The sequence below is a fragment of the Paenibacillus sp. 2TAB26 genome (assembly GCF_052115145.1).
Classification (GTDB): Bacteria; Bacillota; Bacilli; order Paenibacillales; family Paenibacillaceae; genus Pristimantibacillus.
On record NZ_JBFRGC010000003.1, the window covers coordinates 115,343 to 173,013 of the forward strand.

53 protein-coding genes (2 of these 53 running past the window's edge) are annotated in these 57,671 nt (G+C 46.1%); 47 read left to right on the forward strand and 6 right to left on the reverse strand.

Annotation, left to right across the window (positions count from 1 at the left end):
* The 16 genes from AB4Z50_RS03580 to yajC form a co-directional block, all read left to right on the forward strand.
* A protein-coding gene (locus tag AB4Z50_RS03580; RefSeq protein ID WP_441875781.1) for a Spo0B domain-containing protein crosses the window boundary here: on the forward strand, window positions 1-526 show its 3' portion. The gene continues 212 nt to the left of window position 1, outside the view; the window shows 526 of its 738 coding nt (coding positions 213-738); its start codon lies off the left edge, out of view; it ends in the stop codon at window positions 524-526.
* A 13-nt stretch (window positions 527-539) separates the two neighbouring features.
* On the forward strand, window positions 540-1,865 hold the full coding sequence (gene obgE, locus AB4Z50_RS03585) for a GTPase ObgE (RefSeq protein WP_441875784.1): 1,326 nt from the start codon (window positions 540-542) through the stop codon (window positions 1,863-1,865).
* Between the two features lie 131 nt (window positions 1,866-1,996).
* A complete protein-coding gene (locus tag AB4Z50_RS03590; RefSeq protein WP_076270848.1) occupies window positions 1,997-2,434 on the forward strand; it encodes an ACT domain-containing protein in 438 nt (145 codons plus the stop codon).
* Window positions 2,435-2,458: 24 nt separating this feature from the next.
* A complete protein-coding gene (locus AB4Z50_RS03595; RefSeq protein ID WP_076270847.1) occupies window positions 2,459-3,745 on the forward strand; it encodes a homoserine dehydrogenase in 1,287 nt (428 codons plus the stop codon).
* 5 nt (window positions 3,746-3,750) lie between these two features.
* Window positions 3,751-4,746, forward strand: a complete 996-nt coding sequence (thrB, locus tag AB4Z50_RS03600) for a homoserine kinase (RefSeq protein ID WP_441875789.1) — start codon at window positions 3,751-3,753, stop codon at window positions 4,744-4,746.
* Window positions 4,743-5,612: a prephenate dehydratase gene (gene pheA, locus AB4Z50_RS03605; protein ID WP_430057746.1), complete on the forward strand. Its 870-nt coding sequence runs from the start codon at window positions 4,743-4,745 to the stop codon at window positions 5,610-5,612. Before thrB ends, pheA begins: the two co-directional genes overlap by 4 nt.
* A 203-nt stretch (window positions 5,613-5,815) precedes the next feature.
* Entirely contained in the window at window positions 5,816-8,173 is a 2,358-nt protein-coding gene (locus AB4Z50_RS03610; RefSeq protein WP_441875792.1) for a LysM peptidoglycan-binding domain-containing protein, read from the forward strand.
* A gap of 196 nt (window positions 8,174-8,369) precedes the next feature.
* Window positions 8,370-9,017: a BofC C-terminal domain-containing protein gene (locus AB4Z50_RS03615; protein WP_339207873.1), complete on the forward strand. Its 648-nt coding sequence runs from the start codon at window positions 8,370-8,372 to the stop codon at window positions 9,015-9,017.
* A gap of 161 nt (window positions 9,018-9,178) precedes the next feature.
* The gene (gene ruvC / locus AB4Z50_RS03620) at window positions 9,179-9,682 is read left to right on the forward strand and encodes a crossover junction endodeoxyribonuclease RuvC (protein WP_076270842.1); all 504 of its coding nucleotides are present in this window, start codon (window positions 9,179-9,181) and stop codon (window positions 9,680-9,682) included.
* Entirely contained in the window at window positions 9,679-10,314 is a 636-nt protein-coding gene (ruvA, locus tag AB4Z50_RS03625) for a Holliday junction branch migration protein RuvA (protein WP_054027250.1), read from the forward strand. The genes ruvC and ruvA overlap by 4 nt, the downstream gene beginning before the upstream one ends.
* A 19-nt stretch (window positions 10,315-10,333) precedes the next feature.
* A complete protein-coding gene (gene ruvB, locus AB4Z50_RS03630; protein ID WP_076270841.1) occupies window positions 10,334-11,335 on the forward strand; it encodes a Holliday junction branch migration DNA helicase RuvB in 1,002 nt (333 codons plus the stop codon).
* Window positions 11,336-11,341: 6 nt separating this feature from the next.
* Window positions 11,342-11,809 carry a thiol-disulfide oxidoreductase DCC family protein gene (locus tag AB4Z50_RS03635; RefSeq protein ID WP_441875797.1) on the forward strand — a complete coding sequence of 156 codons (468 nt, stop codon included), beginning with the start codon at window positions 11,342-11,344 and terminating at the stop codon, window positions 11,807-11,809.
* Window positions 11,799-13,919 (forward strand): SpoIID/LytB domain-containing protein, encoded by a 2,121-nt coding sequence (locus AB4Z50_RS03640; protein WP_441875800.1) that lies wholly within the window; start codon window positions 11,799-11,801, stop codon window positions 13,917-13,919. Before AB4Z50_RS03635 ends, AB4Z50_RS03640 begins: the two co-directional genes overlap by 11 nt.
* Window positions 13,920-13,929: 10 nt before the next feature.
* Window positions 13,930-14,976 (forward strand): tRNA preQ1(34) S-adenosylmethionine ribosyltransferase-isomerase QueA, encoded by a 1,047-nt coding sequence (queA, locus tag AB4Z50_RS03645; RefSeq protein ID WP_441875803.1) that lies wholly within the window; start codon window positions 13,930-13,932, stop codon window positions 14,974-14,976.
* A 22-nt stretch (window positions 14,977-14,998) separates the two neighbouring features.
* On the forward strand, window positions 14,999-16,132 hold the full coding sequence (gene tgt, locus AB4Z50_RS03650) for a tRNA guanosine(34) transglycosylase Tgt (protein WP_179089915.1): 1,134 nt from the start codon (window positions 14,999-15,001) through the stop codon (window positions 16,130-16,132).
* A 14-nt stretch (window positions 16,133-16,146) separates the two neighbouring features.
* Window positions 16,147-16,464, forward strand: a complete 318-nt coding sequence (yajC, locus tag AB4Z50_RS03655; RefSeq protein WP_076270836.1) for a preprotein translocase subunit YajC — start codon at window positions 16,147-16,149, stop codon at window positions 16,462-16,464.
* Between the two features lie 61 nt (window positions 16,465-16,525).
* Here the strand turns inward: yajC and AB4Z50_RS03660 are convergent, their stop codons facing one another.
* Window positions 16,526-16,918, reverse strand: coding sequence for a TIGR04086 family membrane protein (locus tag AB4Z50_RS03660; protein WP_441875808.1), 393 nt, complete (start codon window positions 16,916-16,918; stop codon window positions 16,526-16,528).
* A gap of 262 nt (window positions 16,919-17,180) precedes the next feature.
* Between AB4Z50_RS03660 and AB4Z50_RS03665 the strand changes: the two genes are divergently transcribed.
* Window positions 17,181-17,900, forward strand: a complete 720-nt coding sequence (locus tag AB4Z50_RS03665; RefSeq protein ID WP_441876191.1) for a YetF domain-containing protein — start codon at window positions 17,181-17,183, stop codon at window positions 17,898-17,900.
* A gap of 58 nt (window positions 17,901-17,958) precedes the next feature.
* On the opposite strand, the gene spoVB is transcribed toward AB4Z50_RS03665, so the two are convergent.
* A complete protein-coding gene (gene spoVB / locus AB4Z50_RS03670) occupies window positions 17,959-19,536 on the reverse strand; it encodes a stage V sporulation protein B (protein ID WP_441875811.1) in 1,578 nt (525 codons plus the stop codon).
* A 221-nt stretch (window positions 19,537-19,757) separates the two neighbouring features.
* On the opposite strand from spoVB, the gene AB4Z50_RS03675 reads away from it, so the two are divergent.
* From AB4Z50_RS03675 to AB4Z50_RS03740, 14 genes are all read left to right on the forward strand, one after another.
* Window positions 19,758-19,997 carry a post-transcriptional regulator gene (locus AB4Z50_RS03675; RefSeq protein WP_076270832.1) on the forward strand — a complete coding sequence of 80 codons (240 nt, stop codon included), beginning with the start codon at window positions 19,758-19,760 and terminating at the stop codon, window positions 19,995-19,997.
* Window positions 19,998-20,079: 82 nt separating this feature from the next.
* The gene (gene secD / locus AB4Z50_RS03680; RefSeq protein ID WP_076270831.1) at window positions 20,080-21,312 is read left to right on the forward strand and encodes a protein translocase subunit SecD; all 1,233 of its coding nucleotides are present in this window, start codon (window positions 20,080-20,082) and stop codon (window positions 21,310-21,312) included.
* Window positions 21,302-22,216 (forward strand): protein translocase subunit SecF, encoded by a 915-nt coding sequence (gene secF / locus AB4Z50_RS03685; RefSeq protein WP_076270830.1) that lies wholly within the window; start codon window positions 21,302-21,304, stop codon window positions 22,214-22,216. The genes secD and secF overlap by 11 nt, the downstream gene beginning before the upstream one ends.
* A 61-nt stretch (window positions 22,217-22,277) precedes the next feature.
* Window positions 22,278-23,195, forward strand: coding sequence for a cation diffusion facilitator family transporter (locus AB4Z50_RS03690; protein ID WP_076270829.1), 918 nt, complete (start codon window positions 22,278-22,280; stop codon window positions 23,193-23,195).
* Window positions 23,196-23,227: 32 nt separating this feature from the next.
* Window positions 23,228-25,246 (forward strand): single-stranded-DNA-specific exonuclease RecJ, encoded by a 2,019-nt coding sequence (gene recJ / locus AB4Z50_RS03695; protein WP_441875817.1) that lies wholly within the window; start codon window positions 23,228-23,230, stop codon window positions 25,244-25,246.
* Between the two features lie 22 nt (window positions 25,247-25,268).
* Complete coding sequence (locus AB4Z50_RS03700; RefSeq protein ID WP_076270828.1) at window positions 25,269-25,799, forward strand: adenine phosphoribosyltransferase; 531 nt, start codon at window positions 25,269-25,271, stop codon at window positions 25,797-25,799.
* A gap of 198 nt (window positions 25,800-25,997) precedes the next feature.
* Window positions 25,998-28,178 carry a RelA/SpoT family protein gene (locus AB4Z50_RS03705; protein ID WP_441875820.1) on the forward strand — a complete coding sequence of 727 codons (2,181 nt, stop codon included), beginning with the start codon at window positions 25,998-26,000 and terminating at the stop codon, window positions 28,176-28,178.
* 54 nt (window positions 28,179-28,232) lie between these two features.
* The gene (gene dtd, locus AB4Z50_RS03710; RefSeq protein ID WP_076270826.1) at window positions 28,233-28,676 is read left to right on the forward strand and encodes a D-aminoacyl-tRNA deacylase; all 444 of its coding nucleotides are present in this window, start codon (window positions 28,233-28,235) and stop codon (window positions 28,674-28,676) included.
* Window positions 28,677-28,768: 92 nt separating this feature from the next.
* Window positions 28,769-28,939, forward strand: coding sequence for a hypothetical protein (locus AB4Z50_RS03715; protein WP_441875823.1), 171 nt, complete (start codon window positions 28,769-28,771; stop codon window positions 28,937-28,939).
* 320 nt (window positions 28,940-29,259) lie between these two features.
* Window positions 29,260-29,424, forward strand: a complete 165-nt coding sequence (locus AB4Z50_RS03720; RefSeq protein ID WP_441875826.1) for a hypothetical protein — start codon at window positions 29,260-29,262, stop codon at window positions 29,422-29,424.
* Window positions 29,425-29,611: 187 nt separating this feature from the next.
* Window positions 29,612-30,877 (forward strand): histidine--tRNA ligase, encoded by a 1,266-nt coding sequence (hisS, locus tag AB4Z50_RS03725; RefSeq protein WP_441875829.1) that lies wholly within the window; start codon window positions 29,612-29,614, stop codon window positions 30,875-30,877.
* Between the two features lie 28 nt (window positions 30,878-30,905).
* Window positions 30,906-32,720: an aspartate--tRNA ligase gene (gene aspS, locus AB4Z50_RS03730; protein ID WP_441875832.1), complete on the forward strand. Its 1,815-nt coding sequence runs from the start codon at window positions 30,906-30,908 to the stop codon at window positions 32,718-32,720.
* 29 nt (window positions 32,721-32,749) lie between these two features.
* Complete coding sequence (locus tag AB4Z50_RS03735) at window positions 32,750-33,505, forward strand: tRNA threonylcarbamoyladenosine dehydratase (RefSeq protein WP_441875835.1); 756 nt, start codon at window positions 32,750-32,752, stop codon at window positions 33,503-33,505.
* A gap of 324 nt (window positions 33,506-33,829) precedes the next feature.
* Window positions 33,830-35,137 carry a replication-associated recombination protein A gene (locus AB4Z50_RS03740; RefSeq protein ID WP_076270822.1) on the forward strand — a complete coding sequence of 436 codons (1,308 nt, stop codon included), beginning with the start codon at window positions 33,830-33,832 and terminating at the stop codon, window positions 35,135-35,137.
* 97 nt (window positions 35,138-35,234) lie between these two features.
* On the opposite strand, the gene AB4Z50_RS03745 is transcribed toward AB4Z50_RS03740, so the two are convergent.
* Entirely contained in the window at window positions 35,235-36,320 is a 1,086-nt protein-coding gene (locus AB4Z50_RS03745) for a copper resistance D family protein (protein WP_076270821.1), read from the reverse strand.
* Entirely contained in the window at window positions 36,320-36,889 is a 570-nt protein-coding gene (locus AB4Z50_RS03750) for a copper resistance protein CopC (protein WP_430057775.1), read from the reverse strand. Before AB4Z50_RS03750 ends, AB4Z50_RS03745 begins: the two co-directional genes overlap by 1 nt.
* Before the next feature lie 376 nt (window positions 36,890-37,265).
* Between AB4Z50_RS03750 and AB4Z50_RS03755 the strand changes: the two genes are divergently transcribed.
* Window positions 37,266-38,606 carry a hemolysin family protein gene (locus AB4Z50_RS03755; protein ID WP_441875838.1) on the forward strand — a complete coding sequence of 447 codons (1,341 nt, stop codon included), beginning with the start codon at window positions 37,266-37,268 and terminating at the stop codon, window positions 38,604-38,606.
* A 71-nt stretch (window positions 38,607-38,677) separates the two neighbouring features.
* On the opposite strand, the gene mnmA is transcribed toward AB4Z50_RS03755, so the two are convergent.
* The gene (mnmA, locus tag AB4Z50_RS03760; protein ID WP_441875841.1) at window positions 38,678-39,811 is read right to left on the reverse strand and encodes a tRNA 2-thiouridine(34) synthase MnmA; all 1,134 of its coding nucleotides are present in this window, start codon (window positions 39,809-39,811) and stop codon (window positions 38,678-38,680) included.
* Between the two features lie 201 nt (window positions 39,812-40,012).
* Here mnmA and cymR point away from each other — a divergent pair, with 201 nt between their 5' ends.
* From cymR to AB4Z50_RS03835, 15 genes are all read left to right on the forward strand, one after another.
* Entirely contained in the window at window positions 40,013-40,432 is a 420-nt protein-coding gene (gene cymR, locus AB4Z50_RS03765; protein WP_054027272.1) for a cysteine metabolism transcriptional regulator CymR, read from the forward strand.
* Between the two features lie 12 nt (window positions 40,433-40,444).
* On the forward strand, window positions 40,445-41,599 hold the full coding sequence (locus AB4Z50_RS03770) for a cysteine desulfurase family protein (protein WP_339207912.1): 1,155 nt from the start codon (window positions 40,445-40,447) through the stop codon (window positions 41,597-41,599).
* Window positions 41,600-41,616: 17 nt separating this feature from the next.
* Complete coding sequence (locus AB4Z50_RS03775) at window positions 41,617-42,153, forward strand: PRC-barrel domain-containing protein (RefSeq protein ID WP_083682557.1); 537 nt, start codon at window positions 41,617-41,619, stop codon at window positions 42,151-42,153.
* A 13-nt stretch (window positions 42,154-42,166) separates the two neighbouring features.
* On the forward strand, window positions 42,167-42,364 hold the full coding sequence (locus AB4Z50_RS03780) for a hypothetical protein (protein WP_054027275.1): 198 nt from the start codon (window positions 42,167-42,169) through the stop codon (window positions 42,362-42,364).
* A 156-nt stretch (window positions 42,365-42,520) separates the two neighbouring features.
* On the forward strand, window positions 42,521-43,591 hold the full coding sequence (locus AB4Z50_RS03785) for an AI-2E family transporter (protein ID WP_441875846.1): 1,071 nt from the start codon (window positions 42,521-42,523) through the stop codon (window positions 43,589-43,591).
* Window positions 43,592-43,946: 355 nt separating this feature from the next.
* Entirely contained in the window at window positions 43,947-46,580 is a 2,634-nt protein-coding gene (alaS, locus tag AB4Z50_RS03790; protein ID WP_441875849.1) for an alanine--tRNA ligase, read from the forward strand.
* Window positions 46,581-46,630: 50 nt separating this feature from the next.
* Window positions 46,631-46,897 (forward strand): IreB family regulatory phosphoprotein, encoded by a 267-nt coding sequence (locus AB4Z50_RS03795; protein WP_076270873.1) that lies wholly within the window; start codon window positions 46,631-46,633, stop codon window positions 46,895-46,897.
* Between the two features lie 121 nt (window positions 46,898-47,018).
* The gene (gene ruvX, locus AB4Z50_RS03800) at window positions 47,019-47,435 is read left to right on the forward strand and encodes a Holliday junction resolvase RuvX (RefSeq protein WP_076270814.1); all 417 of its coding nucleotides are present in this window, start codon (window positions 47,019-47,021) and stop codon (window positions 47,433-47,435) included.
* A gap of 8 nt (window positions 47,436-47,443) precedes the next feature.
* Window positions 47,444-47,740 carry a DUF1292 domain-containing protein gene (locus AB4Z50_RS03805; RefSeq protein WP_076270813.1) on the forward strand — a complete coding sequence of 99 codons (297 nt, stop codon included), beginning with the start codon at window positions 47,444-47,446 and terminating at the stop codon, window positions 47,738-47,740.
* Window positions 47,740-48,051, forward strand: coding sequence for a DUF1292 domain-containing protein (locus AB4Z50_RS03810; protein ID WP_441875858.1), 312 nt, complete (start codon window positions 47,740-47,742; stop codon window positions 48,049-48,051). Before AB4Z50_RS03805 ends, AB4Z50_RS03810 begins: the two co-directional genes overlap by 1 nt.
* A gap of 217 nt (window positions 48,052-48,268) precedes the next feature.
* A complete protein-coding gene (gene mltG / locus AB4Z50_RS03815; RefSeq protein WP_441875860.1) occupies window positions 48,269-49,375 on the forward strand; it encodes an endolytic transglycosylase MltG in 1,107 nt (368 codons plus the stop codon).
* Window positions 49,376-49,430: 55 nt separating this feature from the next.
* Complete coding sequence (locus AB4Z50_RS03820; protein WP_441875863.1) at window positions 49,431-50,363, forward strand: peptidase U32 family protein; 933 nt, start codon at window positions 49,431-49,433, stop codon at window positions 50,361-50,363.
* 95 nt (window positions 50,364-50,458) lie between these two features.
* Complete coding sequence (locus AB4Z50_RS03825; protein WP_339207918.1) at window positions 50,459-51,721, forward strand: peptidase U32 family protein; 1,263 nt, start codon at window positions 50,459-50,461, stop codon at window positions 51,719-51,721.
* A gap of 198 nt (window positions 51,722-51,919) precedes the next feature.
* The gene (locus AB4Z50_RS03830; RefSeq protein WP_441875866.1) at window positions 51,920-54,136 is read left to right on the forward strand and encodes a methyl-accepting chemotaxis protein; all 2,217 of its coding nucleotides are present in this window, start codon (window positions 51,920-51,922) and stop codon (window positions 54,134-54,136) included.
* Between the two features lie 209 nt (window positions 54,137-54,345).
* Entirely contained in the window at window positions 54,346-56,451 is a 2,106-nt protein-coding gene (locus AB4Z50_RS03835) for a peptidoglycan D,D-transpeptidase FtsI family protein (RefSeq protein WP_441875869.1), read from the forward strand.
* Window positions 56,452-56,519: 68 nt separating this feature from the next.
* Here the strand turns inward: AB4Z50_RS03835 and ytvI are convergent, their stop codons facing one another.
* Window positions 56,520-57,671, reverse strand: the 3' portion of a protein-coding gene (gene ytvI, locus AB4Z50_RS03840; RefSeq protein WP_441875872.1) for a sporulation integral membrane protein YtvI. It continues 12 nt past the right edge of the window; the window shows 1,152 of its 1,164 coding nt (coding positions 13-1,164); the start codon falls outside the window, past its right edge; its stop codon occupies window positions 56,520-56,522.

Below are 57,671 nucleotides of genomic sequence, written 5' to 3' on the forward strand. Positions count from 1 at the left end.
AACTCTCAATCATCATCGTCATGACTGGATGAACGACCTGCAAGTCGTGTTTGGCTATATTAGGCTCAAAAAGCTGGATAAAGCCGCCGAGTATGTGGAGAAAATAAGTGAACGGATGGCTGTGGAGAGCAGTATATCCAAGCTAGGGGTTCCATCACTGATTAGTTATATTCAATCGTTTCGTACGATATCGAATTCGCTGGAGTTACAAATTGTAATTAAAGGTGACATTCATTTAAACGAAATAACGGCAGATGCCGATCAAATAGCCGAAACGCTCATTCATACGATTAACGCATATCGGTTTGCGGCTAAGCCTGGCTATGGTAATGCTGCTGTTCTTACGCTGGAGCTATCGCTGGATGAGGATGCACTGTATGCAGCCTTCTATTATGATGGCGAACTAATGAATGAACAGCAATGGAAGCAAAAAATACAACAGCAGTTGGAAGGCGCGCCAATGCAGCCGATCAACTTCGAGCAGCCGTATGCAAAGGTGTTGCTGAGGGCGGAAATGCGCGCATGAACGGGGGCACATCATGTTTGTCGATAAAGCGAAGATATTTGTAAAAGGCGGCGACGGAGGCGATGGTATCGTTTCTTTTCGCCGTGAGAAGTATGTAGAACAAGGTGGTCCTGCAGGTGGCGACGGAGGCCGAGGCGGCGACTTGATATTTCAAGTTGACGAGGGTCTGCGTACACTGATGGACTTCCGCTATCAGAAGCATTTCAAGGCTGATCGCGGCGAGCGCGGAAAAGTAAAAAGCATGCACGGAGCGGGTGCTGATGATACAATCGTACGGATTCCGCCCGGTACAATAATCGTTGATGACGATACGCAAGAAATTATTGCGGATATGACTCGTCACGGTCAACAAATCGTTATTGCAAAAGGCGGACGCGGCGGACGCGGCAACATTCGCTTCGCTACGCAAAACAATCCAGCTCCTTATATTTCGGAGAATGGTGAAGAAGGACAAGAGCGCTGGGTTGTTCTTGAGCTTAAAGTAATGGCAGATGTAGGTCTTGTTGGTTTCCCAAGCGTAGGCAAATCAACCCTGCTATCTGTCGTATCTGGCGCTAAGCCGAAAATTGGCGCTTATCACTTTACGACCATTACACCGAATCTAGGTGTCGTTGACGTTGGGGATAGCCGCAGCTTTGTAATGGCTGACTTGCCTGGGCTTATCGAAGGAGCGCATGAAGGCGTTGGTCTGGGTCATGAGTTTCTTCGTCACGTAGAGCGGACGAGGGTTATCGTTCATGTCATCGACATGTCAGCGTCCGAAGGACGCGATCCTTTTGATGATTGGGTGAAAATCAACGAGGAGCTTGTTMTCTATAATGAGAAGCTAGCAGATCGTCCGCAAATTATTGCTGCAAACAAAATGGACATGCCGGATTCTGAGGAGCAGCTTGAGTTATTCAAGCAAAAGCTCGCAGAAGTTAGCGGTGAACGTCAATATGAAATTTTGCCAATCTCCTCGCTAACGAAAAAAGGCGTACAGGAGCTACTATATAAAGCAGCTGATATTCTTGATACGGTTTCAGAGGAAGTTGAAATCGCGGATGTGAAAGATGTTGCTGAGCGTAAAGTTTATACGTACGAGAAGCGCGAAGAAACGACTTTCACCATTCATAAGGAAGATGAAGTGTTCGTTATTGTTAGTGCTGGCATTAGCAACTACATGAAACGGATGAATTTGACTTCCTATGATGCAGTTATGCGTTTTGCACGCACGATGCGCAAAATGGGTGTCGATGCCGAGCTTCGCAAGATGGGGGCAAAAGACGGCGATATGGTTCAAATCGGCGACTTTGCTTTTGAGTTCTTCGAGGGCAGCGACTATAATCCGAATGGCTAGAGCATTCGCACATATTAACAAATGAAGACGGCGAAAGCCGTCTTTTCTTGTTTTGCCTATTGCCCCAAACTGTATATTTCGATATAATGTCCACTATAGGTGAACAATTGTCTTTTTGAGGAGGACGTATAGTGACGAAACGCTATTATGTCGTTCGAGAGGATATTTTACCGGAAGCGATTATGAAGACGATACAAGTGAAGGAGATGCTTGGCCGAGGAGATGCGGCAACCGTACATGAGGCGGTTGAACGTGTTGGACTTAGCCGAAGCGCTTTTTATAAGTATAAAGATGGTGTCTACGCGCTAAATGAGCTGGAACGAGAACGTATTGCGACCATTTCTATGGATTTGGAGCATCGTTCAGGCGTACTCTCCAACGTACTTAGCATGGTGGCGAGCCAAGATGGCAATGTGCTGACGATGAATCAGTCCATTCCGCTCCAAGGTTTCGCTAATGTCGTCATTTCGGTCGATATTTCGCAGCTTTCCGGAGAACTGTCATCGCTGGTTGAAATGCTTCGCAGTCAACCAGGCGTGCGTAAAGCTTCGGTCATCGGACAAGGATAACAGAATTGATAATGGAGGGTATATATGAAGCCGGTTAAAGTTGGTTTATTAGGTCTTGGTACAGTTGGTACAGGTGTAGTTCGAATTGTTGAGGGACATCAGGATGATTTGGCTAGCCAGGTCGGTTCGCCGATCGTAATTGAAAAGGTGCTCGTTCAAGATAAAAGCAAATCGCGTAATATTGCAGTGGATGCAAGCAAGCTAACTGAGGATCCTTGGGAAGTCATCCGCCATCCTGAAATTGATGTTATCGTTGAGGTTATGGGTGGAATTGGGCTTACGAAAGAATATATTCTAGAAGCGCTGTCCCTCGGCAAACATGTCGTAACGGCAAATAAAGATTTGATGGCAATGCACGGTCCTGAAATATTGGCCAAAGCCAAAGAAAACCGCTGCGATGTTTTGTATGAAGCGAGCGTAGCCGGCGGTATTCCGATTATTCGTACACTTGTCGAAGGTTTCGCCTCCGACCGCATTAATAAAATTATGGGCATTGTGAACGGCACAACGAATTTTATTTTGACAAAGATGAGTCAAGAAGGCGCTTCGTATCTAGATGTGCTTAAAGAAGCGCAGGAACTTGGTTATGCGGAGTCTGACCCGACATCTGATGTCGAAGGACTTGATGCAGCGCGCAAAATGACAATTCTCGCTACGATCGGATTCCGTGCCAATGTTGCGCTTGAGGATGTATCCGTTCAAGGCATTTCATCGGTATCCAAAGAAGATATTTTGTATGCGAAGCGTCTTGGCTATGAAGTGAAACTGCTTGGTATCGCAGAGCGTCAGGATGATTTGATCAGCATCAGCGTTCAACCAACGATGGTGAAGCAATCGCATCCTATCGCATCGGTAAACGGCGTGTTTAACGCGGTTTATGTATATGGCGAAGCTGTTGGTGAAACGATGTTCTACGGCGCAGGCGCGGGTGAGCTTCCGACTGCTACGTCGATCGTATCCGATTTGGTGGCCGTTGTGAAAAACCTGAAGCTTGGTGTGAACGGCATGCAAGGAAGCCTTGCTTATAAAGAGAAGAAGCTCAAGACTGACGAGCAGATCTCATCTAAATATTTCATTTTGCTTAAAGTGGCAGATCGTGCCGGCGTTCTTGCACGCATAACGCAAGTATTCGCTGACTTTGAGGTCAGCTTGGAGTCGGTATTGCAGCAGCCGACGCCGTCTAATCCGGAAGCTGAGATCATCATCATCACTCATGACGCGAACAAAGCAGCTATCCAGAAGGTGCTTGCTAAGTTTGACTCACTGGATGTCGTTCATAAAGTGAAAAGCGTCTATCGCGTAGAAGGATAAATCTTATGAACAATCGCAGAGTAATCGTAAAAATACCAGCAAGTACAGCAAATCTCGGACCAGGATTTGATACGCTGGGGATGGCTCTTTCGCTATACGCTTGGATTGAAATGAGCATCTCTGAACGAACAGAATTCCAGTTTTACGGCGATCAAATGAATGGATTGCCAAAGGACAAAACGAATTTAATCTATAAGGTTGCGCAGCTTGTGTTCAAAGAAGCTGGCGTATCCGTGCCAGGGCTCTCGATTTCGATGCACAGCGATATTCCGCTCACTCGTGGACTAGGCAGCAGCGCGTCTGCAATCGTAGGCGCTCTGGTTGCTGCGAACGCATTGATTGGCAGTCCGCTCACGGATGATAAGCTGTTCCAAATGGCAACAGCGCTGGAAGGCCATCCGGACAATGTCGGCGCGTCACTATACGGCGGCATTGTCGTCTCGGCTTGGGATGGGGAGCGAGCAGATTATATTAGAATTGAGCCGCATCACAAGCTGAAGACGCTTGTCGCGATTCCAGCCTTTCAGCTGTCGACGGAGAAGGCGCGTCATGCGCTTCCGTCTTCAATCAGTATGGCTGACGCCATATTTAACGTCAGCCGCAGCTCTTTGCTCGTCGCAGCGCTTGCTGGCGGCGAGCTAGGTATGATTCGCCATGCTATGAAGGATCGGATGCACCAGCCTTACCGTGCAGCCTTGATTCCCGGCATGGCAACTATACTGGAGCGCGCGGTAGAGCACGGCGCGCTTGGTGCTGCGCTAAGCGGAGCAGGGCCGACGCTGATTGCATTTATTGAGGATACGGAAGCCGGTGCTGCACACAGCTCGGGCGAATCCATGCTTGAAACATTTCTGCTTGATACACTGAAGCAGGAGGGCATTGAAGCAAATACGCTATGGCTGTCGCCAAGCGCTCAAGGTCCTCAAATTACGATAGAGGATATTTCTTCGCAGCCTGCGATTCCTCTTCCGGATCGAATTAAAGGAGATATGAAGCGATGAAGACGATAGCGGTTTTACCTGCTGGCTCCGTATCGGATGAGGCAGCAAGACATTTATTCCGCGGTGAAGAAATAAACTGGAAGCATCATCGGCTAATATCCGATGTGTTCCTGTCTACTGTCAATGGAATAAGTGATTACAGCATCATTCCGATCGAGAATACGATTGAGGGTTCTGTTAGCCTTCATATGGATTGGCTTGTACATGAGGTTGATATTCCGATTCAAGCGGAGTGGGTTTATCCCTCCATTCAAAATTTGATCGGCCGACAATCTGAACTGTTAAACGATAATGGGGAAATGGACTACTCACGTATTACTAAAGTGATCAGCCATCCTGTAGCGATCGCACAGTGCTTGCAATTTCTGCGTACACATCTTCCGCATGCGGTTACAGAACATGTCAGCAGTACAGCTGAGGGCGTTAGAATCGTTCAAAACAATCCGAATGCCGGTTTGGCAGCTATTGGCACGATGACTGCTGCTGCGAACGAGAAGCTTGATGTTCTCGCAAGTGAGATTACAGATCATGATAATAATTACACTCGGTTTTTGCTGGTCGGATCAGAGCCCTATACCGATCGTAAATCCGATAAAATAAAAACGAGCATCTTAATTACATTGCCAGAGGATTACCCGGGAGCGCTCCACCAGGTTCTTTCTGCTTTTGCATGGCGCAAAATCAACTTGACCCGAATTGAATCGCGCCCGACGAAGAAGAAGCTCGGCAATTATTATTTCTTCATCGACATTGATATGGCTCTTGATACCGTTTTGCTTCCTTCAGCCATTCAAGAAATTGAAGCAATCGGATGTCAGGTTCGCGTATTAGGAAGCTATCCAAGCTTTACTGAATTCAAGAAATAAGCATAGCTGGTTGTGCGTTACATCTTAGGTTTAATCGATATTGGAATAGAAAGCCGAGTTCACTCTGTTGGGTGAACTCGGCTTTTTACTATTTTTTTTGTGAAAGTGGAGACACCTGCCCATATTCTGCATAGGATGTAAGGATTGATAATAGGCATTAGCAGTGCCTGGTTATTCAGAACGTGACAGGAGGTTAACAACGAGTGAAAATCCATATTGTGAAGAAGGGCGAGTCGTTATACTTTATCGGCCAAAAGTATAATGTTTCGCTCGAAGAGCTTTTGAAGCTGAACCCGGGTATTACGAATCCGGACGCCATTGATGTTGGCATGAAGCTGAAAATTCCTTCAAGCATCGCGGGCGGCGCAGGAGGTGGAATGGACATCATGCATCAGCATATTGTGAAACAAGGTGATACCCTTTGGAAGCTCTCGAAAGCTTGGGGCGTGCCGCTCGCGGATATGATTAAAGCGAATCCGCAGCTCAAAAATCCGAATGTATTGCTTACTGGTGAAGTTGTGAATATCCCTAAAGTAGGCGAAACCATGACTGAAGGAACTGGTGGCCAAGGTACTGGACAACAAGCTGGGCAGAGCGTGGCACAAAACACGGGAGGTCATCACGCCCTTCACCCAAGCTCAATCATGCAAGGGGTACAGGGCTGGGTCGGAAAGCTTTCTACAGCGCCTATTATTGGAAAAACACCAACAGCTCCAATTGCAGGCAAGACGCCAACTGCGCCTATTGCACCAGCACCGGTAGCCCCTGCTCCTGAAACGCCTGTTGCACCTGTACAAGAGAAAAAACCAACAGCACCTATTGTGAAGCCAGTAGAACCAGCTCCTCTTCCTGCCCCTAAGGCGGCAGCAGTTGAGCCAGCCAAAAAGGCACTGCCAATCGAAAAGCCTGTTGAGAAAAAGCTAAAACCGATTCATTCCGAATACAAGCCAAATGTTGATTTATTCAAGCAATATGGCATCCCAGCAACCGAAGCATTATCCTTGTATGATTTGCCAAAAGCACCTGAAGCAATCTCGCCAGCTGCACAACAGCCTACTTACGGAGGATATGGGCATCATCAGCCAATGATGACTATGCCGGCTCAGATGGGATATGGTTATGGGCAACCGATGACCATGCCAATTCAGTCGGGGTATGGATTTGGTCAACCAATGACCATGCCTGCTCACATGGAACATGGCTACGGTTACGGAGATTGGCATCAACCTGTRCCATTCGGAAGTACGGTAAGCCCAATGCATGAAGGCAACGAGGCGCCATTTGAGTGTCCGCCGGGGATGGTATTTGTCGGCAGTTACCCATCTCCATCCAGCATGCCAATGGGCGTTGGCCCTGAATGGGGTTATGGTTATCCAATGATAAATCCACTCCAGCATGGCATGCAGGAAAGTGGTCAAATGGTAGCCGGAACTTCTGCTTTCCCGAACCAAAGCATGGTATCGCCGCTGGCAACACAGCCGAACCAAGGCATGGTATCGCCGCTGGCAACACAGCCGAACCAAGGCATGGTATCGCCGCTGGCAACACAGCCAAACCAAGGCATGGTATCGCCGCTGGCAACACAGCCGAACCAAGGCATGGTATCGCCGCTGGCAACACAGCCGAACCAAGGCATGGTATCGCCGCTGGCAACAAAGCCGAATAAAGGTAAGGTGTCCCCTCAAGCGACACAGCCAAACCAAGGCAGTGTATCACCGCTGGCGACACAGCCGAACCAAGGCAGTGTATCACCGCTGGCAACACAGCCGAACCAAGGCGCGGTATCGCCATTTGCGGCACAGCCGAACCAAGGTGCGGTATCGCCATTTGCGACACAGCCGAACCAAGGCGCGGTATCGCCATTTGCGACACAGCCGAACCAAGGCGCGGTATCGCCGTTTGCAACACAGCCAAACCAAGGTGCGGTATCGCCATTTGCGACACAGCCAAACCAAGGTGCAGTATCGCCGTTTGCAACACAGCCAAACCAAGGCATGGTATCGCCATTTGCAACACAGCCAAACCAAGGCATGGTATCGCCATTTGCAACACAGCCGAACCAAGGCATGGTATCGCCGTTTGCAACACAGCCGAACCAAGGCATGGTATCGCCAATTGCAACACAGCCGAACCAAGGCATGGTATCGCCGTTTGCAACACAGCCGAACCAAGGGATGGCTTTCCCATCGAGCATGCAGCCTGAGTATGGTTATGGCTCCGGCTATGGTCATGGCGGGCATGGGAATGTAATGCCGGTTCAAGTGCAAAATGATGGCGGTTATGGTTATCCTGTAGCTGGTTTCTCCCCATACGCACAGCCGTTTCCATCTAATCAAGGCTGGCCTCAAACAGCCGGTGTAGGCAATATGAATCAAGACGATTGCGGCTGCAAAGGAAATCGTTCTGATCAAAACACTGCAAAGGCGGCTGACGTACAAATTGAAAAACCAGCAAAGATAGTTGTACCAAAGAAATCGAACAAAAAAGCAGTTATTCGAACAGTTTCCACACGGCCTAATAAACCGAAAAAACGTGGAAATCACCCTTGGATCAATCGTTAAATGAATGTATGCTGCCCCAAAGGTCTACTATCCTTTGGGGCTTTCTTTGTTATGAATACATAATGCTAGTCATTTTTTTGAAAAAACAGGTATCGGACAAGCAGCTTAAACTATGGATTCTTACAAATAAATCGTTTTGAATATTTATGTAATTATGGCGCATACTATCAAAAAATATAAAGAAGGGGTCTTCCCTATGATGGAATTCAGCCTTTGGAAAAACTTAAAGAAACGTTTAAAGAGAAAGCGGCGTCCCGTTTGGATGTTAGGCGTTATTATGTTTTGCTTGCTAGCAGGTTGGCTCTTTATCGCTAATAAAAATGTTGTCACAGCTGCACCCAAGCCATCAGCGAATCAAACGAGCGTTATTCAAGAGCTTGAGAAGCTTGATGGAGCGCTATCTGCAAAGCTGCGCCTCGTATATGTGTGCGGCGAAGAATCGAAGCTTCTGGGTCAATTGATGAGTAAAGAGATTGTTCAGCTAGTGCTTGCACATCCGGAGTGGAAGGTCATGTTGAATCAAGAACAGGGCACCGTTCAGTTTGAAGAGCGTATTGAGGATTTGTCCGAGCATTGTAAAGCGAATGCGTATATGGGCGTCGACAAGAAAGGGAATCTTACCCTTTATGACGGTGCTCCAAAAAAAGAAAAGGTTGTTCGAACCTTTTTCCAGCTGGACGTTCGCTATATGGAGAGCAGTTTGCCGCAGGATAAGCTGGACCAGCTTACCAAAGGGATTCGGATAACCGACATGGAAGAATATAATAGTGTTCTATCCACCTATAGCGACTATGCTATTGAGCAAAATCAGAAAGTAATGAACCCAGCCTATCAGCAAGAGTAAGTGACAAAGGAGATCGCACATCATCGTGCGGTCTCCTTTCTTTATGTCTAAAGGCCGAAATATCAAACGCGCGTTCTCATTCACGCCATCTTTTGCTATAATGGATGAAGCAACTTTCAGTGAGTATGTGGAGAAAGCAGTTATTTTGAGGAGATGACCGTTTGCGCGTTCTTGGAATTGACCCTGGTTATGCGATCGTTGGATTTGGTTTCATAGATAAGATCGGACACAAGCTTACGCCCGTGCAATACGGTGCGATTCAGACGGAAGCTCATACGCCTTCAGAGCAGCGTTTGCTGCAAGTTTACGAGTCTGCGGGCGCTTTAATGGATAAATATAAGCCGGATACTGTGGGCATAGAGAAACTATTTTTTAATCGAAACGTGACGACGGCTTTTGATGTGGCGCAGGCTAGGGGCGCTATTATTTTGGCTGCTGCGCAGCGCGGATTGCCTATTGGCGAATATACGCCGCTTCAAGTAAAGCAGGCGGTTGTTGGTTATGGCAAAGCGGAGAAGAAACAAGTGCAAGAAATGGTTAAGGTTTTTTTGAAGCTTTCGGCAGTGCCGAAGCCCGATGATGTTGCCGATGCGCTCGCTGTTGCGATCTGTCATGCGCACTCGGTCGTACTCAATCAGAAAATAAATGAGGTGAAACGTTCATGATCGATTTTTTAAGAGGCAATGTCGTCCATCTAGAATCCGAATATATCGTTCTGGACGTAAGAGATACCGGCTATCGTGTATTTACTCCTAATCCGTATGCATTTGCAAAAAAAGAAGAGCCCGTCGTCGTCTATATTCATCATAACGTTCGCGAGGATGCTGTTCTGTTGTTTGGCTTTGAGACGAGAGAGGAGCAGACGCTGTTCCGCAAGCTGCTGGAGGTATCCGGCATTGGTCCGCGCGTCGCTTTGGGCATTTTGTCAGGTGGTCGACCGGATGCGGTTATAGCCGCAATTCAGCAAGAAAATATAGCGTTTCTCATTAAGCTTCCGGGCATAGGGAAAAAAACCGCACAGCGGATGATTCTAGATCTAAAGGACAAGCTGATCGGGGCGGGGCTGGATGGAGGTCTTTTGACTGCAGCAGGTGTTGCGCTTGATCTCACATCGAGCAGGCATTCAGGTCAAGGCGCAGGCACCGCTTGGCAGGAAGCAAGGGAAGGGCTTGCTGCGCTGGGCTACACAGCAGCGGAGCTTGATAAAGCATGGAATGGATTGCAGCATAGCGTTACGGCGGAGGAATCAGTCGATTCTTTGATGAAGCGGGCTTTGCAGCAGCTATTTAAAGGTTAAAGTAGGGAGATGAAGGCAGATGGATGATAGAATCATTTCCGCCAACCTGATGATGGAAGATCAGGCAGTTGAGCTCAGCTTGCGTCCCCGTTATTTAGCCGAATATATTGGGCAAACAAAAGCCAAGGAAAACTTGAAAATATATATTGAAGCAGCAAAATTGCGCAAAGAAGCGCTTGATCATGTACTGCTGTATGGGCCTCCAGGCCTTGGTAAAACGACTTTGTCGAACATTATTGCCAATGAGCTCGGAGTGAGCCTTCGCACGACATCCGGACCTGCAATTGAACGTCCTGGTGATCTTGCTGCACTGCTCACGAACCTGCAGGAAGGCGATGTACTCTTTATTGATGAAATTCATCGCCTTCATCGTACGGTAGAAGAAGTATTGTACCCGGCAATGGAAGACTTTGCACTCGATATTATGATTGGCAAAGGGCCCAGCGCTCGATCGGTTCGACTCGATTTGCCGCCTTTTACCTTGATTGGCGCGACTACAAGAGCAGGGCTTTTATCTGCACCGCTTCGTGATCGTTTTGGCGTAGTGAGCCGATTAGAATTTTATACGATGGATGAGCTTGCGTTCATCGTGGCTAGAACAGCGGAAATATTGAATGTCAGCATTGTAGGAGAAGCGGCATCTGAGATTGCAATGCGGTCTCGAGGAACACCGCGGATTGCGAATCGTCTTCTTAAACGAGTGCGTGATTTCGCGCAGGTGCGCGGCGACGGCGTGATCACACATGATATCGCGCGTTCGGCGCTTGAGCTGCTGCAGGTAGATAAAATGGGACTCGACCTCATCGATTTCAAAATGCTGCAAGCGATGATGACTACTTTTGCCGGCAGGCCAGTTGGCCTTGATACGATTGCAGCAACGATAGGCGAAGAAAGCCAAACGATTGAGGATGTCTATGAGCCGTATTTAATGCAAATCGGTTTTCTACAGCGAACGCCGCGAGGCCGGATTGCTACGGAAAACGCCTATCGTCACCTAGGTCTACCAATACCGGGGAGGTAGTACGCCATGAGTTCCAGAGCCAATGGTGCCGCTGAGAAACTTTATGTTATCTATGATGGCCATTGCAATCTGTGCCTGGGTTCCATTGCGAAGCTGAAGGAGCTTCATTCTAAAGCGGATTTGCATTATGTTCAAATTCAACAGTTGGAGGCAGCAGGCAGTACGGAACAGCTAATTCCCTCTGTTGGTTTGTTGAAATTTGATGAGTTGTATGAGAAAATGCATGTTGCTGATGAGCAGGGGCAGCTCTTTGCTGGTGCGGATGGAATTGTCCGTATTTTAAGAACGGTAAAGGGCTTTCGCTGGCTATCCGTACTTTATCGAATACCTGGTATGAGAAGCATAGCAAATCGTATGTACAAATTTGTAGCCAAAAGAAGATATGAATGGTTTGGATCTACAGAACAAAGCTGTTCCGTTAATGGCTGCGAATTGCCGCAGAAGAGGGAGGAGAACAACAGGAATGTCAATTAAACGGAATATGAAGCGTTACTTAATCATGACGATCGCAATTGTACTGCTCGCTACAGCTTGGACAGGCTCTCCATCACAGGCAGCAGTACCAAAGCTCGACAATATTCGAGTTGCTTTGTTCATGCAATTGCCTGGGAAATACGATGATACGACAGCAGCTGCCACATTTTCGTCAACGGGTGGAATGAGCATCGGTGTAAGGCAGCCTGATGGCATCAATAATTGGTTTAATGTAGATGGAACAGCTACAGCTCGATTCGCAGTTGACAGCTTTAAAGTCAAAGTGTACGAGAGCTCTACGTTTGCTTCAGCTCTAGCTGTGCAGAAACGTTTGCAAGCTTTGAAAGGTACTGCTTTTATAACCTCCCTTTCAAAAAATGGTGCAATCATCTATCAGGTTATTGAAGGTACATACAAAACAGCTGCAGAAGCTGTGACTGCACAAACGAAGTGGAAGGGTGATAGTGAGCTGTCTAAGCTAGTTGGAGGCTCGAACTCGGTGGTTCAAGGCCCACTTCATTTGGAGAGCGGTCCGTTGACCAGCAAAGCGGATGCGATAGCAGCAGCAAGCGGCTTCGGCGCAGTTGGCCTCGATGCCTATGTTGCTATTCGTTCACAGCAAAATGGATCAGCGTACTACTCGGTAATGGTAGGGGCGGCTGTATCAGCTGCTGAGCTGCAAATCGTTAAAGCAGCTGCCGCAAATGCTTCAGGCGGAGCTGCATTGAAGGAGGCCGATGCTAGTTCGGCTTACTTGCTCATAAGAAATGATCATACCGTAACTGCTAAAGCTGAAAGTAGTACTGAGCTCTATATGTTTGCTGGCAACGATACGAAGGTTACGGTATCTCCAATCGGGAATGATCCAATTAAGCTAAACGAGCGGAGCGCTCGCAGCTATAGAGGACTATTTGAGCTTAGTATATTAAATGGACGGATGGCAGTCGTAAATGAACTTCCATTTGAACAATATTTATATTCAGTTGTAGGTGTGGAAATGTACCCTACATGGCCTATCGAAGCACTTAAGGCACAAGCGGTTGCTGCACGCACTTATGCTTTAAATCGAGGATTTGGTTTCCAAATCGCACATGTCGTGGATACGACTTTAAGCCAAGCTTATTACGGTGTAGGCTCAGAGCGGCCATCAACCATTGCTGCCGTCGAAGAGACAGCAGGCGAAGTTGCATTGTACAATGGAAAAGCAATTGATGCGATCTATTCAGCCAACAGTGGTGGATTTACGGCTGATGCCAAAGAAGCATGGGGCAACGCAGTTCCTTATATGCAGGCTGTCAAAAGCCCGGACGCTTCATCGGAGGTAGGTTTGAACAATTGGTACCGCGTTGTTGTCCCTAGCGGAGCTATTGGTTATATTAGAGAGGATTTACTAGCCGAGACAGGAGAAACGACAGCAGCAGGAAGTCGTATCATGCTAGTAAATACAAACGGAACAAAAGTGCGCAAGCATCCACTTATACAGGATACGATCCCTGTCATTGCAACGGTTGACAATGGAACACGGGTCGTTGTGCTGGATAAAAGTGTAGAATCCAATTCAATGACTTGGATACGTGGTCCTTACAGCGCACAAGAAATGTTAACAACGATTAACGGCAAAGTGAAAACTCCCGTCTCAGGTCCGCTCAAATCACTCGAAGTGAGCCAGCGCGGCGCTTCAGGACGTGCGACAGAAATTACAGCAAATGGACAAAAGCTAGCTGTTACTTATCCAATTGATTATCGTGCTGCACTAGGAGTACAAGGGTCCTTGCCTAGTACGTTGTTCCAGATTGAGGAAACCGCGAAGGTTGCTATGCTTGGTGCTGGAGCTACAACACGTACGAAGCCGTCGGATTCGAATCCTGTTTACATGATTAGTGCCGGAGGTACAAAAACAGAGGCGGTTAACGCTAACTTGTTTATATTAGATGGCAGCGGTAATATTCGCGCAGCTACGAAGGAGCCTTCATTCCGTTTTGTAGGGTCTGGCAACGGACACGGGGTCGGATTATCGCAATACGGAGCATTAAGCCTAGCTCAGCAAGGGTATGACTATCAATATATTTTGAAATACTACTACAAAGATGTCACCATCGCTAAGGAATGATTGAATCGATATGAACGTAGAATGGTTTGATTTTGAATTACCGGAACATTTAATTGCTCAGACGCCATTGCTTGACAGAACGGCCTCGAAATTGCTTGCATTAAACAAGCAAACAGGCGAATTGACACACAATAGATTTACGGATTTAGAGCAGTATGTTAAGCCTGGAGACGTTCTAGTTCTAAATGACACTAGAGTTATTCCAGCCAGGTTGACGGGGATGAAGAGCGATACGGGTGCTAAGATTGAGCTGTTGTTATTGAAGCAGCTCGAGGATGGCAGCTGGGATGCGCTCGGAAAACCGGCTAAACGTTTAAAGGTCGGCACCGCACTATCCTTTGGAGATGACGGTGCAGGCAATCCGCTGCTGCGCGCTGTTGTTGAGCAAGAAGGCGAAATGGGCGGACGTACGATACGTTTTGAATATGAGGGGATATTCCAGGAGCTGCTTGACCGTCTTGGAGAAATGCCACTGCCTCCGTATATCAAGGAAAGGCTTGAAGAACGCGAGCGATATCAAACCGTGTATTCCAAACATGCGGGATCAGCTGCAGCACCAACGGCTGGCTTGCATTTTACGGAAGAATTTCTTAAGCGTCTGCAAGCGAAGGGCGTTAAGCTCGCCTACGTAACACTGCATGTTGGACTAGGCACATTCCGTCCAATGTCCGTTGATCTCGTTGAGGATCATGAAATGCATGCAGAGTATTATGAGCTGAGTGAACAAAATGCCGCAATAATTAATGAAGCCAAACGGAGCGGAGCACGTATTATCGCTGTAGGGACAACCTCATCTCGCACGCTGGAAACTGTTGCTGCTCGCTTTGAAGGAAAAGCAATCGAAGCTTGCAACGGCTGGACATCTATTTTTATTTTCCCAGGTTACGAGTTTAAGCTTGTCAATGCATTACTCACCAATTTTCATCTACCAAAGTCAACGCTCGTTATGCTTGTAAGTGCGCTGGCTGGACGAGATGCTGTCATGCACGCCTATGAAGAAGCGATTGCTCATGAATATCGATTTTTCAGCTTTGGCGATGCCATGTTTATTTACTAATTAGGAATAGGAAGCGTGAATTGTGGCTGTAAAATATGAATTAATCAAACAATGCAAACAATCAGGAGCAAGACTAGGACGTGTACACACTCCGCATGGTGTGATTGAGACGCCTACCTTTATGCCGGTAGGAACACAAGCTACTGTGAAAACGATGGCTCCAGAAGAGCTGAAAGCGATGGATGCTCAAATTATTTTGAGCAACACCTACCATTTGTTCCTAAGACCGGGACATGACATTGTAAGAAATGCTGGTGGATTGCATAAGTTCATGAACTGGGATCGTCCAATTCTAACAGACAGCGGCGGATTCCAAGTTTTTAGTCTTAGCGAAATGCGTAAGATTACCGAGGAAGGCGTACACTTTCGTTCCCATCTCAATGGCGACAAAAAATTTCTTTCACCAGAAGTAGCGATGGAAATTCAGAATGCTCTTGGCTCTGATATTATGATGGCATTTGATGAATGTCCGCCATTTCCTGCCGAGCATGACTATGTGAAGAAATCGTTGGAGCGTACGACTCGTTGGGCAGAGCGCTGCCTTAAGGCTCACGCAAGACCGCATGACCAAGGGCTGTTCGCTATCGTTCAGGGGGGGATGTACAAAGATTTGCGTATTCAAAGTGCAAATGATTTGACTTCCATGGATTTCCCGGGGTATGCTATTGGTGGACTGAGTGTTGGAGAGCCTAAACATCTGATGTATGATGTTCTCGACTATACGGTTCCCATTTTGCCAGCGAATAAACCACGCTACCTTATGGGAGTTGGATCGCCAGATGCATTAATTGAAGGGTCTATCCGCGGTATTGATATGTTCGATTGTGTTTTGCCAACGCGTATTGCTCGCAATGGGACAACCATGACAAGCCAAGGCAGACTCGTCATCCGTAATGCGAAGTACGCTGAGGATTATGGTCCTTTGGATCCAGAGTGCTCATGCTATACATGCACGAATTATTCCAGAGCTTATATCCGGCATTTAATTAAAGCGGATGAGACGTTCGGTATGAGGCTGACGACTTATCACAATTTGCATTTCTTGCTACAACTCATGCGGGACGTTCGGCAAGCGATCATGGATGACCGGCTTTTGGATTTCCGGGATTCCTTCTTCACAAGCTACGGCCTGTTCGATAATGAGAAAGGGTTTTGAAAGGAGGGATTTCGATGTTGCAAGCAGCAGGTGAAGCAGGATCAACAAATATCCTACAAATGATTTGGCCTTTTGTGCTTATGTTTGCGGTTTTTTATTTCTTGCTTATCCGTCCGCAGCAGAAGAAACAAAAGACTCGTGCAAGCATGCTTAACCAATTGAAGAAAGGCGATAAAATTTCAACAATTGGTGGATTGCATGGCACAGTCGTTGAGCTGAGTGACGATACGGTTGTTATTCGTGTCAACGATACAACTAAAATGACATTTGAGCGCAGCGCAATTAATACAATTATCAACTCCGCACCAGCGTCGGTTGATTTAGAGAAATAATTAAAAAAACCGACTGACATGCTTGCATGTTAGTCGGTTTTTTTTTTTTTTTTKTAAATGTTCATTTCTTCATATTTACGCCAATCATACCGCCAAATGCACCTGATAAGAGTGCAGCGCCTAGAAGAAGGATGCTATGTACGGATAAGGAAGCATTTGATGCAAGAAAGCTGATAATGATAACAATTATGCCATAAAGCAAACCGAGCAATGCGCCATTATACCAGCCTTTGTTTTCAGAGCGTCTTCCTGATGTAAAGCCCCCCGCTAGTGCTGCGAAGCCGTGAACCAGCATGGCGTTAGAGGGCAAACTGCTTTCCTTCATTGCCGTAAAATGCAAAAGCAGTGAGAGCAGCAATGCGCCTACTGCTAGCCAAATGATTGAAAAAAGCACTCCGGCAAGCAAAGGTGAAGCGATTAAAGGCGGCTTAGGTGCTTGTTTAACCGAACTCATCATATTCCCCCCAGCGTTATGAACGTATTACTTATCCATATGGTCAAGCTAGGTAGAATAGTACAGGAATTAGCTTGTCAGTATGTATTTATGAGCAGCTTATTCCGCATTGCCATATATTCGTATAAACAGCAGGAGTATGATGTTGTAACACGTAGGTCAGAATAGCTTTACGGACAAAACGCAGCTGGCATCAGCTCGAATGATAAAGACGAGGAGGCGGTTTCCTTTGGAATTTTGGGGCCTGTTGATCCGGACGATAATGATTTATTTCGTCGTATTTCTGATCATGCGTTTTATGGGAAAACGAGAAATCGGTAAACTTTCCGTGTTCGATCTCGTTATTTCAGTCATGATTGCTGAGATTGCAGTCATTGTTATTGAAGACATGGAGCGGGCGATGTGGGAAGGCATCTTACCGATGGTCGTTTTGATGATTATTCAAGTAGGCAGTGCTTTTATGACGATGAAGAGTCGAAAGCTAAGACTGCTGTTTGATGGTAAACCAAGTGTAATTATTGACAAGGGCAAGCTGAATAGTGACGTTATGCGCAAGCAGCGGTACAATCTGGATGATCTAATGCTGCAGTTACGGGAAAATAAAATCAGTGCTGTATCGGATGTTGAATTTGCGATTTTGGAGACGAGCGGCAAGCTGTCCGTCATACCCAAGGAAAATGCTGATGAGTCTGAAGAGGGCAATAATGAAGGTCAGGAATCAGAGCGATCCGATCAAAAGCTGAAGCAGTACAACCAAACGAATATTTTTCCACCGAAATATCGCTTTGAGATATTGCCTGTCCCGCTTATTATGGATGGCAAGGTGCAGGACAAAAACTTGGAAAATCTTGAAAAGACAAGATTTTGGCTAAAAAATGTTTTGCAGGAAAGAGGCGTCTTCGATTTTAAGGACGTGTTTTTTTGTACGATTGACTATAAAGGGAAGTTGTTTATTGATACGCACGATAAAAAACCGCGTTAAAGAGAGGGCTTATCCCTTTCTTTACCGCGGTTTTTATCATTCGACGACCTTACCATTGTTATTTAAACCAAGCTCCGAACAATGGTAATCGCGCCATATCGTGGCGATCAATGATTTTCATTACGATCATCAAAATTAAATAAATGATTACGCTAGCTGCGCATGCAAGAAGTAAATTTACCCATTCCATGGAGAGCGGTTTATGATTCATCGTAAACCTAGCTGCAGCTCCCATAATAATCATAGAGATGCCAACTTTTACAAAATCAAGCACTTTCATATGGAAGCCGATGAACCGCAATACGCTAATGCCATGCAATAATGTGACGAGTACGATATTGACATTAATTGCGATTAAAGCACCGTATATTCCAAAATCAGCATTCGATGCAAGTTGAACGATGAGAAATAGCTTGACCACCGCACCAATTAATGTGTTAATTAATGCCGTTCCCGGTTTATTTAGTGCTTGGAGTGCTGCTTGCAGTGGAGCCTGCAGATAGATGAAAATGCCAACAGGAGCGATGAGCTGGAGCATCGGAGCTATTTCGGCATGGTTATAAACGATACGGCAAATCGGTTCAGCTAACAAAGCCATAATAACAACAAAAGGTGCGCCTGAAACAAGTGCAAGCCTCATCGATTGATGCAGTCGTTTGTGAATTAACGCATGATCTCCGCGTGCAGCCGCTTCGGATAAGGATGGTACCAAAGAAACAGCAAGTGAGTAGGTTAATGCAGTTGGCAGTAAAAGCAGCGGTATGATCATTCCTTGCAATGCTCCGTATTGCGCAGTGGCGATGCCCGTTGTAATTCCTGCTGCCGCTAAACTCCGCACGGTAAAGATGGATTCCAGCAAGTAGGAGAAGGAGCCGACTAATCGACTGCCTGTAACAGGAATGGATAAGCTAAGTAATTTTCGCAATACAGGAATGTTTTTCCCTGCTTTTTCATCTGGATGACTGAGAGCTTTTTGTTTGATGCGGGATTTGTCTCTGTAGTATTTCCAAAGCAGTACGGCGAGGCCCCCGATCTCTCCAAGCACGGCTCCAAGCATAGCGCCGGCAGCCGCCCATTCAAGTCCATAGGGCAGGAGCATGAAGGAAAATGATAGCGATGCAACAATGCGCAGCAAGGTTTCTACGATTTGAGATACAGCGGTAGGAATCATGTTCTGTTTGCCTTGGAAGTAACCTCGATAAACCGAGGATATGCCAATAATGAGCAGCATAGGCGTCATAACCATAAAGGTGCGGTATACGCGGGCATCCGGCAGCACATGCTTCGTTATCCAAGGTGCAAAAAGAAGCATGAGAGCGGTCAACAATACGCCTAGCGAAGTAACGAGGAGCATAGCCGTTCGAAAAATATACTTTACTCGTTTGGAATCACCTTGCGACTCCGCTTCAGCAATCCATTTGGCAACGGCAAGCGGAATGCCTCCTGTGATGAGGGTTATCATGACAGTTAGAAAAGGATAGCTTAGCTGGTATAATCCAACACCCTCTGCCCCCATAATACGGGGGAGTGCAATGCGAGGAATGAAACCAAGCAGCCTGTTAATTAATCCTGCAGCAAGCAATATCATGGCGCCTTTTATAAAGTTTTGCTTTGTTTGATCCGATCGTTTTGTCATTATGTTGTACCCTCTTCTCTATCATGAAATAACCAAATGCTGCCTGATGCTGATATGAGTCGAAGTCTTTAGACAGGCATGTACTATCATCTTTATGCTCGGCATGTCCAGTTCCATGTCAGTCAATTTATAGATTAGCAATGAAGCGGGCAGGAAAAAGGCAGAGGCACAGCGAATAGATGGGATACAGCTTTATGTCATAAGCTTTTGGGAGGCGCAGCATGGCAGACGAAGAATTAAATCGTATGATCGAGGAGCTATGCAACAGCAAAGCGGAGGAATTTCATCTCATTGGCTACGAACATGTAACGGGTCAAGAGGTTTGGGAATGCGTTAGCCAGAAATATAACAAGTCGGGGCAGCCCGAACTGCATGAATTAGTAAATGATATTTTATCTTTAAAAGTTATGAAATTTATGAATTTCATGACGATAAGCGCATACAAAGGAACCCAATTTTAAATTGACGGTTTCTTTTTTTTTGACTCGATTTTGTCCCGTCTGTATAATAGGAATATTGAGATCATAAGGGGGATTTAGACGTATGTTCGGGAAGAGAATAATTGCCTTCCTTGCGATCGTAGTCATTATGTTTGGCGTTATCGCTTGGACAAGCCCATCGCTAGTGAAAGACGTAAGGCTAGGCCTTGATTTGAAAGGCGGATTTGAGGTTTTGTACGAAGCAACGCCGCTTGAAGGTGGAGAAGCTGTAACACCGCAATCACTAAAGGAAACGGCTAAAAGTTTGGAAAAACGGATTGACGAGCTCGGTATTGTGGAGCCGGAAATTACAACTGAAGGCTCAAACCGTATTCGTTTGAGACTTGCAGGAGTTGCGAACGAGAATGAAGTAAGAGAGATTCTTGCTAAACCAATTAACTTAACGTTCCGCGGACCTGACGGCAAGATCGAGCTGGACGGCAGCGATTTTAAGCAAAATGGCGCAGGTGTTGGTTATGACAACTTAAGCAAACCTTTTGTTACGATCGAACTTAAGGATGCGAAAAAATTCGAGGAAATTACGACACGGTTGATCGGTTCGTACTTAGCGATCTATCTCGATGATAAAGAGCTTTCCAGACCATCCGTAAGAGAACCGATTTCAGGTGGATCAGCGACAATTACAGGTGAATATACCGTAAATGAAGCGAGAGAAATGGCCGATATGATTAACCTCGGTGCATTGCCTCTCAAGCTCACTGAGAAATATACGCAAAGCGTTGGCGCTAAACTAGGACTAGCTTCCTTGAAAGACACCGTTGAGGCGGGTGTTATCGGAACAGTCATTATTTTGATATTCCTTGTTATTTTGTTCCGTATTCCAGGCATTGTAGCTGGTATTACAGTAATTACTTATACTTGGCTCTTGATCGTAGTATTTAACTTAATGAATGCGACCCTAACACTCCCAGGTATAGCCGCCTTTGTGCTTGGTATAGGTATGGCGGTCGATGCGAATATCATCATGTATGAGCGGATTAAGGAAGAGATTCGAAGCGGGAAAAGCTTGCTTTCATCGCTTAAAGCTGGATCGAAAAACTCATTCCGTACCATTATGGATGCGAACATTACGAACATCATTTCAAGTGCAGTATTGTACTTTATCGGTAACGGAGCGATTCGTGGTTTTGCATTAACGATGATTTTCAGTATTTTGGTAAGTATGCTGACAAACATCTTCTTGTCCCGCTTTTTAATTATGCTCCTTATTAAGAGCAACCTGTTTACAAAACCAAGCTACTATGGTGTGAAGGAGGCAGAAATCCGTGAACTTTAATACAAAAATTCGTTATGATTTCATCGGGAACCGCAATAAGTTCTTTCTGTTCTCGATCACGTTAACCGTAATCGGCATCTTGTCTTTGCTTTTTTTCAGCCTTAATTTCGGTGTTGATTTCAAGGCCGGTACGAATATGGATATTTCAGTAGGCAAAGCAGTAACCCAGCAGGATGCGAAAGAAATTCTTGTGAAAGCAGGAATCGAAGGCATCACGCCTACAGTTGGCGGTACAGGTGAAGAACGTGTAACGGCTCGTTTTGACGAAGTGCTTACACAAGCCAAAATTACTGAAATTCAAGACTTATTTAAAGCGAAGTATGGTGATCAAGTATCGGCTGAGGTTAACGTCGTATCGCCGGACATGGCGCAGGAGCTTGGGATCAAAACGATCTGGGCAGTACTGATTGCCAGCGTAGCCATTATGATTTATGTCATGATTCGTTTTGAATGGCGCTTCGCACTAGCTGCGAACATAGCGATTTTGTATGATGCTTTTGTCGTTGTCGCGTTGTTCTCGATATTCCGTCTGGAAGTTGATCTTCCGTTTATTGCGGCGGTGTTGACCACTATCGGTTATTCTATCAATGATAAAATCGTTATTTTTGACCGGATTCGTGAAAATCTTCGGTTTGGTCAATATAAAAACCGTGAGCAGCTCGCTGAGATGGTTAACGCAAGTATCTGGCAAACAATGGCGCGTAATATCTATACTGTATTAGCAGTACTTGTCGTTGCAGTATGTTTGTTCATATTCGGAAGCGAGTCAATCAAGCTATTTGCCCTTGCAAAAATCATTGGTCTTACAAGCGGTGCGTACTCGTCCATTTGTATCGCGAGCCCGCTATGGCTAATGCTAAAAGGCAGACAAAAGCCAAAGGCTGTTGTTAAGAAAACAGCTTAATAATAAGCAGTTGAATGCTTACGAAGTGGTTTTGCATGCGCAAAACCTTTAGGAGGTATAAATGTCAACCACACAGCGATATGTAAAAGCAGAGTCCGCAAGCTGGGCCGGCTTATGGGGAAACATGCTGCTGGCTCTATTTAAAGGTGTAATAGGATGGTTGTCAGGAAGCAAAGCGCTGCTCGCGGATGCATTTCGAACAGCGGCTGAGGTCGCTGCAGGAGTTGTTGCCCTTTCAGGTTTGAGGGCAAGCCGGCAGCGAAAAATGGCAAACCCGGGTGCCAAAGCGGTACCAGTAGATTTAAGAGGAGAGACGGCGACAACGATATTGTTGTCAGTCGTCCTTCTCATCGTTGGGCTCGAAATCGGCATATCTGCCATTAGAGACCTTTCTGATCGTGTAACGAGCGCTCCGCACTGGAGTGCGGCAGTGGCCATCGCGCTTGCTCTAATCGTTCAGCAGCTGTTTTTTCCATCGAAGGATCGAATGACAGGCCTTTATTGTTCAGTCGCAGCATTAGTGGGCGCAAGCGGAGCAATAATTGGTAAAATGTTGAATGTGCCGGTGCTCTATTATTTTGACCCGGCGGCAGCGATCGTTATTGCGGTCATTGTTATCGTAAACGGCTACAGAATGGCTACAGTCTTTATGCGAAAAGATGAACATAGCAAGACTTCAGAGGAAAATCCGGATGAGCTGATGCAGCTTATTCAACGTGTTGATGGAGTCATTACTGTGCAAACCTTGCGAGCGAAAGAGCATGGTCATTATGTCATTGCAGAAATGGTTATTAGTGTAAATCCACGCATTTCTGTTCTTGAGGGTCAAGAGATTGCCAAAAGGGTAAAGCAGCTCGTCATGAAACGTTTTATACATGTCACGGATGTATCGATTTTCGTTGAGCCTTATGATCCTGGTTATCCTTATAAGTCTAATCATGATCCGAATCAGGAGCAGATGCCGACACTGCTGCAATAAGAACAGCAAACAGCAGGAGAGGAGCAAGCAGCATGATTCAAAGGAAGACAAGATGGGCTGTAGCGCCATGGTCTGCTGACGACGAAGCAAAAGCGAAGGATTTGGCAGCGAATCTGAGTTTGCCGCCTCTAGTAGCGAGACTTCTTGTGCAGCGCGGCTTTGATGATACCGAAGCGGCTGAACGTTTTTTGCGAGGCGGAGTGGAGCATTTTCATGATCCCTATTTATTGCTTGGAATGGAGGCTGCCGTTGCACGAATAAAGCGAGCAGCAGCAAGCAATGAGAAAATAAGGATATATGGTGATTACGATGCGGACGGCGTTTCAAGCACATCTTTATTGGTACATTTATTTCGATCATTAAATTATAAATTTGATTATTATATTCCTCATCGTGCTTTGGAAGGTTACGGATTAAACAAAAAAGCGATTGAGCTGGCTGCTGAAGAGGGCATCGGTTTAATTGTTACGGTTGATACGGGCATCAGCGCTGTTGAAGAAATTGATTATGCGAAACAGCTCGGGATTGATGTTGTTGTTACTGATCATCACGAGCCGCCAGAGCAAATCCCAAATGCTGCAGCAGTCGTTAATCCGAAGCAAGAAGGCTGCACTTATCCGTTCAAAGGGCTTGCGGGCGTAGGCGTTGCATTCAAGCTGGCACATGCGTTATTAGAGCGCCCTCCGCTTGAGTGGGCCGACATTGTGAGTCTTGGAACAGTAGCAGATTTAATGCCTCTTAAAGATGAGAATCGTATTTTTGTTCGCTGTGGTTTAGAGCGATTGAAAAATCATGCAGGAGTAGGCTTCCGAGCGCTGGCAGAGGCTGGCGGCATTGAGCTGGACAGCATTACTGCGACTGGCATTGCTTTTGGAATGGCACCGCGCATCAATGCAGCTGGAAGGCTCGATCATGCGAAACGTGCAGTCGAACTGCTCACAACCGACGATTATGACAATGCGATTTTGACTGCAATCGGACTGGACAGTTTAAACAAAGAACGGCAGCGCGTAGTGGAGAGTATCGTGAAGGAAGCCGAGCTGCAGTGGCAGACCAAATGCGACGATGCTGCAGCCGCGAATGCAGCACCTCCGCCAGTTATTGTGCTCTCAGGTGAAGGCTGGAACGTTGGTGTCATCGGTATCGTTGCCTCCAAACTGCTTGAACGCAATTATAAGCCTGTTATTATACTTGGGATAGATGAGCAGACAGGGATGTGTAAAGGCTCTGCACGCTCCATAGAAGGCTTCGACCTGCATGCAGCCCTTACAGCTTGTGACGAGCTGCTCGATCATTACGGAGGACACCAGGCCGCTGCTGGAATGAGTCTTCATCGTGACCGACTATCTGAATTTGAACAGAAACTTGGCGAGCTGGCTGCTGAATGGCTGAGCGCTGACGATTGGATTCCCAAAACGTCTGTTGATCTTGTATGCTCGGTTAGTGAAGCCACTCTCGATACGATTACCGAGCTTTCACAGCTTGAGCCGTTCGGGATGGGAAATCCATCGCCAAGATTGCTGTTTCAGAAGACGGAGCTTGCAGATCGTCGTACGATAGGCAAGGAGTCAAGACACTTAAAGCTATCTCTAGGAAGCGGCCGTCGTCTATTAGACGGTATCGGCTTCAGTATGGGAATGCTAGCAGAAGGATTAAAGCCGGGCAGCAAAATAGATGTTGTCGGCGAATTATCTGTTAATGAGTGGAATGGGCAGCGCAAACCTCAGCTTCAACTGCATGATATGCATTTTGATCCTGCTGCTGTTGAATTTCCAGAGCGCGAGCAATTCGGCAAAGTGTATCAACTGTTGAAACAGCTGGGGCAAGTTCCGCTTCAAGGATTAAATGCTCGCTTATCGAAGCAAAGTGGTTTATCCTTAGAGACGGTTGAGCTTATGCTGGCAGTATTCGAGGAGCTGCAATTTATTAACCGAGACAATGGTTTGATGCATGCAGCAGCCTCACCTCAGAAACGTGATTTAGCTACTTCTGAACGTTACCGAGAAGCAAAAGCACAATTTGAAGCAACACAAATTATAATGAATAGTTAGAAATGGAAAGGGTTGACCTCAAGTGTCCAACACACAATACAACTTCAAAGATTACATCCGGGTAATTCCTGATTTCCCGCAACCAGGTATCCGTTTCAAAGATATTACGACGCTTCTGAAAGACGGAGGAGCATATCGTGCTGCGATTGAAGAGATGCGAGTTGCTGTTCAGGATATGAAAATTGACGTCATTGCAGGACCAGAAGCTCGCGGCTTCGTAGTAGGCGCACCGCTGGCGATTGCGCTAGGCGTAGGTTTTGCTCCGATTCGCAAAAGCGGCAAGCTGCCGGGCGAGACGATTACAGCAAGCTACGACTTGGAGTATGGACAGGATAAACTGGCTATGCACAAGGATGCAATCACACCGGGCCAACGCGTACTCATTGCTGACGATCTGCTTGCAACAGGCGGAACGATCGCAACATCGATCAATTTGATTGAGCAGCTTGGCGGTGAAGTAGTAGGTGCAGCTTTTCTAATTGAGCTTGCATACTTAACTGGCCGTGAGAAGCTTAAAGGAATCGACGTATTCTCACTAATGACTTACTCATAATTCAAGCAGCAAGATTGCTCTATAAAATGACCGCCTATCCCCCTTATTCGCATTTTGCGAGAAGGCCAGGCGGTTTTATTTTATTGCTGGAGGTCTCTGGTAGTTGACGCGGTACTGTGATTACAGGCATAATATTATAAAAACTCGGAAAACGCATGAATGGGATCCGCCAGGAGTGTAATCAGAAAGGGACGTTTCATGGGCATTGAGCATTTACTCGAGAAGGCATCCGCCTATATGAAAGAGCAGGACCTTATACGCATCCAGGAAGCCTATGACTTTGCGGAGCAAGCCCATCACGGACAAGTACGGAAATCGGGAGAGCCATATATTCTGCACCCCGTAGCGGTGGCGGATATTCTTGTTGATATGCAAATGGACGTGCTGTCCATTATCGCAGCATTGCTCCATGATGTCGTTGAGGATACAACTGTTGATTTGCAGACGGTGCGTGCGAAATTTGGCGAAACTTGTGCGATGCTGGTAGACGGTCTAACGAAGCTCGAAAAAATTCAATTTCGTTCTAAAGAAGAGCAGCAAAACGAAAACTATCGTAAAATGTTTGTCGCCATGGCTCAGGACATTCGCGTCATTTTGATAAAATTGGCTGACCGGCTTCACAACATGCGCACGCTGAAGTTCCAATCGGAAGAAGCACAGCGTCGTATCGCTTATGAAACGTTGGAAATATTTTGTCCGATTGCTCATCGCCTCGGAATTTCAGCTATCAAATGGGAAATGGAAGATATTGCTCTTCGTTATTTGAACCCGCAGCAATATTACCGTATCGCCAATCTGATGAAGAAGAAGCGTGCGGAACGCGAGCAGTTTATTGACGATGTCATCTCCCGGATTACCGAGAAGCTCGAAGAAATGGGTATTGAAGGTGATATTTCTGGTCGCCCTAAGCATTTGTACAGCATTTACAAAAAAATGACCGATCGCAACAAGCAGTTTACAGAGATTTATGATCTGCTTGCTATTCGTATAATCGTTGATAATATTAAGGACTGCTATGCTACGCTCGGAATTATTCATACGCTCTGGAAACCGATGCCTGGTCGCTTTAAGGACTATATCGCGATGCCGAAGGCGAATATGTATCAATCGCTGCATACGACCGTTATAGGGCCAAATGGAGAGCCTACAGAGGTACAGATTCGTACTTGGGAAATGCATCGCACCTCAGAATACGGAATTGCGGCACATTGGGCTTACAAAGAGGGTTCGCTTGTACCAGGCGGCAACTTTGAAGATAAAATGTCATGGTTCCGAGAAATCTTAGAGCTTCAGCATGAAGCGCGCGATGCGTCGGAGTTTATGGAGTCGCTAAAAATGGACTTCTTTGCCGATCTCGTATTTGTATTTACGCCTAGCGGTGAAGTCATTGAACTGCCAGCTGGTTCTGTACCGCTTGATTTCGCCTACCGGATTCATACGGAAGTGGGCAATCGAACGATTGGCGCAAAGCTGAACGGTCGAATTGTGCCGCTTGACCATAAGCTCAAAACCGGGGATATTGTTGAAATATTAACGTCGAAGCATTCTTATGGACCAAGTCAGGATTGGGTGAAAATTGCGCAGTCCTCACACGCTAGAAGCAAAATTCGGCAATGGTTCAAGAAAGAGCGTCGCGAAGAAAATGTAGCAAAAGGCAAGGATCTGCTTGAGCGTGAGCTGAAGCGAATAGGACTTGAGCCTTCCGCATGGCTGCAGGAAGATAAGCTGCAGGAGGCTGCCGCGAAGTTCGCATTTAACGATATTGAGGATATGATGTCCGCAATCGGCTTTGGTGGAATTACGGCTGCACAAATTTGCACGAAGCTTACCGAGAAGATGCGCAGAGAGGCCGAACTGGCAAGCCAGATTGAGCTTACAAGCGAAATCAAGGAAATAAAATCGCCGGGCAATCGCAAATCACGTCCGAATCAAGGCGTGACTGTGAAGGGCATCGACAATTTGCTCGTTCGTTTTGCACGCTGCTGCAACCCTGTACCGGGAGACGCGATTATCGGGTACATTACCCGAGGGCGCGGCGTTTCAGTCCACCGAATGGATTGTTTGAACATTCCTTTCGGCGATCAGGGCGAAGAGGGCGAACGCGTAATAGAGGTAGAGTGGGAAGATAATATTGATGCCAATTACAGCGTCGATATCGAAATAACCGGACACGATCGCAGAGGCCTTCTGAATGAAGTGCTGCAGGCGGTATCCGAAAGCAAGACGAACATTTCAGCTGTAACCGGACGTTCTGTAAAAAACAAAATGTCGCATATTCATATGACGGTGCTTATCCGCAATGTCGAGCACCTTACTTCGGTTGTTGAGAAAATCAAACGAGTGCAGGATATTTATTCTGTTCAACGGATTATGCAATAAACGTTTTGCTCTTGCGGCATCGAGATCAAAACGAATATCGGAGGTTTTTGAGCAGTGAAGGTTGTTGTACAACGCAGTAAACAAGCAAAGGTAGTCATTGAGGGTGAAACAGTAGGTTCAATTGACTCGGGGCTTGTGCTTCTTGTAGGCATGACGCATGAGGACACAGAAGCGGATGTCAAATGGATGGCTGATAAGGTAGCTAACCTGCGTATTTTTGAGGATGAGTCAGGCAAAATGAATCATTCTATTTCAGATGTTGGCGGGCAGTTGCTTTCGGTCTCACAGTTTACACTGTATGGAGACTGCCGGAAAGGCAGACGCCCTAACTTCATGGCAGCCGCCAGACCCGAGCAAGCAGAGCAGCTGTATGATTTGTTTAATGAGACGCTTCGTTCCACCGGATTGGTCGTGGAAACGGGGCGTTTTGGTGCGATGATGGACGTGGAGCTCGTGAATTCCGGGCCTATAACGTTAATTTTGGATAGCCGTATTTAACTAAGGCAACGCGGGAAACAATATAGTGTAGGCTGTGCACGCATCATTAGAAGCTTGTACAAGCAGTATGCCATATTGGAGGTAAACCGCGAATGCACCAATCACGCAAGGAACAAGGGATGGAACGATCATCTCGCAGACTGCTTCATTCCGATCGCAGAGAAGCTAAAATTTTTGCAGAGCTTGAGGAAGATATGGAAGCAGCGGAGGAGTGGGCGGGTTTCCCGCAGCACCCGCGCCGCGATAATTCGGGTCAACTATAGCATAAGCATACCGCCGCCCAAGCCGAGAGCTGGGGCGGTTATCTTTTGAAATAAACAAATGGAGAAAATAGCATCTACACAAAGTATCCATTAAAACGCTTTCGAAATTGTAATATTACTGTAATCAATCTCTAACTTTTTTTTAATATCATTGACCTATAATAGAACTCGACCCCCTTTTTAAAATATATTTTACTTTTGGACCTACAAATACGTTTTGTAGGTTTTTTTCTGCCTATTTTAAACAGGATGGCGTTGCTTGGGCAGTTCGATCTTGACTTTAATCTTAGTCAGAGGTAAAATTAGTCCTCAGTATAGATATGGATTCGTTGATGGGACAAAGTAATTCTACGCCTTATATTCAGAGAGGGACGTCACTTGGCTGCAAGCGTCCTTATATTGGCAGAATGAACAGACTTCCCGGAGAACAGACGGTGAACGGTAGATGGCAGCAAGCAATTAGGCTTGCAGCTAACGCACAGTAGCTGGACTGCGGATGACGGACGTTAACCGTCTTTGAGCGAGCCGAACGCATAGGATGCAGGCTCGAAATGTGGGTGGTACCACGGGAGATTCACTCTCGTCCCTTATGGCGCAAGCTATTAGGAACGGGAGTTTTTTGCGTTTTCCGAAATTTAACCCGTTTATTATGAGGGCAGGAGGGGTTATTCAATGGCATTTCAGAAAATGCCGGGCACACAGGATATTTTGCCTGGCGCGGTAGAGAGATGGCAGTATGTGGAGCAGAAGGCTCGAGATATTTGTCAGCGTTATAATTTCAGGGAAATTCGTACGCCGATATTTGAATCCACTGAGCTGTTTCAACGGGGCGTCGGTGAAACGACCGACATCGTTGAGAAAGAAATGTATACCTTCACAGACCGCGGCAATCGCAGTCTGACGCTTCGTCCGGAAGGAACTGCAGGCGTTGTGAGGTCTTACGTAGAGAACAAGCTTTACGGCGAGCCAGACGTGTCTAAATTGTATTATATCGGTCCGATGTTCCGTTATGAGCGCCCGCAGGCAGGCCGTTATCGCCAGCTGCATCAATTTGGCGTTGAGGCTATCGGTTCGGTTGATCCTGCTATAGATGCAGAAGTCATTGCTTTAGGCTATACCTTTTATACGGAGGTTGGTCTAAAAGGCGTACGGGTTGAAATTAATTCCGTCGGAACTCCGGCTGTTCGTGCTGTTTTCCGTGATCGCCTGCTAGCTTTCCTAGAGCCTAAGCGTGAGCTGCTCTGCAAGGATTGTCAATCACGGATGGATCGCAATCCGCTTCGCGTACTCGATTGCAAAGTCGATCAAGAGCATTTTACGGATGCGCCATCTATTTTGGACAGCTTGGACGAGGAGTGCCAAATTCACTTTGATAAAGTGAAAATGTATTTGAGTGATATGGGCATTCCTTATGAAATTAATCATCGCCTTGTACGCGGACTCGACTACTATACCCATACGGCCTTTGAATATAAGGCAGAAGGAATTGGTACGATCGATACTGTCGGCGGAGGCGGTCGTTATAACGGCCTTGTATCGGAAATCGGCGGTCCTGAACAGCCGGGTGTCGGTCTTGGCTTAGGTCTTGAAAGAACGATTTTGCTGCTTCAGCATCAAGAAACGGAATTGCCTGTTTTTAATCAAATCGACGTGTATGTCGTTGCGTTAGGCGAAGCTGCGGAGCGCGAGGTAACCAAGCTCGTATACCAGCTAAGACAGCAAGGCATACGTGCAGAGCGTGATTATCTTGGCCGTAAGATGAAGGCGCAAATGAAGTCGGCAGACCGTCTTCAAGCCCGTTTTACAGCTATACTAGGCGACGATGAGCTTGAGCGCGGCGAGATTTCCTTGAAAGACATGACAAAAGGCGAACAGCGTGTTGTTGCACTGAATAAGCTCGCTGAAGAAATTAGTCGTTCGTTTGCTACACAAAAATAAATCTAACTAAACGAGGAGAATGAACACAATGTTGTTAAAAACACATCACTGCGGCCGCTTAACGAAAGCGGACGTTGGTCAATCAGTTATTCTAAACGGCTGGGTACAACGTCGCCGCGATCTTGGCGGTGTCCTATTTATCGATCTTCGCGACCGTTCTGGTATTGTACAAACGGTATTTAACCCAGATTTCTCAGGTGACGCACTGGCGATCGCTGACCGTGCTCGTAATGAGTTCGTCCTTGCCATTCAAGGAACAGTAGTGGAGCGCGATGCTGAAACTTACAACGCTAACCTTGCTACCGGTGAAATTGAAGTTCGTGTTACAAAAATTGAAGTGTTGAACGCTGCCAAAACGCCTCCATTCCCAATTGAGGATGGCGTAGAAGTAGACGAGTCGCTTCGCTTGAAATATCGTTACCTTGACCTGCGTCGTCCAGAAATGCAAAAAACGTTGTTGCTTCGTTCGAAAGCAGCAAAGGTTTTCCGCGATTTCCTAGACGGAGAAGGCTTTATCGACGTAGAAACACCAATTTTAACGAAAAGCACGCCTGAAGGCGCGCGTGATTACTTGGTGCCAAGCCGTGTGCATGAAGGTGAGTTTTTTGCATTGCCGCAATCGCCGCAAATCTTTAAGCAGCTTCTAATGGTTGGCGGTATTGAACGCTACTACCAAATCGCTCGCTGCTTCCGCGATGAGGATCTTCGTGCAGACCGTCAACCGGAATTCACGCAAGTCGACATCGAGACTTCTTTCCTTTCGCAAGATCAATTGCTTGCTATGATGGAAGAGCTGACAGCTAAGCTTCTGAAAGAAACAGTTGGCGTAGAGCTTGAGCTTCCGTTCCAACGTATCACTTATGCAGATGCAATGAACAAATACGGCTCCGACAAACCGGACCTTCGTTTTGACCTAGAAATTAAAGATATTACCGATATCGTTTCAACTAGCGATGTAAAAGTATTCGCAAGCGTTGCAGCAGGCGGCGGCGTTGTTAAAGCGTTGAACGCTAAGGGCTGTGCAAGCTGGAGCCGCAAAGAGCTTGATGACTTGCAGCCGTTCGCTGCTCGTTACGGCGGTAAAGGGCTAGCTTGGATTACGGTGAAGGATGGCGAATGGCGCGGGCCGATCGTTAAATTCCTTAAACCGGAAGAAATTGCGGCTCTTACAGAGCGTCTGCAAGTGGAAGACGGAGATTTGCTGACTTTCTCTGCTGATAAGAAAAAAGTGGTTTGCGATGTACTTGGCAACCTGCGTTCTAAGCTTGGTAAAGATCTAGGCTTGATCGACGAATCGAAATTCAAGTTTGCTTGGGTTGTAGACTTCCCATTGCTTGGATGGGATGAGGATGCGAAGCGTTATGTTGCAGAACACCATCCGTTCACGCGTCCGAATGAAGACGACCTTCATTTCTTCGATACGGATCCAGGTCAAATTCGCGCACAAGCATACGATCTAGTTCTGAACGGTTATGAAGTTGGCGGCGGCTCCATGCGTATCTACAAGCGTGAAGTACAAGAACAAATGTTCAAAGCGCTTGGCTTTAACGCGGAAGAAGCACAAGAGAAATTCGGCTTCTTGCTGGATGCATTTGAATATGGAACGCCTCCACACGGCGGTATTGCTTTTGGTTTCGACCGTCTGGTGATGCTGCTTACAGGCCGCACGAATTTGCGTGAGACGATTGCATTCCCAAAAACGGCAAGCGCAACAGATCTTCTCTGCGATGCGCCGTCCGAGGTCGAGCTTTCGCAGCTTGAGCAATTGCATATCCGTACAGTTCTTAAACCGAAGCAACCAGTTGCAGCAGCAACTGCAGCAACAGAAACTAGCGAAAAATAAGCAATCAATACGAAGGAGGCGGCGGCCGGATGCTTCACCAATTTTCACGAACAGAGCTGGCTATTGGGCCAGAGGGGCTAGCGCTAATGAAGGGGAGCACGGTTGCCGTGCTCGGCATCGGAGGCGTTGGCGGCATTGCAGCTGAGGCGCTTGCACGCACCGGAGTTGGACGTATTATACTCGTTGACAAGGACGTTGTAGATATTACGAACGTTAATCGTCAGATACATGCGCTCACAACAACAGTGGGGCAAGTAAAATCAGAGCTAATGCGCGATCGGATTAAGCTGATTAATCCTGAATGTGATGTCATTGCCCTGCGTATGTTTTATACGGAAGAAACATTTGAACAGTTTTTCGAGTACCCGCTTGATTATGTTGTGGATGCGTCCGATACGATTTCGTATAAGATTCATTTGATCAAGCAATGTCTCGAAAGAAAAATTTCGATTATTTCTAGTATGGGCGCAGCAAATAAGATGGACCCGACGAAATTTCAGGTTGTCGATATTTCGCAGACACATACCGATCCTTTAGCAAGGGTTATCCGTACTAAGCTTCGTAAGGAAGGCATCAAACGCGGCGTTAAGGTAGTATTCTCAACGGAGCTGCCAATGAAGCCGCGTGAGGATGTTACGAAAAAAATCGTTCCCGAGAATGCGCCTGACATTCGCAAAGCGAAGCAGCCTCCGGCCAGCAATGCATTTGTTCCGCCGGTAGCGGGGCTGATCATGGTTAGTGTCGTCGTGAAGGATTTGCTTGCTGCTGGCGGCATTGAGGTGTAAACGATAACTGTCGGTAAGCTGGTGAGAGGCCATAGATCTCCACTCGACAAATAAGAAGCAAAACAATAGCCGATTTGAAAAAAAGCGTATTCAGCTTTTTTACGAATCGGCTATTTTATATGATGCTAGCATAAAAAGGAATGAACTTGCTTCCAATTTGTCTGAAATACAAAATAAATCGATTCAACACTTTACATAGCAACAGAAAAGACAGCGAAGCCGTGGACGCTTCGGCGATTAGCATACAAGCACATCATTTCTGGCGAACAAATGTGCTTGTATGCTATGATCGGAGTAACAGATGGCAGAAGGTTGGGGAGCAGAATGGATTTATTTTCATATCAAGAGGAAGAAGCGCCTCGCGCCAGGCTGCTTGCAGATCGCATGCGGCCGCAAACATTAGACGAATATATCGGGCAAGAGCATATAGTAGGAACGGGTAAGCTGCTGCGGCGGGCTATTGAAGGCGATCAAGTGTCGTCAATTTTGTTGTATGGTCCGCCGGGCTGCGGTAAAACGACGCTTGCACATATTATATCTTTGCGGACAGCAGGCGAGTTCGTGAAGCTGAACGCGGTAGATGCGTCGGTAAAAGATGTACGTGAAGTTATCGAGCAGGCTCGTACCAACAAAGCGATGTACGGCAAGAAGACGACGCTTTTTCTAGATGAGGTGCATCGCTTTAATACAGCTAGGCAGGATGCGCTGCTTCCTGCTGTCGAGCAGGGCATTATTATTTTTATAGGGGCGACAACAGAAAATCCATTTCATCATGTGAATGGGGCTCTATTGTCACGTTCAACCTTGTTTCAACTCGAAGCGCTTGGCGAGGAGCACGCCTATGAGGCGATGATAAGAGCACTAGCCGATCGTGAGCGGGGTTTAGGCTTTATGGATTTGCAAGTAGATGAGGATGCGCTGCGGCATATCGCTGCAATGGCTGGCGGAGACATCCGCAGGGCGCTTAATGCGCTTGAGCTGGCTGCGGTGACAACGCCGTCTGAGATGGATGGTTCTGTCCGGTTGACGCTTGAGGTGGCTCAAGAGTCCATAAGGAAGCCGTCCATTCGCGCAGACCTATCTACACAATATGATGTGCTGTCGGCGTTTCACAAAAGTGTAAGAGGTTCAAGCGACGCAGCGTTATTTTGGTTTTTATATGCTGTGGAGAAGCTGGGCATGGACCCGATGACGTTTATCCGCAGGCTGATTGTGGCATGCAGCGAAGATATTGGACTTGCTAATCCACAAGCAATGATTCAAGCGGTTACAGCGATGGATGCCTATCATAAGATAGGCTGGCCTGAAGCGAAATATAACATCTCACAAGCGATTCTGTTCGCGGTAGAGAGTCCTAAGTCGAATGCTACTGCCATTGCAATCGGCAATGCAGAGGCGGCAATCGAGCGAGCAGGCGGTGCAGAGGTACCGCTGCATTTGCGCGACACCCACTACAAAGGGGCGCAGCAGCTTGGCCACGAGGGGTATCAATATCCGCATGATTTCCCGAACCATTATGTAAAGCAGCAATATTTGCCGAATACGCTTGGGGGAATGACCTTTTATAAGGCTACCGAGCAAGGGATGGAAGATAAAATAAGGCAAAATCAGCAAAAACGCCAAGGTAAATGATAAGAAAATTAATAAAAAAAACTCCTGCTAATTTGATGGAGGTAAGCTCATTCCTAAGCTTACCTCCATATTAGCAGGAGTTTTTCTTGTTATTCTTTTAAGCAATCGCAAACATCAGGCCGAAATAGCCGAATACCACTGTCAAAATACCCATTACAAAAGCTGGCATAAGCTTATTTACGCGATACATCCAAAGCAGACCGACCGCCATTAGTGCAGCTGCCGCAAGCATAAGCAGGCACTCCATGTTCAGCGTGAATTTCAAGCTGATGTCAGGGCTGAAGTTTCCTTTGTAAATTGAAGTGAAAAATGGAGAAGGTGATTCCGATTGCAGTGTCTCCTTCACCTTATGCGGTGGTGCTTGCTGACCAAGCACACCTGTGGCTGCAAGCACGAGCAAAGCAATGAAGCTTTCTGCTTTTAGCCAGCGTCTTGGATTGAAATTCGGATTGGTTTTTGCTATTTTTTTGTATCCGAAGCCATTTGAGAAAGCAAACAGCAGTAGAGGCAAAATCAGTAGATGTTTAATCAGCAGCATCTGACCGTAGGGAAGCATCCATGAGTTTACATATTCTGGAGTTGTGAATGACATAAGCGTAATGCCGGCAAGAAGAGTTACAACAACAGAAACGATGGCTACTGGCGAAAACCAACGCAGAAATGCATTCCAATTGGCATCGTCTTTGGAAAACCAACTGATCACAAACAAAATGCCGATCCATACGCTGACTGCGAGAAAATGAGCAGAATGTGTAATTAAACCTTTAAATCCATACAAGGATGAAGCATGTCCTGCATAACCCAGCCACACAATTAGCAAAAAGGTAACAAACAAAGCTACCTTAGGCATATGCTTATCGCCCCGGAATGCTTTAAGCCCTAGTAGAAAAGCGAGTCCAGCTGATCCGATGGTTGTCCATACCCACGCTTTGCCTGTATTAACATCGAGCAGGATGCTCTTTAAAATAGCGCCGTAGCTCATGTCAAAATCTTTGGCAAATACGATAGCAAGCTTATGAATAGGAACGTAGGATAAGAACGGTATTGCTACTGCGCATGCGAGCAGCAGGCCATGCGGTACATGAACGGAAGGCCTTCTGTCCTCCGGTACAAGCCGCAATAGAAAGGTGCCCGTTAAAATGGCGAAGCAAATGTATAGAAGGCCTTCGCTGATATAGATCATTATTTGCGCCTCCGCATGAATAAGAGAACTGCTGCTACGATAATGACACCGATAACGACATAAGGAGTATAGTTTGTCCCAGCATCATTAGTTGTAGCTTCACTGCTTCCTCCGTCAGTATTAGTGCTAGCATCAGGAGAAGGAGTAGGAGCCGTTGTCTCTGCTGGTGCTTCAGTAGCTGTAGCTGTTGGTTCTTCGCTTGGTTGTTCAGTAACAACAGGCGCTTCTACAGTAAACGAATAATCGCCTTCCACCGAATGACCATCCGCTCCGATAATGACCCACTTAACTGTATAAATACCATTAGGCAAAGCATTAGGTACTGATCCGGTCATTGTCATGCCGTCAACCTCGACCTTTTCTTTTTCCATTTCCTCGCCAGCAGCATTTAATATTTTAAAATTACTAAGCTTCTCGATCTTTGTGTTAAATGTCATCTCTATACGCTCTGGTGAGGCAGCGACCGTCGCATCTCGCGCAGGCACCGCGCTTTCTAGTTTGGAATGGGCCATCGCTACGCCCGGAACGAGCCATAGAGCGGCAAGAAAAATAAGCAATATTCGTTTCATTTTTAAACCTCCTACATATTTTTGTAACGAGCCTACTTAGTAAGCTCATTGCATTATAACAGATTCCAATTCGCTGTTGCGCCAAATAAAATGATCAATTCATTGCGGCTTAGTGAACATTTGTTGAAGATCGTTTGATGCTTCCTATAAAAAACGCTTAGAAAGACTGGAAATCCGCGTATAAGTGCTAGCCTATGGCGAATAGACATAATTACAGTCTTGAGAGCGGTATGGCTCGTATGCTTTACCGTTTGACGCGGCGGTTTGTCATCTAGGAGAGATCTCACACTACACAAAGATTGCCGTATCTTTGTTCCAAAAGGAGGTGCACCTGTCATCGCATCCCGTTTCATTTCTTGCGGAGGACAGGAATCCAGTGATTGACCCATTACCGACCAGCTTGTCTCTGCTGCTTATTTTTGTTTTTATCATGATGAACAGTTTTTTTGTTGCTGCCGAGTTTGCAATGGTGAAGGTAAGAGGAAGCCGCTTAGATACAATAATCGCAGATGGTGATTCGAGAGCAAAGCTTGCCTCTCATATGACAGGCAATTTAGATGCTTATTTATCTGCGTGCCAGCTTGGTATTACGCTTGCTTCGCTTGGCCTCGGATGGGTTGGCGGTCCAGCTATTGCAAATGTGATCAAGCCTGCTATGGCTTTCATCGGCATTCGCAGTGAATGGTTTGTTCATACCTTTTCATTTTTGCTTGCCTTTATTCTCATTACGATGCTGCAAATAGTACTTGGAGAGCTGGCGCCAAAAACGATTGCAATCCGCAAAGCTGAATCCATTACGCGATTGACAGCGTTGCCGCTCGTTTGTTTTTATAAGATTATGTTTCCCTTTATTTGGTTATTTAACGGGGTAGCCAATTTGCTTCTTAGAAAAATTGGAATTGAGCCTGTGACCGAGAAGGATTCGGCGCACACGGAGGATGAAATTCGGATTTTGATGAAGGAGAGCCACAAAAACGGTTTAATAGATAATATGGAGCTAACGCTTGTTGATAACATTTTTGATTTTGCCGAGACGAATGCGCGTGAAATTATGATTCCTCGAACAGAAATGATATGCCTGAATACAAGCTGCACTTTAGCCGACAATAAAAAAATTGCGCTGGAGCAAATGCTGACGCGTTATCCGGTTTGTGAGAATGACAAGGACAATATCATTGGGTTCGTGCATATCAAGGATTTACTGAAGGACACGATGCACAATCTGCAGGATATAAGGCAAATTACGAGACCGATTACGACAGTACCCGAATCGATGCAAATTAGTACACTACTGAAGCTGATGCAAAAACGAAAGTCGCAAATTGCTATTTTGATTGACGAGTACGGCGGCACTTCCGGCTTAGTAACGCTGGAGGATATTATGGAGGAAATCGTCGGCGAAATTCAAGATGAATTTGACGAGGAACGAGAGCCTCTTGAGAAAAAAGACGACAATACCTACTCCATTAGCGGTCTCATGCTGATCGAGGAAGTCAACAGCTTCTTCAATCTCGATATCGAAACGGATGATTATGATACAATCGGGGGCTGGATGTATTCCAAAATAAACATACCTCCTGTCAATAATCAGCGTGTCGATCACGCTGGAGAATATGAATTCATTATTGAAGAGACGGATCATCTTCGGATCTCCAGGCTTCTGATTCGAAAGATTGGCGAGAGAAAAAAAGGACAGAACGGCCAATATTTTGGCTGAAAATGAACGTTTTAATCAAAAAAGCTGCCTAATGCATCATTAGCGGATGCTTCAGGCAGCTTTTCGTGTTGTTATGCTCGCTTTGCAAAATCAGCAGCAGGATCGACTTTCTTAACTTTATCGATCGTGCCTCCGCCAAGGCAAACGTTGACGTCGTAGAGTACGACAGCTTGTCCAGGTGTAATGGCTTTCTGAGGCTTGTCAAACACGATATGCGCGTTTCCATCTTCGCCAATCGTTACGCTGACGCCTTGATCGGGCTGGCGATAACGGAATTTGGCGGTGCAGCGAATGGTATCTCCGCTTTTTACTGGTAGAATCCAGTTCATTCCAGTTGCCGTCAAGCTCTCAGAGTAAAGGCTGGCATGCTGCTCTCCCTGTACAACATAAAGAATGTTTTTCTCCAAATCCTTGTCCGCTACGAACCAAGGCTCGCCGGAACCTGATCCGCCAATGCCAAGTCCTTGGCGCTGGCCGAGCGTGTAATACATCAGTCCGTCGTGACGACCTTTTTTCTCGCCGTTTCTAATATCAATCATATCGCCGGCTTGAGCGGGAAGATAGCCGCTAAGGAAGGTTTTGAAATTGCGTTCCCCGATGAAGCAAACGCCTGTGCTGTCTTTTTTCTTAGCGGTATAAAGGCCAGCTTCTTCAGCAATTCGGCGTACTTCAGGCTTCGGCAGATGCCCAATCGGGAACATCGCTTTAGCCAGCTGCTTCTGATTAAGAGCACTAAGGAAGTACGTCTGATCTTTATTTGAATCGACTCCGCGAATGAGCTTCGTTGTGCCATCCTCGGTACGTTCTACTTGAGCATAATGGCCTGTTGCCAAATAATCCGCTCCAAGCTCCAAGGCGCGCTGCAGGAAGTCGCCAAATTTAATCTCGCGGTTGCACATAACGTCTGGGTTAGGCGTACGCCCGCGCTTGTACTCATCTAGAAAGTAAGTGAATACCTTGTCAAAATATTGCCGTTCAAAATTCACGGTATAGTAGGGAATGCCAATTTGTTCACATACGCGGCGTACATCTTCAGAATCCTCTTCCGCCGTGCAATGACCGAATTCATCGGTATCATCCCAGTTTTTCATAAAAATGCCGACAACGTCATACCCTTGCTGCTTTAGCAGCAGTGCAGTGACGGAGGAATCGACGCCGCCTGACATCCCGACGACAACTCTTGTCGAAGCTTTTGGTTTTTCCATCGTAAACACCACCTTGCTTGAATCAAACATTTATTATTGTAACATAGGCTGCAAACTTTTTCATGAAGATGTCAACCTTTTTGCACACTCCGCCCGCTCGATATGTTAACATATAAGTGAAATGGGAATACAGAGAATTAACAACCAATGAGGAAGACACAATCATAAATCAATACTAAAAACAATAAAAGAGGTGCCACTTTGAAAATATCGACGAAAGGCCGTTATGGCTTAACAATTATGATGGAGCTTGCGGCTAAATTTGGTGAAGGCCCGACTTCGCTCAAGAGTATCGCTGAACGAAATCAGCTTTCCGAGCACTATTTGGAGCAATTAGTAGCACCCCTTAGAAATGCTGGTCTTGTGAAAAGTATTCGCGGAGCTTATGGCGGTTATATTTTATCGAAGGATCCGGAAACAATTACGTCTGGGGATATTATTCGAATTCTTGAAGGCCCGATTTCGCCTGTAGACTTTACAGAAGAAGACGATCCGGCTAAACGTCAGCTTTGGCTGCGCATTAGAGACAGTATTGCAGAAGTATTAGATTCGACTACGCTTGCAGATCTAATTAATTTCGAAGATGCTGGCAAACCTGATAGCTATATGTTCTATATTTAAGGAAGCCGACCTATGACAAATCATTATTTTGATCATGCCGCCACTACACCTATGCATCCGAAAGTCATCCAAGCGATGCTTGAGGTAATGCAAGGCTCCGGCGGCAATTCGTCTAGTATGCATGCTTTTGGAAGAGCGGCCAAGCATCAGTTAAATCGATCACGAGATCTCATTTCAGCAGCAATAGGCTGCAAGCCGGGACAATTATTATTTACCTCAGGTGGAACGGAAAGCGATAATGCCGCTCTAATTGGGGCTGCTAGAGCACAGCGTAAACGAGGCAAATCACATATTATAACTTCAGCGGGTGAACATCACGCTGTTCTTCATACATGCGAATGGCTGGTTAAGGAAGAAGGTTTCTCCCTAACCGTACTACCTATTGATAGCTTTGGACGAACATCACCAGAGCTTGTTCAAGAAGCCATGACCCCAGAAACAGGCCTTATTAGCATCATGCATGGAAATAACGAGGTTGGAACGATTCAGCCGATTGAAGAAATAGGGCGCATAGCTAGAGCTGGCGGTGCTGTTTTTCATGTGGATGCAGTTCAAGCTTTGGGCTCATTCGAGTATAGGCTCAATGAGCTGCCAGTTGATTTGATGAGCTTCTCCGCCCATAAGATCAACGGTCCTCAAGGTGTTGGCGCACTTTATGTGGCTAACGGTACGCCGATTGACGCTCTACAGCATGGTGGATCTCAAGAGAGAAAGCGGCGTGCAGGGACAGAAAATATTGCGGGGATCGTCGGGTTTGCTGCCGCAGTTGACATTTGTGTGAACGAGCGAGAAAATAAGCAACTTTTTATGGACGAGCTTCGTAAGAGATGGATAGAACTGCTTCACAACCATGTTGAAGTGCCTATCGTTATAAATGGCTCGGAGCAGCACTATTTGCCGCATATCGTAAATATCAGCTTTATTGGTGTCGATACGGAAACGATGCTCATGAATTTGGATATGGAAGGTATCGCAGCAGCAAGCGGTTCTGCTTGTACCTCCGGCGCGCTTGAACGCTCACATGTACTTCGAGCAATGCAATTGCCCGAGGAACAAATTAATTCTGCTGTAAGATTTAGCTTTGGTTTGGGGAATACTTTGGAGGAATTAGAAGATGCCGCACAAAAAGTTGGAACAATCGTGAGGCGTATTCGTAATAACTACTAGGAGGACTCCAGCTAAGCGTGATCAAACTTCAACGGCTTATTGGACTACCCGTAATCGTTATCCATTCCGGCAAACTTGTTGGAACTGTCAAGGACGCCTGGTTCGATGAGCATTGGCAGCTGAAAGGGCTAATACTCGATTGTCCCAAGTGGTTTGCTTCCTCCGTAAAAATAGTGGAGTGGACTCACGTGATATCTTGCGGAGAGGACACCGTTATTATAGCAAGTGAAGCAGCGATCGTTCGGATGAAGTCGAAGCAATTGCTACGTTCTTATGACACAGGATTAGTGAAATTAAAGGATCTGCCCGTCGTAACTGTACAAGGTATTCAACTTGGCAGAGTGTCGGATGTTTATTTTTACCCAAAAGAGGGTACACAAATAATAGGCTACGAGCTTACGGACGGTTTTGTTTCGGATCTGATGGAAGGGCGCAGATGGCTGAAGGCGCCGAGTGATCCGGATAGCGTATTACTCGGGGAAGACGCGATTATTGTTCCTGCTGTCAGTGAAGCGGAATTGGAGCCTGTCGCAGCTTCCAATTTCAGAGGATAGGGAGAAATGAAAGATGATGAGATGTCCGAATTGTAATTCGAAAGATATCGGAAAGATCGGTTCCCACCAGTTTTATTGCTGGGGCTGCTTCATTGAACTGACGGTTAACGGCGACAAAATGTCGGTTTACCAAGTGGAAGAGGATGGCACGTTAAGCTCACTCGACGACTTGTTCTTTGAGGAAGAAATTACACAAGTTCACGTCAACTGACGTGCGTTGCTATAAACTTGAATATCAAAAGACGGTCTTCGGCCGTCTTTTTTTTTGCTGTTATAGGATGATTTAGGGCGCTTGTACATATACTGAACTAGTTCGGCTTGTCTTGCTAAGAGCGAAGCGGATAAAGAAAGTTCGGGGGTGAGGACGGTGGAGCGCTTTACGAAGAACCGTCTGTTTGTCTGGCTGGTTTACATCATATTGGGTCTGCTTGCGATTTATCTTATGCTGCTTATAAAGCCGCTTATTGTGAACGTATATGTGTTTGTAAAAGCCGTTTTTGCTCCATTTATAATCGCGATGATAATTTCTTATGTACTGAATCCGATCGTTACGATGCTGCATGACCGGAAGGTTCCTAGGACGATTGCCGTGCTGCTCATATATGCAGTGTTTTGTGCAGTCATTACGGTGATTCTCGTTAACTTGATTCCAATGTTCATCGAACAAGTACAGGAAATCAATCGTCATGTGCCTGAGCTTTCCATGCGTGCTCAGAATATCGTCACGGACATTAACAACACTTCTTTTTTACCGGAGAGTATTCGAAGCGGGCTTAATAAGTCACTTTTGCATATGGAAAAAAAGCTGTCGGAGAGTTTGYTCAACTTTGTTAACAATATTGGGTCTATGTTAAATGCAGTGTTTATCGCGTTTATTATTCCGTTTCTCGCCTTCTATATATTAAAGGATTTTGATGTGTTTGAAAGAACGGTCATTACGTATGTACCCAAATCACATCGCAAAAACACGGTCAGGCTGCTTAAAGATATCGATACGGCTCTCGGCAGCTATATTCGCGGACAGTTTTTGGTTTGTATTATCGTTGGCGTTCTTGCTTATTTCGGGTACCTGTTGATCGGCATGCCTTATGCGCTGCTCCTTGCCGGCATCGTTGCGATAACGAATGTCATTCCGTATCTCGGTCCTTTTTTTGGAGCCGCACCTGCAATACTAATGGCATCTACGGTTTCCATTAAGATGGTCATCCTTGTCGCGATTATCAACACCCTGTGCCAAATACTCGAAGGCAACGTAATCTCTCCACAGGTAGTTGGCCGTACGCTCCATATGCATCCCTTGTCGATCATTTTTGCATTGCTGGTCGGAGGGGAGATTGCAGGCATTGTTGGTATGATTTTGGCGGTTCCTATTTTTGCAGCCTGCAAAGTGATCATTCAGCATATGTTCGCCTACTACGTGCGAAGAAAGATTATTTGACAGGCGGATAGGCTGTGGCTATAATTTTAAAATAATCAAGTGTTAATTATAAGGGAATAAATCGTTGATGAAATGAAGTAAGCCAATGCCCGTTAGCCAGAGAGAAAGCTTCTTCGCATTTGCTTTTCGATAAGCAGTCGCGTCGGTTGAGAGAGCTTTTATAACGAAGAGTGGCCGAAAGCTATTTTCGGAGTGTGAATGAACTTCACCGGTTGGACCCGTTAATGTCTAATGAAGGCGATTGCTTTGGCTGTTTGCAGCGAGGCAATAACCAGGGTGGTACCGCGATTCTATTCGTCCCTGTCAATGACAGGGGCTTTTTTTGTGTTTTATCATTTGAAGGGGGCTCATCCTAATGAAAGCTAGTGAAATTCGTGCAAAATGGCTTGCATTTTTTGAAAGCAAAGGCCACAAAATTGAACCAAGTGCATCGCTTGTACCGCATAATGACCCGTCCTTGCTATGGATTAATGCAGGTATGGCGCCGCTAAAGGCTTATTTTGACGGACGCATCGTTCCAGAAAACCCGCGTATTACGAATTCACAGAAGTGCATTCGTACGAATGATATCGAAAACGTAGGCAAAACCCGCCGTCATCATACGTTTTTTGAGATGCTGGGCAATTTCTCGATCGGTGATTACTTCAAGGAAGAAGCTATTACTTGGGCATGGGAGTTTCTGACTGAGCCAAAATGGATTGGTTTTGATCCTAATCGCTTGTCGGTAACGGTATATCCAGAAGATGAAGAAGCATTCGAGTTCTGGAATACGAAAATTGGCCTTCCTGCTGAACGGATATATAAGCTGGAAGAAAATTTTTGGGATATTGGCGAGGGCCCTTGCGGACCTTGTACAGAAATTTTCTATGACCGCGGCGACAAATATGGCGATCTTTCGGACCCAGAATGCTGGCCAGGCGGTGAGAACGAGCGTTTCCTAGAAGTTTGGAACGTTGTATTCTCACAATTCAATCATAATAAAGACGGCAGCTACACGCCGCTTCCAATCAAAAACATTGATACAGGCGCAGGACTTGAGCGTTTTGCTTCTATATTGCAGGATGTGGATTCGAACTTTGATACGGATTTATTCCGTCCAATTATCGACCGCACTTGTGAAATTGCGAAAGTAAGCTACAAAGTGAATGAAGAGCATGATGTTGCGCTTAAAGTTATTGCTGATCATATTCGTACAGTAGCGTTCGCAGTAGGTGATGGCGTAATGCCTTCTAACGAAGGCCGTGGCTACATCATTCGCCGTTTGCTTCGCAGAGCTGTTCGTTACGGAAAAACAATCGGAATCGACCGTCCGTTTTTGCATGAGCTGACTTCAATTGTTGGCGAGGTTATGGGCGTTTATTATCCAGAGGTTGTTGAAAAGCGTGAATTCATCGAGCGGGTTATCCGTACGGAAGAAGAGCGTTTCCATGAGACATTGTCCGATGGTCTAGCTATGCTGTCTGATCTGGTAGCTGCTGGTACGAAAGCTGGCCAAAAAGAGATTAATGGCGATGATGCATTCCGCTTGTATGATACTTACGGCTTTCCTTTCGATTTGACGGAGGACTTTGCTTCAGAAAATGGAATGACGGTTGATCGTGCTGGATTCGACGCAGCGATGGAAGCACAGCGCGACCGTGCCCGCGCAGCTCGCCAAGATACGGGAAGCATGAAGGTTCAAGGCGGACCGCTCGGCGAATTCACGGTTAAAAGTGAGTTTGTTGGCTATAATGAACTGGTAACTGAGTCCAAAATCATTGCCATCGTTCATGAGGATCTGTTGGTTGAATCGGCTCCAGAAGGCAGCAAAGTCGCTGTAATATTGGATCGGACACCTTTCTATGCAGAAAGCGGCGGACAAATCGGAGATATAGGAACGATTACGGGCAACGGCTTTACGCTGCAGGTTGAAGAAGTAACCAAAGCACCGCACGGTCAAAGCGTCCATCATGCTGTTGTTACCTCAGGTACTGCTCGTACAGGTGAAGCAGTAGAGGCGAGCGTTGCTAGAGCTGTACGCGATGACATTATCAAAAACCATACGGCAACGCATTTGCTTCATAAAGCGCTCAAAGAAGTGCTTGGCGATCATGTCAATCAAGCGGGCTCTTCGGTAGAGGCTGAACGCCTGCGCTTCGACTTCTCGCACTTTGGCAGTATAACTGCTGAAGAACTAGTAACGATTGAACGCCGCGTCAATGAGCAAATTTGGCTCGGAACTCCAGTATCCATCGAAACGAAATCATTGAATGAAGCTAAAGCGATGGGCGCGATGGCGTTGTTCGGCGAGAAATACGGCGATGAGGTTCGTGTGGTTCAAGTTGGCAGCTATAGCTTGGAGCTATGCGGAGGCTGTCATGTAAGCAATACATCGCAAATCGGATTGTTCAAGCTGTTAAGCGAGAGCGGTATTGGGTCGGGTGTTCGAAGAATTGAAGCCGTTACGGGTAAACATGCGTATAACTATTTAGATGGTCAGCTTGACCTGCTTAAGCAATCGGCTGCACTTCTGAAATCAAATGCAAATGATGTGCCAAAACGGATTGAAGCATTGTTCGGTCAAGTGAAGGAATTCTCTCGCGAGAATGAATCCCTTCAAGCGAAGCTGAGCCGGATCGAAGCAGGATCACTTGAGCAAAACGCGAAAATAGTGAATGGCATTACTGTCCTTTGCGCAAAAGTGAATGCTCCTTCAATGGACGCACTTCGCGGCATAGTTGATGAATTGAAGCTGAAGCTGGAGTCAAGTGTTATCGTGCTTGGTGCGATTTCGGATGACAAAGTGAATCTTGCAGCTGCCGTTTCTGCAGATTTAATTAAAAAAGGTTTCCATGCAGGCAAAATTGTAAAAGAAGCTGCAATTCATTGCGGCGGCAGCGGCGGCGGACGCCCAGATATGGCGCAAGCAGGCGGAAAAGACACAACGAAGTTGGATGAAGCATTGAAACTTACAGAAGAACTAGTTCTTAATCAAACAAATGTGATATGATATGAGTGTATATCTCATTGAAATGCGGTTTGGAAAGCGAGGTGCTGGCGATGAGTTCCATGGACAAAACAATGAAATTTAACGTGAAGGCGGAGGGGGTTGAATCTTCTCAAGACATTCTGCTATCCGTGCATGAAGCGCTTCTAGAGAAAGAGTATAATCCGATTAACCAGATCGTTGGGTATTTGCTGTCCGGAGATCCCGCGTATATTCCGCGGCATAACAACGCCAGGAGTTTAATTCGCAAGAAGGAACGAGACGAATTAATCGAAGAGCTTGTCCGGTTTTATCTAAACCATAAGAAACAACAAGCGTAAACGGCTAAAGCCCCCCTTAGGAGGCTTAGCTATCGTTTCGCAGAGAAATATAAGCAGTTTATAAGCAGATAAACTTATAAATTCTTATATTTTAACTAATGAGGCAGGAGCCGGACAAGACATGAGATTGATGGGACTTGATTACGGTGACCGCAACATAGGAGTTGCTGTCAGCGACGCTTTTCGTTGGACCGCGCAAGGAACTGGTGTTATTGAACGAAGGCGAGACCATAGTGAGTTTGACCGCATTGCCGATCTGGTTAAGGAGCATGAGGTTAGTGAAATTGTTGTTGGTCTTCCAAAAAACATGAATGGCACCATCGGTCCACGTGGAGAAATTTGTATAGAATTCGCAGAACAGATTAAGCAGAAACTAAACATACCTGTTCACCTTTGGGACGAAAGGCTGACAACGGTAGCTGCCGAACGAACGCTTATTGAAGCGGACGTCAGCCGGAAGAAGCGAAAGCTTGTAATAGACAAAATGGCGGCAACGCTTATTTTGCAAAATTATCTCGATTCTAAAGCGAAAAGGTGAGGGTAAACATGACAAATGAAGAGTTGGAATTCGAAGAGCCGGAAATTATTTATATCCCGGATGAAGAAGGAAACGAAGAGGAATTCGAAGTCATCATGAAATTTGAAGTTGATGGTTCCGATCAGAAATATATGATGGTAGTTCCGCTTCATGGAGAAAATGACGAGGAAGATGAAGTATATGCTTTCCGTTATGAAGAAGAAGGCGATGACCTGAAGCTGTATACCATTGAAGATGAAGAAGAATGGAATATGGTTGAGGAAACGTTCAACACTCTCCTTGGTGAGATGGAGGAAGAAAATTAATGTCCGGCACAGAGCATGAAGCACCTAAGAAGCTGAATACGCTACGAGCGRCATTCGGCAATGAAATTGAGCTTGAAGCAGATGACGGCAGCGTAGAGGTATACGATATTAAAGCTGAGTTTCAGCTAGGGGATCGCATTTATGCAGCCCTGCAATCGGATCCGATGCGTGGCGAGGATGATGTTGAGCTATTCCGCGTCATTCAAGTCGATGGTGAACCGCAGCTGGAAAACATCGAAAACGATGAAGAGTGGGAAGCTGCATCAGAAGCGTACGATGATTTATTGTTTGCTACTGACGAGCGTCCATAAAACGTCGTCTAATGTATATGCATCTAACGAGAGAGCGGCCAATAACCGCTCTTTTGTTCCATGTTTAGCGTTAATTACTCAAACATGCGGTTGTAATTCTCTTCATTGACCTGTTTAACAGCATTTTCAGCTGAGCCACCATAGGATGGTCTCAGCCATTTCGCCTGCGCAAATCGATATACCGAAAATGATGCATTATAAAAAAGGGGGTCTAATTTTGGACAAGTCATCACAGCACCTTGAGCAACAATCATCATCGGGACCGAGGAAAAGCCGCATTACATTATGGGTTATTTTAAGCTTGTTAGGAATTATGATTATAGGTGCTGGAAGCGTTGCTTTATATGTGTGGAGCAGCTTGAAGCCAACAGCTGCTGGTGCGGTTCAGAAGATTGATATTCCAAGAGGAACATCAGCGAATGAGGTTGCAGAATTACTGGAAGAGCAAGGGATTATTAAAAATGCATTTATATTTAAATATTACTTGAAGCTTAAGGATCAAGGCGGCCGCTTTCAGGCGGGACTTTATGAGCTGAACCCCGGCATGAATAATGAAGCCATTATAGCCAAGCTAAATGCTGGCGACACCGTAGAAGCAGAAACGATTCGATTCACGATTCCTGAGGGCTTTACCGTATTGCAAATTGCTGACAAGCTTGCTCAAGAGAAATTGATCAACAAAGAAAAGTTTATTGGATTAATTGCATCGGAAAACAATTGGGGTGATGCGGAGGCTGTTCGCTCCATTCCCAATAACGATAAGCTGCATCAGCGTCTTGAAGGTTATCTGTTCCCTGAAACGTATGAGATGAAAAAAGAAAGCACAGAAGAAGATATTATTAAACGGATGGCGCTTGAACTCGACCGGAAGCTTGCTGAGCTTCCAGAGGGCTGGATGGAAGTGCTTGAAGAGAAAAAAATGTCCTTTCATGATATGCTGACAATCGCGTCGCTTGTAGAGCGTGAAGTCGTTGTGGACGAGGAAAGAGCTCTCGTATCGGGCATTATTTACAACCGGATTGCCGATGGCATGAAGCTGCAAATTGATGCTACCGTTCAATATTCATTAGATAAGCCAAAGGAACGTCTTTACGAGAAGGATTTGCTCGTAGACAGTCCTTATAACACGTATAAGGTAGAAGGTTTGCCGCCTGGACCTATCGCAAGTCCAAGTCTTAAGTCGATTGAAGCGGCTATATATCCGGAAGATACGGAATATTTTTTCTATGTAACCAAGAAGGATGGAAGTCAGACTCATTTGTTCGCAAAAACATATAAAGAGCATTTGAAAAACATCGAGAAAAGTAATCAGACGGCTGGGTAGTCATAACGATTAGATAGGAAACGAAGCTTCACGGTGTTTTTAAGGAGGATCAAGTATGGCGTACAAGCCGGAATTGTTAGCTACCGCTGCATCTATAGAAGAGCTGGAGAGGCTCATGGCAGCAGGCGCGGATGCTTTTGTCATTGGCGAAGCACGCTACGGTATGCGATTAGCAGGAGAGTTTAACAAAGAAATGATAGCGCAGGCCGTAAAGCTCGCTAAGCCTAAGGGTGTGAAAATCTATGCTGCCCTTAACAATCTTATGGATAATGAAGCAGCGGATTCATTAAATGATTATGTATCCTCGCTTGCTGAAGCTGGCGTTGATGCACTAGTATTCGGCGACCCTGCGGTCTTAATGGCTGCTAGGTTGCATGCCCCAGGCATGGCGCTGCACTGGAATGCCGAAATGACCTCAACTAATTATGTTACAGCTAATTATTGGGGCCGCAGAGGTGCGACTAGATATGTGCTCGCACGCGAACTCAATATGGATCAGGTTTGCGAGACAACGGCTAGTACAGAACTTGAGGTTCAAGTACATGTGCATGGGATGACGAATATTTATCATTCAAAGCGTTCGCTTGTAGAGAGCTATATGGAGCATCAGTCGGAGACGGATCGGCTTCCGGAGAAAGACAAGGATCGCGGGCTTTATGTGATGGAAGCGGAGCGGCAGGACGAGCGTTATCCAATCTACGAAGATGCGAATGGCACTCATATTATGAGCTCGGATGATGTTTGTATGGTAGAGAACCTTCATGAGCTGCTGGATGCTAAAGTAACCAGCTTGAAGATTGAGGGATTAATGAAATCTACCGAGTACAACGAAATTGTTGTGCGCTCATATCGGCAAGCAATCAATGCCTATTTGGCTGATCCAGAGGGCTACATTTTCCAAGAGGAATGGCTTGACGCGATTAAGAAAGTCCAGAATCCGCAGCGAGAGCTGAGTTTTGGCTTCTTCTTCAAAGAGCAAGTCTATTAATATGTTAATGCTTACGAAGTGAGTTTTGCTTCGCAAAACCAAAGTTAATGCTTACGAAGTGAGTTTTGCTTCGCAAAACTTAGGAGGTACACATAGTGACAACAATTGAGAAGACGACACCTCGCTATCAAGGCAAACGCCATCGGCTTGACAAGCCGGAGCTACTCGCACCAGCCGGAAATTTAGAGAAGCTGAAATTCGCGATTCATTACGGAGCTGACGCGGTTTATATCGGCGGTCAAAAGTACGGCTTGCGCTCCAATGCAGACAATTTCAGCTTTGAAGAAATGAAGGAAGGCGTTGAGTTCGCCAACCGCTATGGTGCAAAGGTGTTTGTCGCGACAAATATATATGCGCACAATGAGGATGTAGAGGGACTTGAAGACTACTTGCGCAATCTTGAAGCAGCAGGAATCTCAGCTATCATTGCCGCAGATCCTGCCATTATTGAAACGGCGCAGCGAGTAGCTCCTAAGCTTGAGGTTCATTTGAGCACGCAGCAATCCACGCTGAATTGGCAGGCTGTGCAGTTCTGGAAGGAAGAAGGCTTGCCACGCGTTGTGCTGGCCCGTGAAACGAGCTTTAAAGACATTGCAGAAATTAAAAAAAATGTTGATATTGAGATCGAAGCGTTTATTCATGGTGCGATGTGCTCATCTTTCTCTGGTCGCTGCGTATTGTCTAATCATTTTACGGATCGTGACTCCAATCGTGGAGGCTGCTGTCAGTCATGTCGCTGGAAATACGATTTGTTTGTTGACGATATGCCAATGTACCCGGAAGAAGAAGATAAGTTCACTATGGGCTCTAAAGATCTATGCATGATTGAATATTTGCCGGAGCTTATCGAAGTTGGCGTTGACAGTTTCAAAATCGAAGGACGAATGAAAAGCATCCACTATGTAGCGACGGTCGTTAATGTTTATCGTCAAGCGATTGATGCGTATTTTGCAGATCCTGAGCATTTCGAGCTGAAGCAGGAATGGGTGGATGAGATAAATAAGGCTGCCAACCGTCCGCTAAACACTGGATTTTTCCTTGATACACCGGGTGCGGAGGATCATATTTATGAGCCAGAGGAAAAAGCAGCGCCATATGATTTTGCTGGAGTAGTCGTAGATTATAATGATAAAACGGGTTTTGCGATCGTGCAGCAGCGCAATCACTTTAAACTCGGACAAGAAATCGAATTTGTTGGACCGAAGGGTACTTTTTTCAAGCAAACGGTAACCGAAATTACGGATACAGACGGCAATGCGCTTGAAGCGGCTCGCCATCCTTTGCAGCATATTCGCATTCGTACGTTAAAGCCGGTTAAACCGATGGATATGATGAGAAAGAAGATCGGGAAGAAGTAAATAGGCAAAACATGACTAGAGTCTTATTTTTTTAGAAAATAAGACTCTTTTTTTTGTATTTATTATTATGAAATGACAAGAATGTGTCGATATAAAATAATATACTGTAAATCTACTGTAAATACATATTTCGGCAAGATGCGCTAGCAGCAAACGTACTATTTTGGACTTACAATATTAAAGGCGGTGTCTTCCCTCATGGAAAACCAAGAAGAACAAAAAAAGAAGAAAACAAAGAAACAGAAACAGGAAAAAGAGCAAAATAGCACAAACGAAATTAAGTCAGGTACAAGTATGAAAGCGTCATCAAAAATGCAATCTTTATCACAAGCAGCAAAGGCAGCGACGGTATCTGTAAAAAGCACAAAGCTGTCAAATCCAATTAAATCAGTAGGAACGAAGCTGTTTACGATTATCTTTTGCAGTATTATCGCGTGTGTATTGACAGTAGGTCTAATGGCTTATTCAAAGTCGAAGTCGATTATTGAAAATAAAGTTTCAGAAGCAAGCTTTCAAACGATCAATCAGGTTGCAAACAATATGGACGTTATTTTCAAGACGTATGAGGATTTATCGCTGCAAATATTAATTGATAAAAGCTTCCATGAAATTGTAAGGAAAATGCTTGACGGCGATGACGATTTCAGCAAGTTTGAGGCATCGCGTAATTTAAGCGACAAAATGCAATCTTACGTTATGGGTAATAATACGATCGTTTCCATGATGCTGCTGCCAGTAAATCCGAAATTGACGGTTGTAACATCCGGCCGGGCAACCACCGGCACTGCGGAGAAATTAATGAAAACAGCATGGTTTATGGAAACTGTCGAAAATGCGGGGAAAACAAACTGGATTCCGCCACAGCCTGAAGGCATGTCAGATCCAGCGGGTGCGCCAACTATAGGCTTGAGTCGACTCATTAAAGATATAACTTCAAGTGAAGCATCTTATGTACTGCTGCTGGAGGTGCAAGCCTCGACGCTTGCGAAACGCTTCGAAGAAGTTAACCTTGGTGAAGGAAGCCAGCTTTCGATCGTGAATGCAAACGGTGAATATATTACAAATAATGATCCAGAATTGGTAGGCAAGCCAGCGAGTATTACATTCCCAACCGAAGGCGATAAAGCGCTTGAGGATTCGTCGAAAATGAAAACGACAAACGGTGCTGAGGTTTTGGCTACATACAAAACATTCGAAACGATGAACTGGAAGCTGCTAGGCACGGTACCGGTAAAAGAACTAGTAAAAGATGCTAAAGCGATTCAAAATTTGACATGGATTACGGTATTTATCGCAGCACTTATTGCAATTGCAATCGGTATTCTCGTAATTATGACGATTGCACAGCCACTGGTTAAGCTTCGCAACCTAATGACTGAAGGAGCAAGCGGCAACCTGACCGTACGATCTGTCATGAAAAAACGCCAAGATGAAATTGGTGAGCTAAGCGACAGCTTTAATCTTATGATGACACAAATAACTGCTCTAGCGGTACAAACGACAAGATCAGCTGAGGATGTACTGGTTACAGCTACTGAGCTCGGAGATGCTTCTCGGAAAACAGCTATTTCTGCTAAGGAGATTGCAGTCGCAACAGAAGAGATCGCGGGAGGAGCAACAAGCTTGGCTGTTGAAGCGGAGCGAGGTTCTGACCTTACAGGAAACATCGATGTTCAAATGAAAAAAGTTATTGCAGCCAACGAACAAATGGTGAACTCTGCGCAAGCCGTTGAGAAGGCAAGTGAGCAAGGAACAAACTATATGGGCGTACTTATTCAAAAAACGAGCATGACAGAAGAAATGACCCGTTCTATGGTAGAGAAGGTTGATGCTTTGAAGGAAAGCACTGGCTCAATCGTAAAAATCCTAGACGTGCTCAACAGCTTAACGAAGCAAACGAACATCTTGTCATTGAATGCGACGATTGAAGCTGCTCGCGCTGGCGCAGCAGGAAAAGGCTTTATGGTCGTTGCCGATGAAATTCGCAAGCTGGCGGATCAAAGCCGCCAATCCATTGACGTTGTTGGTCAAATCACGGAGAAAATTAGAGGCGAGATTGACGAGACCGTTCATGTTTTGTCCGATGCTTATCCGTTATTCCAAGAGCAAATCGGTTCTGTAAAAGAAGCGAATCAAATTTTCTTAACCGTTTCTGGCCAAATGGGAGAACTAGTTAAGAAGCTGGATCTTGTTACGGATTCAATCGGGCAATTGGATGAATCGCAAGTCGTATTAGGCGAAGCGATGACTAACGTGAGTGCGGTAGCTGAAGAATCTTCCGCTACATCAGAAGAAGTTGCATCACTTAGCACAGAACAGTTAAGCATTAGCGACGGTATGGTGCGCTTGTCGGAGAAGCTGGATACGGTGTCTCGTGAGCTCAAGGATTCACTTTCTAAATTTAAAATTAATTAGCAATCACGGTATCCTATTAAATTGATAATATTGAAGGAAGAGCTATTCAGGCAGTTAATGCTGAACAGCTCTTTTTTTTGTTGTAGAAAATAGAATGGATGTTTGAAGGAGAACCGCGGAAGGAGATAATGAACGTATAACAACGATTCCAGCGCTCATTAAACATTAGGCAGCATTAAAAAGGAGCTTTCGCAGGATGAGAACAGGACATGATTAAACGAATAACTATGGCTGCTTGTTTCATTAGTTTAATAATGATGCTTTATATTGGCCGCTTAGCTTGGATTCAATTGATGCCTGGAAGCTCTTCTTCAGCGGTCCTTTCTCCACTGGCAAACCGGGGAGGATGGCAACGACTGTCAGTTCAGCAGCGTCAACGAAACTTGGTGCTGGACACAGGCAGAGGTGACTTTTATGATCGCTATGGAAAACCGATAACAGGTGAAACTTACTCGGCCGTTGCCTTATTTCCCGTACGGGCAGAGCTGCGTGGTCAAGAGAAGAGTTTAGCTGAGCTTAGCCGCTTACTAGGCGTAACCACGGAGCAGCTGCAGCAGAAATGGGATGCTGTGCGAGAGCCTGTGTTTTGGAAGGCTGATGGGATGCAAGCGCCTTTGCGACTGACAAATGATCAAATTACCCGCCTAAAAAAACTTGAGCTAAACGGTATACGTGTGCTTCCTTATCGCAATCGCTATTTGCCGGATTTTGATGCGAAGCATCTGATTGGCTTTACAAGCCAGCATCCTGAGTGGCTGCAGACTAACCATGCGGAAGATCTCGTAAGCGGCAAAAGAAAGCTGGTAGATCAGGTTGGCGGGTCGGGTCTTGAGAAATCGCTGGACAAGCTGCTGCATGGAGTAGGGGCTACTTCTGTTTCCTACTTCCTGGATGGACGTAATGCTCCTATGCACGGCCTTGATATGCGGATTACGCAGCCTGGCAATCGATATTATCCTCTTAAAGCGATGACGACGATTGATTTGCAGCTGCAAAACGAAATCGAAGCGTATGTGGATGCACAAGGCTTGCAAGAGGGAGCAATCGTTGTGCTGGATGCGAGCAATGCGGATATTGTAGCGATGGTATCACGGCCGCAATTGAAGCCAGGACGGTTCCAAAGCTCCGACGGCAGCGAGTGGGCTAATCATGCAATCAAGGCGGTCGCTCCCGGCTCTGTGTTCAAGCTAGTTGCGGAAGCAGCTGCGCTGGAAGCGGGTGTAGTGAATCAGCATGAAACGTTTTTTTGCAATGGTGAATATGGCAAATATGGCTTATCCTGCTGGAAGGAAGGTGGACACGGCCGCTTGACGCTCCAAGAGGGCTTGGCGCAATCATGCAATATTGTGTTTGCAACGCTGGCTGAGCGGCTTGAAGCTAAGCAGTTGAAGCGGACCGCGGATTTGCTCGGGATAGGGCAGCAAGCGGGCTGGCATCGCGATGAAGCTTTTGGCCCCTTTACATCGCCTCTGAGACTGCTTGAGGAAGAAGATCGCGGACAGCTGTTTGCAGCCGTTAAGAGCGAGTTTGCTTGGAATAGCGGCGGTGAGATGGGTGAGAATGAGCATGATAATGGCAGTGGCAGTGGCAGTGGCAGTGGCAGTGGCAGTGGTAGTGGCAGTGGCAGTGACAATGAGAATGGCAGTGGTAATGGTAGTAGCAGTGACAATGAGAATGGCTTTGGCAGTGGAAGTGGCAATGATAACGGCAATGATAACGGCAGAGGCAGTGACAGTGGCAATGGCAAGCGTAATGAGAAGCGGAGCGGGAAGTTTGACGCGGCGCAGCAAGCGCGGGAAGAAGCAGCCATGCTGGCTGGCGTCGATGGCGGTGTGCTCGCGCAAAGCGCGCTTGGGCRGCGTGATGTAAGGATGTCGCCACTGCAAGCGGCAAATCTGATTGTAACGCTGCTGAATGAGGGGCGCGTAATGGAGCCGCGCCTAGTGAGTGAAATCCGCTATGCCAACGGCCAGCGGATGGTGAAGCTGCCCGCGCAGCGCGCGCAAGCGATCCGTGGCCGGATTAAACCGGCCACGGCGCATGCGCTGCTGCGCGGCATGCAGGCGGTCGTCGACCATGGAACCGGTCGATCGATCCGCCAAGGGCTGTGGGCGATTGCCGGCAAATCCGGCACCGCCGAAACGACTCAGGCCGGAATCGCCCGCAACCACCAGTGGTTTGCGGGCTACGGCCCGGTCAAAGCTCCACGATACGCGGTAGCCGTCCTCGTGGAGAACAAGCCGCCTGGAAGCTCGCACCAGGCGACTAAGCTCTTTCGCGGCGTCATGGATATCGCCGCACGCCATTCCAAATAAAATGAGCCACCCCATTGCAGACGAATCAACGTTCGTTTGCAATGGGGTGGCTCTGTTTTATTTGCGTATTATTGTTCCTTGATGTCCTTGTTATTTATTTTCACCGATATACTATCAGCGTCGTCCGGCTTGTCCGGAGGGTTGTCGTATTCCCCCTGCGGAGCATGAATCCAGCGGTGGAGATACCCTTGATCATACAGCGCTTTGATTAAGATCATAAGAATAGGTGATAATATGACACCTGCGACGCCAAAAAGCGATAAGGATACAATCATGAAAGCGAGCATTGTAAAGGCGGATACGCCTAAGGAGTCGCCTGTAATTTTTGGTTCAAGAATTTGGCGTGTAAGCACAACTGCGAGAAAGAGGACGGACAGCCAAATGGCAAGCGAGACTTTGCCGACAATAATTAAGTAAATAATCCATGGGATAAAAATAGTGCCTACGCCTAGCAGCGGCAAAATGTCGAAGATAGCGGATACGACTGCTATGACAAAAGCATTTTCTACGCGCAGCAGAAGGAGCGCGATCAAAATAACGACAAAGGTGATACTAATCATCTTGGCTTGCGCTTTAATATATAACGCGATTCCTTTAAATACATTGTTTCTAAGGAAGAAAAATGCCGTTTTGAAGGTGTTTGGCGTTTTGTCCTCGGCCGTCTTTTTCCAAGTCGTAATTTCGATGCTTAAGAAATAAGCTAATATAATCCCGACTACAAAATTAAAGATGAAAGTTGAGAAGGATGTGACGTACCCGATGATGCTAAGCAGTACAGTCTTTCCAAACAATGCCAAGGTTGAAGAAGCACCTTCAATGAGGTCTTTGGAGCGCTGAACCAAATCCAAATCTGCGGGCAGATTCCCAAATCTGGTTTGCACCTCTTCAGTCAGATTAGCGATTTGAACAGCGAGCATTTCTTGATATTTCGGAAAGTTGTTAACGAGCTCAGTTCCTTGCTTCGTAATTAGATAAGCAGCGCCTGAGAAGGCGGTAAGTAAAATTAAAGTGAACAGCAGAATCGAAATGCCGGAAGCGATCGATTTTTTCATGCCAAGCTTATTTAGACGCCTTGCCAGCGGCTCAATACATAAGAAAATGAGAAAGGATAAAAATATAGGCGTTGCGATTCGGTACAAATAGCTGAAAGAAAACATAATTAAATAGACAGTTAGTGCAATGAGTGCGATGTCAAAGGCGGTTCGCCAATACTTTTTGTA

Excerpts from the sequence above, each read along its gene's own strand:
- AB4Z50_RS03595 (WP_076270847.1), top strand. The coding sequence starts at position 2,459 with ATGAAGCCGGTTAAAGTTGGTTTATTAGGTCTTGGTACAGTTGGTACA.
- thrB (WP_441875789.1), top strand. The coding sequence starts at position 3,751 with ATGAACAATCGCAGAGTAATCGTAAAAATACCAGCAAGTACAGCAAAT.
- pheA (WP_430057746.1), top strand. The coding sequence starts at position 4,743 with ATGAAGACGATAGCGGTTTTACCTGCTGGCTCCGTATCGGATGAGGCA.
- AB4Z50_RS03615 (WP_339207873.1), top strand. The coding sequence starts at position 8,370 with ATGATGGAATTCAGCCTTTGGAAAAACTTAAAGAAACGTTTAAAGAGA.
- ruvA (WP_054027250.1), top strand. The coding sequence starts at position 9,679 with ATGATCGATTTTTTAAGAGGCAATGTCGTCCATCTAGAATCCGAATAT.
- ruvB (WP_076270841.1), top strand. The coding sequence starts at position 10,334 with ATGGATGATAGAATCATTTCCGCCAACCTGATGATGGAAGATCAGGCA.
- AB4Z50_RS03635 (WP_441875797.1), top strand. The coding sequence starts at position 11,342 with ATGAGTTCCAGAGCCAATGGTGCCGCTGAGAAACTTTATGTTATCTAT.
- AB4Z50_RS03640 (WP_441875800.1), top strand. The coding sequence starts at position 11,799 with ATGTCAATTAAACGGAATATGAAGCGTTACTTAATCATGACGATCGCA.
- queA (WP_441875803.1), top strand. The coding sequence starts at position 13,930 with ATGAACGTAGAATGGTTTGATTTTGAATTACCGGAACATTTAATTGCT.
- yajC (WP_076270836.1), top strand. The coding sequence starts at position 16,147 with ATGTTGCAAGCAGCAGGTGAAGCAGGATCAACAAATATCCTACAAATG.
- AB4Z50_RS03660 (WP_441875808.1), bottom strand. The coding sequence starts at position 16,918 with ATGAGTTCGGTTAAACAAGCACCTAAGCCGCCTTTAATCGCTTCACCT.
- AB4Z50_RS03665 (WP_441876191.1), top strand. The coding sequence starts at position 17,181 with ATGATTTATTTCGTCGTATTTCTGATCATGCGTTTTATGGGAAAACGA.
- spoVB (WP_441875811.1), bottom strand. The coding sequence starts at position 19,536 with ATGACAAAACGATCGGATCAAACAAAGCAAAACTTTATAAAAGGCGCC.
- AB4Z50_RS03675 (WP_076270832.1), top strand. The coding sequence starts at position 19,758 with ATGGCAGACGAAGAATTAAATCGTATGATCGAGGAGCTATGCAACAGC.
- secD (WP_076270831.1), top strand. The coding sequence starts at position 20,080 with ATGTTCGGGAAGAGAATAATTGCCTTCCTTGCGATCGTAGTCATTATG.
- AB4Z50_RS03690 (WP_076270829.1), top strand. The coding sequence starts at position 22,278 with ATGTCAACCACACAGCGATATGTAAAAGCAGAGTCCGCAAGCTGGGCC.
- recJ (WP_441875817.1), top strand. The coding sequence starts at position 23,228 with ATGATTCAAAGGAAGACAAGATGGGCTGTAGCGCCATGGTCTGCTGAC.
- AB4Z50_RS03705 (WP_441875820.1), top strand. The coding sequence starts at position 25,998 with ATGGGCATTGAGCATTTACTCGAGAAGGCATCCGCCTATATGAAAGAG.
- AB4Z50_RS03715 (WP_441875823.1), top strand. The coding sequence starts at position 28,769 with ATGCACCAATCACGCAAGGAACAAGGGATGGAACGATCATCTCGCAGA.
- AB4Z50_RS03720 (WP_441875826.1), top strand. The coding sequence starts at position 29,260 with ATGGATTCGTTGATGGGACAAAGTAATTCTACGCCTTATATTCAGAGA.
- hisS (WP_441875829.1), top strand. The coding sequence starts at position 29,612 with ATGGCATTTCAGAAAATGCCGGGCACACAGGATATTTTGCCTGGCGCG.
- aspS (WP_441875832.1), top strand. The coding sequence starts at position 30,906 with ATGTTGTTAAAAACACATCACTGCGGCCGCTTAACGAAAGCGGACGTT.
- AB4Z50_RS03735 (WP_441875835.1), top strand. The coding sequence starts at position 32,750 with ATGCTTCACCAATTTTCACGAACAGAGCTGGCTATTGGGCCAGAGGGG.
- AB4Z50_RS03740 (WP_076270822.1), top strand. The coding sequence starts at position 33,830 with ATGGATTTATTTTCATATCAAGAGGAAGAAGCGCCTCGCGCCAGGCTG.
- AB4Z50_RS03745 (WP_076270821.1), bottom strand. The coding sequence starts at position 36,320 with ATGATCTATATCAGCGAAGGCCTTCTATACATTTGCTTCGCCATTTTA.
- AB4Z50_RS03750 (WP_430057775.1), bottom strand. The coding sequence starts at position 36,889 with ATGAAACGAATATTGCTTATTTTTCTTGCCGCTCTATGGCTCGTTCCG.
- mnmA (WP_441875841.1), bottom strand. The coding sequence starts at position 39,811 with ATGGAAAAACCAAAAGCTTCGACAAGAGTTGTCGTCGGGATGTCAGGC.
- AB4Z50_RS03770 (WP_339207912.1), top strand. The coding sequence starts at position 40,445 with ATGACAAATCATTATTTTGATCATGCCGCCACTACACCTATGCATCCG.
- AB4Z50_RS03780 (WP_054027275.1), top strand. The coding sequence starts at position 42,167 with ATGATGAGATGTCCGAATTGTAATTCGAAAGATATCGGAAAGATCGGT.
- alaS (WP_441875849.1), top strand. The coding sequence starts at position 43,947 with ATGAAAGCTAGTGAAATTCGTGCAAAATGGCTTGCATTTTTTGAAAGC.
- AB4Z50_RS03795 (WP_076270873.1), top strand. The coding sequence starts at position 46,631 with ATGAGTTCCATGGACAAAACAATGAAATTTAACGTGAAGGCGGAGGGG.
- ruvX (WP_076270814.1), top strand. The coding sequence starts at position 47,019 with ATGAGATTGATGGGACTTGATTACGGTGACCGCAACATAGGAGTTGCT.
- AB4Z50_RS03805 (WP_076270813.1), top strand. The coding sequence starts at position 47,444 with ATGACAAATGAAGAGTTGGAATTCGAAGAGCCGGAAATTATTTATATC.
- AB4Z50_RS03820 (WP_441875863.1), top strand. The coding sequence starts at position 49,431 with ATGGCGTACAAGCCGGAATTGTTAGCTACCGCTGCATCTATAGAAGAG.
- AB4Z50_RS03830 (WP_441875866.1), top strand. The coding sequence starts at position 51,920 with ATGGAAAACCAAGAAGAACAAAAAAAGAAGAAAACAAAGAAACAGAAA.